Here is a 51,467-nt window from a genome sequence, read left to right on the forward strand (position 1 = left end):
AACGGCGACCTCTACGAATACCTGCTGTCGAAGATCGCCTCGGCCGGCGTCAACGGGCAATTCCGCACCCCGCGGCACATCATCCAGTTGATGGTCGACATGATGGCCCCGAAGCCCGGCATGGAGATCGTCGATCCCGCCTGCGGCACCGCCGGTTTCCTGATGGCCGCCGCGGAGTACATCCGCGCGGAGCACCCCGATGTGCTCGTCGACCAGGTGCAGTCGAAGCACTTCCACCACTCGGCGTTCCACGGCTTCGACTTCGACTCCACGATGCTGCGGATCGGCTCGATGAACATGCTGATGCACGGCGTGAACGCACCCGACATCCGCTACCGCGACTCGCTCGCGGAGGGATCGGCGGATGACGCGGAGTCGTACGACATGGTGCTCGCCAACCCCCCGTTCGCCGGTTCTCTGGACTACGAGGCGACGAGCAAGGAGCTGCAGCGCGTCGTCAAAACCAAAAAGACCGAGCTGCTGTTCCTCGCGCTCTTCCTGCGCCTGCTGAAGACGGGCGGTCGCGCAGCGGTGATCGTGCCCGACGGCGTGCTGTTCGGATCGAGCAGGGCCCACAAGGACATGCGCCGCATGCTCGTCGACGAGCACAAGCTCGACGCCGTCGTGAAGCTGCCGTCGGGCGTCTTCAGGCCGTACGCCGGGGTGTCGACGGCGATCCTGTTCTTCACGAAGACGGGGGCCGGCGGCACCGACGACGTCTGGTTCTACGACGTGCGCAGCGACGGCTTCTCGCTTGACGACAAGCGCACGAAGCTCGAGACGTCGGATCTGCCCGACGTGCTCACCCGCTGGCGGAACCGTGCGGGGGAGAAGGAGCGCGCCCGCACGGAGCAGTCGTTCCTCGTGCCCGCCGACGAGATCCGCGGGCAGGGTTACGACCTGTCCATCAACCGCTACAAGGAGGTCGAGTACGAGGAGGTCGAGCACCGCCCGGTGGCCGGCATCCTCGCCGACGTCGAGCGCCTCAATGCGGAGATCGCGGACGGCGTGAAGGAACTGCGAGGACTGCTGGCGTGACGTGGCAGCGCGTTCGGCTTCTGGAGGTCGCACCCCTCGTGAAGGACCGCGTGACCCCTTGGGTTGGGGTACGTAGATATATCGCGACTGGCGATGCCGATGATGAGGGGAATCTCGGCGGTGTCGCCATCACATACGAAGAGCGACCGTCACGCGCGGACTTGGTGGGTGCCCCCGGCGACATCGCGTTTGCGCGTATGGCTGCGACCGCAAAAGTCTTCGTGATGGATGAGCGTGCGTCGAGGGCCGTGTTCTCAACCGGATTCGCCATTCTTCGTCCGCGGCCTGAGCGCGCCAATGTGCACTTCCTGAAGCACTGGTTGCGCTCGTCGGAAACTCAATTGACGATGGACAGCTTGAGTGCGGGCGCGACACAACGGGCATTAACTAATGCAGGGCTCGGCGCGCTGGAGATGCCGCTCCCGCCCGTTTCTGAACAACAGCGGATCGCGGCGATCCTTGACGCGGCCGATGCGATCCGCGCGAAGCGCCGCGCCCAGCTCGCCCACCTCGACGCCCTCCCCCAGGCTCTCTTTCATGAGATGTTCGCCGGGCGGTCCGACGCGGTTGTCCCGTTGGGTGAGGTGGTTCCGTCCATCGACAGTGGTGTCAGCCCCGTCGCGGAACCTCGCGCAGCGGTAGGAGATGAGTGGGGCGTCCTCAAGCTAGGCGCGGTGACCTACGGGAAATTCCGACCGTGGGAGAACAAGGCTTTCCTCGGCGATGCAAGTTTCCTTCGCAGGCACGAGGTGAAGGACGGCGATGTCCTCATGACTCGCAAGAACACGCCCGAGTTGGTGGGTGCCGTTGTGTTTGTGAGGGACGTTCCGCCGCGGTTGGCGATCCCAGACCTCGTGTTCCGCCTCAACATAGATCATGAACGTCTCGACGGTGCGTACGTTCAGGCTCTCCTGATGTCCCGACGGATGCGGCGCCGAGTACGCGGGCTCGCCAGCGGATCGGCTGCATCGATGTCAAATATCTCGAAGTCCCGTTTGTCCGCGCTTTGGATCCCCGTCCCGCCCCTCGCCGCGCAGCAGGAGTTCGCCGCGAAGGTCGAGGCGATCCACGCAGAGCGCGCCCGTGTCGCTCGTGCACTCGAAGCCGACGACGAGCTCTTCGCCGCCCTCCAGCACCGAGCCTTCCGCGGGGAGCTGTGATGGCTGATGTCTATGTCTATGCCGACGAGACCGGCAACCTGGACTACGCGCCGCAGGGCAAGTCGGGCGCGACGCCGTACTTCGGCTTCGGCACCGCCACGTATCGCGACGGTCATGGCGAGGCGCTTCAGGGCGGGCTCCAACTGCGTGTCGAGCTGGAGCACCGCATAGGAGCGAATGAGCGATCGCTTGCTGACGGATTCCATGCGATCAAGGACTCGAAGACGACCAAGGCGGAGGTGTTCGCGGAGATCCAGCGTCAGGCTCCACGCATCGACGCCACGCTGTTGCTGAAGGAGAACGCCAACCCGCGCATCCGCTCTGAGGGCGAGATGCGGCTGTACAAGTTGGCCTGGTTCATGCACCTGAAGTACCTCGTGCCGCAGGTGACGAAGCCGGGGGATCGTCTGATCGTGATCGTTGCGACACTCGGCACGGCCCGGCGGCTCACCGAAGCGAGGGCAGCGCTACGCGACGTCTGCTCCCAGGTGGCCGTGAACTACACGCTGTGCGTCTGGAACGCCGAGACGGCCTGGGGCCTTCAGGTGGCTGATTACGCACTCTGGGCGGTGCAACGTCGCGCGATGGCGAAGAGCGGTACCTGGTGGGATGACTACATCAGGCCGACGACGAACTCCGTGTTCTTCCCGTGGGGTCAGTTGTCCGAGACGCCGTCCATCTGGCGGTGAGAACGAGGGCGGCCAGCTATCCCGGAGGAAGACATCCCCTGGACGTCTTGTCGCTGGCCACCACTGACGTAAGCGTCTCACGATCCTCGGACATTCCCAAGAGCACCGATTGACGGGCTCGGGCCTGACATTCCGAGTGCCCGGCCAAACCGCCATCCGGGCACTCCAACTGGGCGCCGAGGCGCGCCAGGGGTTGGTCGATGGTACCGGCGAACGTGTGATGTCGCACGGCGCCGATACGCTGATCCTGATTTCTGTGTGATCGGGGGATCGGTGAGCAACTTCGGGTTCATCCGCGACGAGTGGCCGGAGCTGTATGAGGTGTGTCAGCGCGCGGAGTCCTACGTCGTCACGGACCCGCAAGCGGCGGGCAAGTACGCGCGCAGCGCGATAGAGGCACTCGTCGAGTACCTCTTCGTCGAGGTCTTCGGTCTGCCCGAACCGTACCGCAGTGACCTCAACGCGCGGATGAACGACAACCAGTTCAAGCTGCGCACGTCCGTCGTGAACGGGAAGATGAACATCATCCGCCGGGTCGGCAACGACGCCGTCCACGAGAAGCGAAAGCTCTCCGGGCGCGAGGCGCTCGAGCTGCTGCGGCACCTCTTCGACGTCGTCGTCTGGACCGTCAAGCACTACTCGACGTTCCCCGATGCCGCGCCACTTGGGTCGCAGTTCGATGTCGAGATCGTGAAGCGACGCGCGCCTCTCACGGCCGAGCAGCAGGTCGCGCTCGCGAGGCGGATCAAGGCGGATCAGGAGGCCGCCGAGCGGGCACTCGCGGAGCGCGATGCCACTCTCGCCGAGCGCGACGCCGAGATCGCGCGGCTGCGGCAGCAGATCGCGGCGGCGCAGGCGGCGGACATGACTGCGGACACTCACGACTATCGCGAGGACGACACTCGTCGTCAGCTCATCGACCTCCTCCTCCACGAGGCGGGGTGGCCGCTCGATCAGCCCCGAGACCGCGAGTACAGGGTCGAGGGCATGCCGGTCATCCCCGGCGTCAACGAGTCGGGCATCGGGTACGTCGACTACGTGCTGTGGGGCGTCGACGGGCTCCCGCTCGCGCTCGTCGAGGCGAAGCGCACGATCAAGGATCCGGCTGCCGGTGGCCCGCAGGCGAAGCTGTACGCGGACCGGCTGGAGGCGGTCACGGGGCAGCGGCCCGTCATCTTCCTGTCCAACGGCGATCGGCACCAGATCTGGGACGACGCCGCCGGCTACCCGCCGCGCACCGTCGCCGGCTTCTACACGCGGGACGAGCTGGAGCTGATGGTTCAGCGCCGCGCGCTCCGTCAGCCACTCACGGCTGCTCCCGTCGACACGGCCATCGCTGGGCGTCCGTACCAGCTCCGCGCGATCGCGAAGGTGGGGGAGCACTTCGATGCGCTCCAGCGCAGGGCACTGCTGGTCATGGCGACCGGCACCGGGAAGACCCGCACCACGGTCGCGCTCGTCAAGCAGCTCATGACGCAGGGCTGGGTCAAGCGCGTGCTGTTCCTCGCCGACCGAACCGCGCTCGTCAGTCAGGCCGGCCGGGCGTTCTCCGAGCACCTTCCCGACGTCGCCACCGTGAATCTCACGTCTGACAAGGTCACCGAGGGTCGCGTCTACCTCTCCACCTACCCGACGATGATGAATCTCATCGACGGCGACCGCGGCCCGCGCGGCGAACGGCGATTCGGGCCCGGATTCTTCGATCTCATCGTCATCGACGAGGCGCATCGCTCGGTCTACCAGAAGTACGGCGCGCTGTTCGACTGGTTCGACGGGCTGCTGCTGGGCCTCACCGCCACGCCGGTGGACGATATCGCGCGCAGTACATACCGGCTGTTCAGCCTCGAGCCCGGTGTGCCGACAGACTCGTACCCGCTCGATGAGGCGATCGCCGACGGTTACCTCGTCCGACCGGAGGGCTACTCGTACGACCTGGGCTTCCACCGCCGTGGCGTGCGCTACGACGACCTCTCCGAGGAGGAGCGGGAGGAGTGGGACGCCCTGGATTGGGACGAGGAGGGTGAGCACGACGATCCGCCGACCGAGGTCGAGGCGGTCCGGGTCTTCCGCACACTCTTCAACGCCGACACCGTCGACAAGGCGCTTGCCGAGCTCATGACCCACGGCCACCGGGTGGCGGGAGGCGACAGGCTCGGCAAGACGATCGTCTTCGCGAAGAACCAGCGCCACGCGGACTTCATCAAGGAGCGGTTCGATGCGCAGTACCCCCACCTCGGTGGGGACTTCGCCCAGGTGATCACCCACGCCTCCGCGTACGTGCAGAGCCTCATCGACGATTTTTCGCAGCCGGCCAAGGCCCCGCACATCGCGATCAGCGTCGACATGCTCGACACGGGGATCGACGTGCCCGAGGTGCTCAACCTCGTCCTATTCAAGGAGGTGCACTCGAAGACCAAGTTCTGGCAGATGATCGGACGCGGAACGCGGCTGGCGCCGGGAGTGTTCGGCGACACGGGCGAGCCCTCGACCGACGACAAGTCGGGCTTTCGGGTCTTCGACTTCTGCGGCAACCTCGATTTCTTCCGGATGGAGCCCGCCGATCGCGCCGCTTCCGTGCCGGCATCGCTGGGCAGCCGACTCTTCGCGACCCGGGCGGCGATCGTCAGCAGGATCACCCCGGGTACGGAAGACGCGGAGGCGCGCGACGCTGCCGCCGCCTGGCTCAGCGAGTTCGTCGCCGGGATTCCCGCCGAGTCGTTCGTCGCGCGCCCGCACCGGGAGCTCATCGAGCGATACCGGGACATCGCGGCGTGGCAGGCACCGATCGGCGCGGCCGAGGCGGGAGACGTCGCCGCCGCGCTGGGCGGCATGCCGACGGCAGTGGCCGACGACGACGAGCAGGCGAAGAGGTTCGACCTGCTCGTGCTGCGGCGCGAGCTGGCGCAGCTCGAGGGAGACGACGCGACCTCGCGTCGCATGCGCGACAACGTGCAGCAGGTGGCGAGGCTGCTGCTCGAGAAGCTCGCGGTCCCTCAGGTCGCGGACCAGGCAGAGCTTCTCGAGGCGCTCACGAGCGACGAGTGGTGGGAGGGCGTCACGCTGGCGATGCTCGAGCATGCGCGACGCGCGATCCGAGGCCTCGTCCAGTTCCTCGACAGGAAGAAGCGCAAGGTCGTCGTCGTGGACTGGGCTGACGACCTGGGCGAGGGGCGCGGCGTGGACCTCCCGATCGTCGCCGTAGGGGTCGACCAGGCGCGCTTCCGCGAGAAGGTCACGGCGTACATCCGCGCGCACCGCGATCACCTCGCCATCCAGAGACTGCGTCGCAACCTGCCGCTGACCGATACGGACCTCACCGAGCTCGAGCGGATCCTGATCGAGCAGGGCGAGGGCACCCCGGAGGCGCTCGCGAGGGTGACGGGCGACCGAGGACTCGGCATCTTCGTCCGGTCGCTGGTCGGCCTCGACCGCTCGGCGGCTGAGGCCGCGTTCGCCGCTCGGCTTGCGTTCGGTGGCCTGACGTCGGGTCAGATGGAGTTCCTGCGAATGGTCGTGGACGAGCTCACCAGCCGAGGCGAGATGGACCCGAGGCGCCTCTTCGACAGCCCCTACACGGATCGCGAGTCCACGCGCATCGACGTCGTCTTCCCTGACGAGGAACACCAGCGGATTGTCGTGGACGTTCTCCGCGAGATCGAGGCGTCCGCCACGCCCGCCGCCTGACGCGCGCGAGGGCGTCGTCGGGGCGCTCGATAGGATCGACGGGTAGCGCACCCGATCAGAGGGGGGAACCCGTGCCAGGCATCGTCATCGTGGGCGTCCAGTGGGGCGACGAAGGCAAGGGCAAGGCCACCGACCTGCTCGGCGACCGCACCGACTGGGTCGTGAAGTTCAACGGCGGCAACAACGCCGGCCACACGGTGGTGGTCGGCGACGAGAAGTACGCGCTGCACCTGCTGCCCTCCGGCATCCTGTCGCCCGGCGTCAACGCCGTCATCGGCAACGGCGTCGTGATCGACCCCGAGGTGCTCTTCGCCGAGCTCGACGCGCTCTCGGCGCGCGGCGTGGACGTGTCGAAGCTGCGCGTGAGCGCGAACGCGCACCTCATCACGCACTACCACCGCACGCTCGACAAGGTGACCGAGCGCTTCCTCGGCAAGAAGCAGATCGGCACGACGGGCCGCGGCATCGGTCCCGCGTACGCCGACAAGATCAGCCGCGTGGGCATCCGCGTGCAGGACCTGTTCGACGAGTCGATCCTGCGCCAGAAGGTGGAGGGCGCGCTCGACCAGAAGAACCACCTGCTCGTGAAGGTGTTCAACCGCCGCGCCATCACGGTCGAGGAGATCGTCGACGACCTCCTCTCGTACGCCGACCGCCTCGCGCCGCTCGTGGCCGACACCGGCTACCTGCTCGACGAGGCCCTGAAGCGCGGCGAGGTCGTCGTGTTCGAGGGCGGCCAGGCCACCATGCTCGACGTCGACCACGGCACCTACCCGTACGTCACGTCGTCGTCGGCGACGGCGGGTGGCGCGTCCACGGGATCGGGCGTCGGCCCGAACCGCCTCGACCGGATCGTCGGCATCGTCAAGGCCTACACGACGCGCGTCGGCTCCGGGCCGTTCCCGACCGAGCTGTTCGACGAGCAGGGCGACTGGCTGCGGGCGAAGGGCTTCGAGTTCGGCACGACGACGGGCCGCCCGCGCCGCGTCGGCTGGTACGACGCGCCCATCACGCGCTACGCGACCCGGATCAACGGCATCACCGACCTCGTGCTCACCAAGCTCGACGTGCTCACGGGCCTCGAGCAGATCCCCGTGTGCGTGGCGTACGACGTGGAGGGGCGCCGCTTCGACGAGGTGCCGGTGAACCAGACCGACTTCCACCACGCCCAGCCGATCCTCGAGCACTTCCCGGGCTGGAGCGAGGACATCTCGGGCTGCCGCACGTTCGAGGACCTGCCGCAGACGGCGCAGGACTACGTGCTGGCGCTCGAGCGCATGAGCGGCACGCGCATCTCGGTCATCGGCGTCGGCCCCTCGCGCGACCAGGTGATCGTCCGCCACGACCTCGTCGACTGAGCCTCACTGGCCGCGGGCCTCATCGGTTGCTGAACGGAGCGGCCGCTGGCCGCGGAGAGGAAGCGACCACCGCAAGCCCGCCGGCCGGGTTGCGCTGGTCGCTTCCTCTCCGGCGCGCTGCACGCCTGCGTTCAGCAACCGAGGGTTGTCGAGGTGTCGAAGGCGCGGCTGCGGCGGGGCAGGATGGGCGCATGAGGTTCTTCATCGGCGGGCGCGGATCGGACATGGGCGGCGACGGCGCCGGGATCGGCGTCGTGACGGCGGGCGACGCCGACGCGCCGCTGGCATCCGGGCCGCTGGCGCATCGCGGCGATGCGGTCGAGACGCCGTCGCCCACGTGGCTCGCGCCGCACCCGTCGGCGCCCGTGCTGTACGCCGCGCTCGAGGGCGCGCAGCAGGTCGCCGCGTTCCGGCGCACGGGCGAGGCGACGCTGATCCCGCTGGGCGAGCCCGCCGCGGCGGGCGAGGCCGTCTGTCACGTGGCCGCCGCGCCCGACGGCTCGCGCCTGATCGCCTCGTGCTGGGGCGACGGCCGCGTCGTGCACATCCCCCTCACCGGCGACGGCCGCCTGGGCGAGCCCGCCCTCGCCCCCGAGGCCCACGACCCGTACTCCGCCGAACCCGCGCCCGATCCGCGAGCCCGCATCGGATCGGGCGCGGGCTCGGCGAACGAGGGCGGGTTCGGCGACGACACGGCCCTGCCCGACTGGGCGGGGGCCGTTGATCTCGGGGCGCTCGTGGGCGGCGGGGCAGACCCGGGGCGGATCGCGGCGATGCTGGCCGGCACGGACGACGGATCGGATCCGGCCGCCGAACTGCGGGCGCTGCTCGGCGGGAAGGCGGATCCGTTCGACGACCCCGCGGTGCGCGGACTCCTGGAGCAGGCGCGCCGGGGCGGCGACGCGGGAGTCGGCGAGCCCGGCGACGCGCTCGCCGACGCCCTGCGCGGCGGTGCGCCCGCGCCGGCCGAGCCGCGGCCGTCGCGCGCGCACGCGGCGCTGTTCCTGCCCGACGGGCGCGTCGCGACGACCGATCTGGGCTTCGATCTCGTGCGGTTCTGGCGCGTGGGCGCGACCGGCCTCGTGCCGGATCACGAGGTCGTGCTGCCGTTCGGCACGGGGCCGCGGCACATGGTGCTGCACCCCAGCGGCTTCCTCTACGTGGTGACCGAGCTCTCGTGCGAGGTGTTCGTGCTCGCGCGCGGGGCCGACGGCCGGTGGGCGCTGCGCGCCGGCGCGCAGACCGGAGCCGCCGAGGGCGACACGGCCGCCGAGCTCGCGCCCTCGCGCGACGGGGCGTTCCTGTACGCGGGCCTGCGCGGCAGCGACACGATCTCGGTGCTGCGTGTGGCGGGGGACGGCGACCGCCTCGAGCCGGTCGCCCTCGCCGAATCGGGCATCGTCACGCCCCGCCACCACGCGATCGTGCGCGACACGCTGCTCGTCGCGGGCCAGGGGTCGAGCGAGATCGTCTCGCTGCCGCTCGACGAGCGCACCGGCTTCCCCGGGCGCGTGCGCCACCGCCTGGACTACCCGACGCCCACGCGGATCCTCCCGCTCGGCCGCTGATCCGCCCGCCGGCTGATCCGCCCGGCCGCCGACCCCCCCGACTAGGACGGCCCCATGCGCAGGGCGCCGTCCATGCGGATCGTCTCGCCGTTGAGGTAGTCGTGCTCCACGATCGTCTGCACGAGCCGGGCGAACTCGTCCGGCCGCGCGAGGCGGCGGGGGAACGGGATCGCCTCGGCGAGCGAGGCGCCCACCTCGGGCCCGAGCGAGGCGAGCAGGGGCGTGTCGACGATGCCGGGCGCGATCGTGTTCACCCGGATGCCGTGCGCGGCCAGATCGCGGGCGGCCGGCAACGTGAGGCCCACGACGCCGCCCTTCGACGCGGCGTACGCGGCCTGGCCGATCTGCCCCTCGAACGCGGCGACCGAGGCCGTGTTGACGATCACGCCGCGCTGGCCGTCGCCGTCCGGCTCGGCGCGCGCGATCCGCTCGGCGCCCAGGCGCAGCACGTTGAACGTGCCCACGAGGTTGACCTCGACGACCCGGCGGAACAGCTCGAGGTCGTGCGCGCCGCGCGAGGAGAGGACCTTGCGGGCCGGCGCGATCCCCGCGCAGTTCACGACGACGCGCAGCGGCGGATCGCCCTCGCCCAGCGCGTCGAGCGCCGCCGACACCTGAGCCGGATCAGTCACGTCGCCGCCGACGTACCGGATCGCGTCGCCCCACGTGCGGCCCTCGACCGCCTCGGGCAGGTCGAGCGCGACGACGAGCGCACCCGCATCGGCGAGCCGCTCGGCGGTCGCGGCGCCGAGTCCCGAGGCGCCGCCCGTGACGAGGGCGGCGGTGTGGGTGAGCTCCATGGTTCCTCCTGCGTCGCTGCGGGGGTGGACGCGGGCACCGGCGTCCTGTGACCATTCGAAGGGATCGACGCGCCGATGTCGAGGGCGACGCGGGCGCAAGAAGGAGTGGACATGCAGAACGCGGTGATCGTGGACGCGGTACGGACCCCGTCGGCCAAGGGCAAGCCGGGCGGCGCGCTCGCCGAGGTGCATCCCGTGGACCTCGCGGCGCACGTGCTCGCCGTGCTTCTGGAACGCAGCGGCCTCGAGTCGGCGCAGGTCAACGACGTGATCATGGGCTGCGTCAGCCAGCTGCGCGACCAGGGCTCCAACATCGCGCGGCAGGCGGTGCTCGCCGCGGGGTTCGACGAGTCGGTGCCGGCGGTGACCATCGACCGGCAGTGCGGATCGAGCCAGCAGGCCGTCTCGTTCGCGGCGCAGGGCGTGATGGCCGGCGCGTACGACGTCGTCATCGCCGCCGGCGTCGAGTCGATGAGCCGGGTGCCGCTCGGCTCCTCGGCCGAGGGATCCGTGCGGGCGGAGGGGATCGCGCGGCGCTACCCGGACGGCCTGGTCGGCCAGGGGGTCTCGGCCGAGCTCGTCGCGCGCAGGTGGGACCTTTCTCGCGAGCGGCTCGATGCGTACGCCGCCGAGTCGCACCGCCGCGCGGCGGCGGCGTGGGAGGCCGGGCTCTTCGACTCGCAGGTCGTGCCCGTGCCGGTCGGGGCCGGCGCGTTCGACCGCGACGAGACCATCCGCCCCTCGACCACGGCCGAGGCCCTCGCGGCGCTGCCGCCGGCGTTCCGCACGCCCGAGCTGGAGGCGCGCTTCCCCGAGGTGACGTGGGACATCACGGCGGGCAACTCGTCGCCGCTCACCGACGCCGCCTCCGCCGTGCTCATCATGAGCGAGGAGCGGGCCGAGCGGCTGGGGCTGCGGCCGCGCGCGCGGTTCCACGCCTTCAGTGCGGTCGGCGACGATCCGCTGCTCATGCTCACTGCGCCGATCCCGGCAACGCGGCGCGTGCTCGAGCGCGCGCGGCTGGCGCTCGACGACATCGACGTGTACGAGGTGAACGAGGCCTTCGCGTCCGTGCCGCTCGCGTGGGCCGCCGAGCTCGGCGCCGACCCGGAGCGACTCAACCCGTGGGGCGGCGCGATCGCGCTCGGGCACGCTGTTGGCGCCTCGGGCACGCGCCTGCTCGGCACCATGCTCGCGCACCTCGAGCACACGGGCGGACGCTACGGGCTGCAGACGATGTGCGAGGGCGGCGGCATGGCGAACGCGACGATCATCGAGCGGCTCTGATCCGGCTCGGTAGGCTCGCGGTATGAGCACGCCCGAGGACCCGTACGCAGCGCTGCTGCGCCTGCGCGCCAGCATCGACAACATCGACGCGGCGCTGGTCTATCTGCTCGCGGAGCGCTTCCGCGCCACGCAGCAGGTGGGGCAGCTGAAGGCGCAGCACGACATGCCGGCCTCGGATCCGGATCGCGAGGCGCGGCAGGTCGCCCGCCTGCGCGAGCTGGCCGAGGCGGCGCACCTCGACCCCGAGTTCGCCGAGAAGTGGTTCAAGTTCGTCGTGGCCGAGGTGATCCGGCACCACGTGGCGGCGGGCGCCGAGGAGAACGAGCGGCCGTGACCGCGCCCGCCGATCCCGCCGCCGAGCAAGGAGCAGCATGACCGTCATCCATCCCGTCCGCACCTACCGCAGCGACGAGCCGCTGCCCCGCGAGCAGCAGCTCGCGTGGAAGATCGCCGAGGTCGCCGCCGATCCGGTCGAGGTCGACGACGACGTGGCGGAGATGATCGTCAACCGCATCATCGACAACGCCGCCGTCGCCGCGGCCTCGCTCACGCGCGGGCCCATCAACGCGGCGCGCGCGCAGGCGCTGGATCACCCCGTCTCGCGCGGCGGGGCGGGATCGACGCTGTTCGGCTGCGCGTTCGACCGGCTCACGAGCCCCGAGTGGGCGGCGTGGGCCAACGGCGTGGCGGTGCGCGAGCTCGACTACCACGACACCTTCCTCGCGGCCGAGTACTCGCACCCGGGCGACAACATCCCGCCGATCCTCGCCGTCGCCCAGCACGCCGGATCGGACGGCCGCGCGGTGCTGCGCGGCATCGCCACGGGATACGAGATCCAGATGGACCTCGTGCGCGCCATCAGCCTGCACAAGCACAAGATCGACCACGTCGCGCACCTGGGCCCGTCGGCCGCCGCGGGCATCGGGACGATGCTCGGCCTCGACCCGGCCGTCGTCTTCCAGGCCGTCGGCCAGGCGCTGCACACCACCACCGCCACACGCCAGAGCCGCAAGGGCGAGATCAGCACGTGGAAGGCGCACGCCCCCGCGTTCGCCGGCAAGATGGCGGTCGAGGCCGTCGACCGGGCGATGCGCGGCCAGACGAGCCCGTCGCCGATCTACGAGGGCGAGGACGGCGTGATCGCGTGGCTCCTCGACGGTCCGGATGCCCGCTACGAGGTGCCGCTGCCCGCCCCCGGCGAGCCGAAGCGCGCGATCCTCGACTCCTACACGAAGGAGCACTCGGCCGAGTACCAGGCGCAGGCGTGGATCGACCTGGCCCGTCGCCTCGGCGCCGAGCGCCCCGAGATCCGCGACCCGCGCAACGTCGAGAGCATCGTGCTGCACACGAGCCACCACACGCACGTCGTCATCGGATCGGGATCGGGCGACCCGCAGAAGTACGACCCGACCGCGTCGCGCGAGACGCTGGACCACTCGATCCCGTACATCTTCACGGTGGCGCTGCAGGATGGCGGCTGGCACCACGTCGACTCGTACGCGCCCGAGCGCGCGGCGCGGCCCGACACCGTCGAGCTGTGGCGCAAGGTGACCACGGCGCTCGACGACGAGTGGACGCGCCGCTACCACTCCGAGGACCCGGACGAGAAGGCCTTCGGCGGCCGCGTGGAGATCCGCCTGGCCGACGGAACGACGATCACGGACGAGATCGCCGTGGCCGACGCCCATCCGCTCGGCGCCCGGCCGTTCGCCCGTGCCGACTACATCCGCAAGTTCCGCCTGCTGGCCGAGCCCGCGCTCGAGCCGGACGAGATCGACCGGTTCCTCGACCTCGCCCAGCGCCTGCCCGAGCTCACGGCCGACGAGGTGCGGCGCCTCACGATCGTGGCGCGCCCCGGCCTGCTCGAGCAGGCGCCGAGCCCGAGGGGGCTGTTCTGATGCTGTACGCCCAGACACCGGCGCACGAGAAGCGGCGCCTGTTCCGCGAGCGGCTGGACTCGGGCGAGCTGCTGCGGTTCCCCGGCGCGTTCAACCCGCTGTCGGCCCGGCTGATCGAGCGCAAGGGCTTCGACGGCGTGTACATCTCGGGCGCGGTGCTGTCGGCCGACCTCGGGCTGCCCGACATCGGCCTCACCACGCTCACCGAGGTGGCCGGCCGCGCGCAGCAGATCGCGCGGATGACCGAGCTGCCCGCGATCGTCGATGCCGACACCGGCTTCGGCGAGCCGATGAACGTCGCCCGCACCGTGCAGACGCTCGAGGACGCGGGCCTGGCCGGCTGCCACATCGAGGACCAGGTCAACCCCAAGCGCTGCGGGCACCTCGACGGCAAGGAGGTCGTCGACGAGCACACGGCGCTGCAGCGCATCCGGGCCGCCGCAGACGCGCGGCGCGACCCGAACTTCCTGATCATGGCCCGCACCGACATCCGCGCGATCGAGGGCCTGGACGCCGCCGTGGAGCGCGCGAAGAAGCTCGTCGACGCGGGCGCGGACGCGATCTTCCCCGAGGCGATGGCCGACCTGGCCGAGTTCGAGGCCGTCGCCAAGGCTGTGGACGTGCCGATCCTGGCCAACATGACCGAGTTCGGCAAGAGCGACCTGTTCAGCGTCGACCAGCTGCGCGACGCGGGCGTGCGGATCGTGATCTGGCCCGTCTCGCTGCTGCGGATGGCGATGGGCGCGGCGGAGCGGGCGCTCGATACCCTGAACGACGAGGGCCGGCTCACGTCTCGCCTCGGCGAGATGCAGCACCGCGCCGACCTGTACGACCTGCTCGACTACGCGGGCTACAACACCTTCGATTCGGGCATCTTCGACTTCGAGATCACCAGGTGATCCGACGGATCTGCAAGGGAGCGAGATCGTGACGGACGAGATCAGGAAGGGCCTCGCCGGGGTCGTCGTCGACACCACCGCGGTGTCGAAGGTCAACCCGGAGACGAACAGCCTGCTGTACCGCGGCTATCCGGTGCAGCAGCTGGCCGCGACGCAGCCGTTCGAGGCGGTCGCGCACCTGCTGTGGCATGGCGAGCTGCCCACGGGCGACGAGCTGGCCGCGCTGCGCGCCGAGGAGCGCAGGCATCGCGCGCTCGCCCCGGAGGTGCGCGCGGCGATCGACCTGCTGCCGCTCGAGGCGCACCCGATGGACGAGGCGCGCACGGCCGTGAGCGTGATCGGGGCGGGCGACACCGCGGGATCCGCGTCGGTGATGGACGCGCTCGGCACGCCCGACGAGAACCTGGCGCGCAGCGTGAGGCTGTTCGCCGCGCTGCCGGCCATCGTCGCGTACGGCCAGCGCCGCCGCCGCGGGCAGGAGCTCATCGCGCCGCGCGACGACCTCGACTACGCCGCGAACTTCCTCTGGATGACGTTCGGCGAGGAGGCGCATCCGGTCGTCGTCGACGCCTTCAACCGCTCGATGATCCTGTACGCCGAGCACTCGTTCAACGCCTCGACCTTCACCGCTCGCGTCATCACCTCGACGCTGAGCGACCTGTACTCGGCCGTCGTGGGGGCGATCGGGGCGCTGAAGGGCCCCCTGCACGGCGGCGCGAACGAGGCGGTGCTGCACATCTTCGACGAGATCGGATCGGCCGAGAACGTCGTGCCGTGGCTCGAGAAGGCGCTCGCCGAGAAGCGCAAGATCATGGGCTTCGGGCACCGGGTGTACAAACGCGGCGACTCGCGCGTGCCCACGATGCAGGCGGCACTCGAGAGCCTGGCCGCGCACTACGACCGGCCCGACGTGCTCGAGCTCTACCGCACGCTCGAGCGCGAGTTCGTCGAGCGCAAGGGCATCTACCCCAACCTCGACTACCCGTCCGGCCCGGCCTACAGCCTCATCGGCTTCGACACCCTCACGTTCACGCCGCTGTTCATCGCGGCGCGCGTGACGGGGTGGACGGCGCACATCATGGAGCAGCAGGCCTCCAACGCCCTCATCCGCCCGCTCTCGGAGTACAACGGCCCGGACGAGCGGCACGTGCAGGGCTACGAGCCGACCGAGGCCGAGCGCGAGGCGCTGCAGCGCGAGGCCGAGTCCGGCTGAGCCGCGCGCAATCGCACAGATCTCGCACCGCCTCCCAGGGTCCGGTCGAATCCCTGGGAGGAAGCGCGAGATCTGTGCGCGACGGCGCGGCCGCCGCAGGTGCCGGCTACACCGTCGCCTTGCGGAGCGTGGCGTAGGCGCCCACCGACAGCACCGCCGTGAGCAGCAGGCCCCACAGCGTCAGCACGAGCGGACCCGTCTGGGCGAACCACGTGATGACGGGCTCCCACGACTCGGTGCGCGTGATCACGAAGATCGCGACCACGAGGGCGAGGCCGAGCACGACGAGCACGCTCGTGAGCACGAGGGTTCCGAAGCGCTTCCAGATGGTGCCGATCCAGAAGCCCACGACGTACAGCAGCAGCGTGATGGTGAAGTAGGTGAGCCAGGCGGACGCCCACCCGGGCTCGAAGAACCACTCCAGATAGGCGATGCGCCCGTTCAGGCCGTACCCGTTCGTCGCGGCCTCGATGGCCGCCAGGGCCAGGAAGATCGTGGCCATCATCGCCGCGCCGATCGCGCCGACGATGACCGTTCCGACGAAGAACTCCCGCCGGGTGATGCTCATCGCCTGGGAGAAGGGGAAGCTCAGGGTCATCGCCTGGATGCCGATGGCGAGGAAGTACCACAGAGGTGCGTTGGCGCCCCCGGCCACCTTGACCTCGCCGCCGGGCACCATGCCGAAGATGAGCAGCGAGATCGCGATGGCGGCGCCGAGGATCAGCAGCGGCACCCACACGAACGACTGGGCGTTGATCAGCTGCAGGCGCACGACGTTCAGGGTGCGGCCCGCGAGGCTGCGGCGGGCGGGGGCGGTGGCGGTGGTCATCGCAGTGCTCCTTCGGTGCTGGTGTGTTCGATGCCGGCCGTGGCGCTCGCAGCCTCATGCTGGGTGAGGCGCACGATCAGCTGCTGGAGCGGCACGGGCGCGAAGTCGAGGCCCGCCGCGGCGACCTCCCGGCGCTCGGCATCCGTGAGCTCCCCGAGGAAGGTGACCGAGGCGACGCGTCCCAGCGACTCGCGGTGCAGCACCTCGCGGCCGCGCACGAAGCGCTCCGTCTGCTCGGCGTCGCCCACGATGTTCGTGGCCTGCCTGCGGGCCTCGTCGACCGACTGGTCCATGAGGATCCGGCCGCGGTCGATCACCAGCACCCGCTCGATCAGGTTGGAGATCTCGTCGATGAGGTGGCTCGAGAGGATGATCGTGCGCGGGTGCTCCGCGTAGTCCTGCAGCAGGCGGTCGTAGAAGATCTGGCGCGCCACGGCGTCGAGGCCGAGGTACGGCTCGTCGAAGAACGTGATCTCGGCGCGCGAGGCGAGCCCGATGATCACGCCCACGGCCGAGAGCTGGCCGCGCGAGAGCTTCTTGGTGATGGTCTTCAGCGGCAGCTGGAAGTCGTCGATGAGCTCGTCGGCCAGCCCCTGATCCCAGTTCGGGAAGAACAGCCGCGCCGATGCGAAGGCCGTCTTGGCGTTCGCCTCGTCCGGGTACTTCTGGCTCTCGCGCACGAAGCACATGCGGTTGAGCACGCGCGCGTTCTCGTAGGGGTTCTCGCCGAAGACCCTGACGGACCCGCTCGTGGCGAAGTTCTGCGCGGTCAGGATCGACATCGCCGTGGTCTTGCCGGCGCCGTTGCGGCCGAGGAAGCCGTAGATCGCGTCGCGCTCGATCCGGAAGCTCACATCGTCCAGCGCGAGCTTGTCCTGGTAGCGCTTGGTGAGGTTCTGCACCTCGATGACGGGGTCCATCATGGTCCTTCCGTGTCAGGGGGTGGGCTGGTTCGCGTGCTCGCTGATGAGCGCGCGGACGTCGTCGGGGGCGAGGCCGATGCGGCGGGCCTCGTTGAGCAGCGGCAGCACGTAGGCGTCGGCGAATGCGGCGCGTCGCTCGGCGAGCAGCAGTTCGCGCGCGCCCTCGGCGACGAACATGCCGATGCCGCGGCGCTTGTACAGCACGCCCTTCTCGACGAGCATGTTCACTCCCTTCGCCGCCGTGGCCGGGTTGATGCGATGGAACGCGGCGAGCTCGTTCGTCGACGGCGCCTGCGTCTCCTCGGGCAGGGTGCCGTCCACGATCTCGTCCTCCACCCGCTCGGCGATCTGGAGGAAAAGGGGCTTGCCGTCGTCGGGCACCGCGTCTCCCGTCGGTTTGTCGGTTAGTTACTCGACTAATGAACCATGGAACCGAGGGGATGTCAACGGGTCCCGGAAGCGAGCCGCGGCGGGCGGAGTAGGGTGGCGAAGGTGGGCAGCAGAATCCCGTCGATCGCCGAGGTTGCGGGCGACGCCGGTCGATTCACGGACTACAGCGTCCCCGACGCCGGCATCCGCGCCATCTACACGCAGGAGAGCATCTGGCAGGCGTGGCTCGACGTCGAGGCGGCGCTGGCCCAGGCCGAGGCCGAGCTGGGCGTCGTCCCGGCGGACGCGGCGGCGCGGATCACCGAGGTCGCGCGGCTCGAGAACCTCGATCTCGCCCGCGTCGTCGAGGGCATGCGCATCCAGGGGCATCCGCTCGTGCCGCTCATCGAGGAGCTCGTGCGCGTGGCCGGCGAGCCGGCGGGCGGCTGGGTGCACTGGGGCGCGACGAGCCAGAACATCACGCAGTCGGGCAACGCGATCCTCATCAAGCGCGCGCATCGGATCATCGATCAGCTGCTGCTGGACTGCCTGGAGGCGATGGCGGATCTCGCGGAGCGCTCGGCGACCATGATCATGCCGGGTCGCACGCACGGCCAGCACGCCGTGCCCATCACGTTCGGCCTCAAGGTGGCCACGTGGATCGACGACTTCCTGCGCGGCCACGACCGCATCCGCCGGGGCGTGCAGCCGTGCCTGCGGGTGATGATGGCCGGCGCCGTCGGCAGCTTCGGGTCGCTCGGGTCCATCGGCCCGAAGGTGCAGCAGCGCGTGGCCGAGAAGCTGCGCCTCGAGCCCATGCCCGTGCCCTCGCGGGCGCTGCTGTCGCCGCAGTCGGCCTACATCTCCGACCTCGCGCTCGTCGCGGCCTCGGCCGGCCGCGTCGCGATCGAGATCGAGACGGGCATGCAGACGGAGTTCGGCGAGGTGTCCGAGCCCGTGCCCGAGGGGTCGGTGGGCAGCTCGACCATGCCGCACAAGCGCAACCCCAAGCTGTGCGCCGACGTGCTCGACCTGTCGGCGCAGGTGCGCGCGCTGGCCCCCGAGGCCGTGGGCGCGGTGATCCACCCGCACGAGGCCGACGGCGGCGCGACGGCCAAGCTCGAGACCACCATGGCGAACGCCCTCATCGCGATGGGCGACATGCTCATGCGCCTGAAGATCGTGCTGCGGGGCCTCGACCTGTTCCCCGACCGGATGCGCCGCAACCTGGAGCTCAGCGGCAACATGATCGGCTCTGAGGCCGTCATGCTCGCCCTCGGCGAGGAGATCGGGCGCGACGAGGCGCACCGGATCGTCTACGAGATCGCCATGCAGGCGGTCCGCACCGACGAGGACGACTTCGAGGAGCTGCTCATCGACGACGAGCGGGTGGCCGGCGCCCTCTCCGCCCCGCAGATCCGCGACCTGCTCGATCCGACGAAGCACGTCGGCCTCTCGCCGCAGATCGCCCGCGACGCCGCCCACCGCGCCCGCGAGGCCGTCGCCGGACGCTGAGCTCAGGCGCCCTCGGCCAGCCGGCGGATGACGTCGCCGGCCGGGCCCTCGGGCGCCGCGCGGAAGCCCGTGCCCGCCCACAGGTGCACGAGGTCGGGGTCGCCGGCCCGGACGGCCGCCTGCCGCAGCTCGCGCGTGAGGCGGTGCACGGCGGGGTAGGCGACGGGGGCGAGCGCGCTGTAGGCGTCGGTGAACCGGTTGCGCAGGGATCGCGCCGGCCGGCCCGTGAACGCCCTCGTGAGCACCGTCTCGGTGAACGCGGGATCCGCAAGCGCCGCGCGGTGCACGGGATTCGTGCCCGCCTCGTCGGTGCGCAGCAGCAGGGTGCCCACGGCCACCGCCTCGGCGCCCGCGGCGCGCAGCCGGCGCACGGCGTCGGGGCCGTCCACGCCGCCGGCCGCGACAAGCGGCAGCGGCACGGCGGCGCGCACGTGCTCGACGACCTCGGCCGTGGGCACGTGCCCGGGCATGCGTTCGGGCTGATGCACCGCGCTGTGGCCGCCGGCGTCGGGCCCCTGCACCACCAACCCGTCGACCCCGGCGTCGCGTGCGGTCAGCGCCTCCTGCGTCGTCGTGACGCTCGCGAGCACGCGAGACCCGGCGCGCTGCAGCGCGGCGATGTCGTCGGCGGAGGGCAGGCCGAACGTCAGCGACACGACGGGCACCGGATCCTCGGTGAGCAGGGCGAGCTTCTCGGCCCAGGAATCGTCATCGGTCCTCGGCGCGGCATCGAGGGTGAGGTCGTACCGCTCGGCCTCGGGACGCAGTGCCTCGGCGTATGCGGCCAGGGCGGCCGGGTCGGGCTCCTGTGCGGACGGCACGAACAGGTTCACGCCGAACGGACCGCCGTGGGCGCGCAGGCGCGAGAGCTGCTCGCCGAGGTCGGCCGGCGACGTGTAGCCGCCCGCGAGGAACGGGAACCCGCCGGCATCGCTGACGGCCATCGCCAGTTCGACGGTCGTCGGGCCTCCGGCCATGGGCGCGGCTGCGACGGGCAGACGGGATTCGAGCAGGGTAGAGGGCATCCATCGCTCCTTCCGGTGATCACACGCCACGCTACGTTGCGCATGGTCGCCGGTACACAGGCCTGGGGCGTGGGAGGACCGCCGAGCCGCGCTGGCCGGCCCTACGCGGGATAGACGAGGCGGAACCGTTCGCACACGACGGGCATCCGCTCGTCGAAGCCGCGGTCGTGTCGGGCGTTCTCGGTGAAGAAGCGCCGGTGGATGGCCCGCCACGAGGCCAGGCTGCGGTCGTCCTCGCCCTCGGCGCGGGCGTGCTCGGCCGTGACCTCGTCGAACGGCACCGTCTCGACGCTGACGGTCTGGATGACGGCGCGCGGCACGCCGGAACCGTCGAGGATCACGTCGAGCTCGCTGACACGCGTCACGTCCTCGCCCGCCGCGTCGTAGTCCCACAGCGAACCGGATGTGCCGGTCTTCAGGCCCGCGAGCACGAGCGCGAGCAGCCCGTCGGCGTGCTCGGGCGTGGCGCCGAACCCCCACACCCGATCGGCGTTCGGCGGCTCCGCGGGCAGTTCGGGGACCGCGCTGCGCGCCTCACGCCAGAACCGCGCGACGGACTGCGGCGAGGGCATCGGGATCACCCGTGAAGTCTAGGCCGAGTCCGATGTCGGACGCCGTCCCGGCCGGCGCGGGCGCCGAGAGGTCGCCCGACAAGCGGCCGGCGACGATGGCTCGGGTGGCCGCGGCGGCGAGGACGGTGGGCGCGAGGGCAGCGCGCGGACGATACGCTCTTCGGGTGCGCCACCGTCGAGGTCGCGCCGTTCCCCGCCGCGATTCATCCGCGGCACGTGGCACCCGATGCTGATGGAGAGCCCCATGCCGCAGCTGCACCCTCACCTCGTGCCGATCTTCGACGAGATCGTTCGGCGCAATCCAGGCGAACCCGAGTTCCGCCAGGCGGCCCAGGAGGTGCTCGAGAGTCTCGGGCCCGTGGTCGAAAGGCACCCGAAATACGCCGATGCCGAGGTGATCCGGCGACTGTGCGAGCCGGAGCGGCAGATCATCTTCCGGGTGCCGTGGGTGGACGACGCCCGTCGCACCCAGGTCAACCGCGGGTTCCGCGTCGAGTTCAACTCGGCCCTTGGCCCCTATAAGGGCGGCCTGCGGTTCCACCCGTCCGTCAACCTCGGCATCGTGAAGTTCCTCGGCTTCGAGCAGATCTTCAAGAACTCGCTCACCGGCATGCCGATCGGGGGCGGCAAGGGCGGTAGTGACTTCGACCCCAAGGGGAAGTCCGACGACGAGGTGATGCGCTTCTGTCAGTCCTTCATGACCGAGTTGTACCGCCACATCGGTGAGCACACCGATGTCCCGGCGGGCGACATCGGTGTCGGCGGTCGCGAGATCGGCTACCTCTTCGGTCAGTACAAGCGGATCACCAATCGCTACGAGTCGGGCGTGCTCACCGGAAAGGGCATCACGTGGGGCGGCTCCCTCGTGCGCACTGAGTCGACCGGCTATGGAACGGTCTTCTTCGCCGAGGAGATCCTTCGCACCTCGGGCGATTCGTTCGAGGGCAAGCGCGTGGTCGTCTCCGGCGCGGGCAATGTCGCCACGTACGCGATCGAGAAGGTGCACCAGCTCGGCGGCACCGTCGTGGCGTGCTCCGACTCGAGCGGCTACGTCGTCGACGAGGCCGGGATCGACCTGGACGTGCTCAGGGAGGTCAAGGACATCCGCCGCGCTCGCATCGGCGAGTACGCGGACGCGCGCACGGGTGCGGTCTTCGTGGCGGACGGCTCCATCTGGGACGTCGCCGCCGATGTGGCGATCCCGTCGGCCACACAGAACGAGCTGGATGAGCGCGGCGCCGAAGCGCTCATCCGCGGCGGCGTCAAAGTGGTGGCCGAGGGTGCCAACATGCCCACGACGCCGCAGGCGATCCGCGTGCTGCGCGAGGCCGGGGTGACCTTCGCCCCGGGCAAGGCCGCCAACGCCGGCGGTGTGGCGACGAGCGCCCTGGAGATGCAGCAGAACGCCTCGCGCGACGCGTGGACGTTCGAGCACACCGAAGAGCGCCTGCAGGACACCATGCGGTTGATCCACGACCGCTGCCTCGAGACCGCCGACGAGTACGGCGCGCCCGGTGACTACGTGGTGGGAGCCAACATCGCGGGATTCACGAAGGTCGCCGACGCGATGCTCGCCCTCGGCGTGATCTGATCCCGCCGCGGTCGCGTCGGACGGGCGTGCGACCGGCCGCGTGCGGTCGGAGCGGCACCGCGCTGGGCGGGAACCGCCCCTCCGGCGCCGCGCTCAGTAGTCGCGACCGGCGCCCGCCGATGCGGTGACGGGGAAGATGCGCGGGGCGGGGAACCCGGCCGCCGCGAACGCGTCGGTCACGGCGCGCGCGACGCGCTCCTCCGAGCCCGTCTCGACGAGCGCGATCGCCGCGCCGCCGAAGCCGCCGCCCGTCATCCGCGCGCCGATCGCGCCGGCGGAGACGGCCGTGTCGACGGCGGTGTCGAGCTCGGCGACCGAGATCTCGAAGTCGTCGCGCATCGAGGCGTGCGAGGCCAGCAGCAGCTCGCCGATCGCGCGGGGACCGCGCTCGCGCAGCGTGCGGACCGTGTCGATCACGCGCTGGTTCTCGGTGACGATGTGGCGCACGCGGCGGTAGGTGACCTCGTCGAGCACCTCGCGCGCGCGGGGCAGGTCGTCCACCGTCACGTCGCGCAGCGCCGGCACCCCGAGCAGTCGCGCGCCGCGCTCGCAGGCCTCGCGCCGGTCGCGGTAGCCGCCCGTGGAGTGGGCGTGCGCCACCTGCGTGTCGATGACGAGCAGCTTCAGCCCCTCGCCGGCGAAGCCCAGCTCGACCGTCTCGAACTCGAGCGAGCGGCAGTCCAGGAAGGTGGCGGCGTCGGGGCGGCCGAGCATCGACGAGACCTGATCCATGATCCCTGTCGGCGCTCCGACGGCCTCGTTCTCGGCCGTGCGCCCGATCTGCGCGAGCTGGATGCCCTCGAGGCCCAGCTGCCACAGCTCGTCCAGCGCGAACGCCGTCGCGCCCTCGATCGCGGCGGACGACGACAGCCCGGCGCCGACGGGCACGTCGCTGGCGAACGCGATGTCGAGGCCGACCGCCGTGTGCGGGGCGCGCGCCGCCGCGTCGAGCGCGGCCCACGCCACGCCGAGCGGGTACGCGGCCCATTCCGGCACGGCACCGCGATGGACGGCGGCGCCCGCCTCTCCCGCGAACACCGCGGCCAGCTCCGCGATCGGCACCTCGACGGGGTGGTCGGGATCGAACGTGGACGCGACGCGGATGATGCCGTCGGTGCGCGGCGCGACCGCCGCGTAGGTGCGGCGGTCGATCGCGAACGGCAGCACGAAGCCCTCGTTGTAGTCGGTGTGCTCGCCGATCAGGTTCACGCGTCCCGCGGACGACCAGACGCCGGCCGCGGGCGCGTCGCTCAGCGCGGCGAGGAGGGCGCGGGCCTCGTCGAGCGCGCTCACGCGATCTCCCCCACCTCGGCCACGGCCGCGCGCAGGCGCTCGGCGGACTGCTCGGGCGGGATGTCGCCGATCCACGCGCCCATCGCGGCCTCCGATCCGGCGAGGAACTTCAGCTTGTCGGCCGCGCGGCGCGGCGAGGTGAGCTGCAGGTGCAGGCGGGCGCTGTCGCGCGCGACCCGCACGGGCGCCTGGTGCCAGGCGGCGATGTACGGGGTTCCACCCGCGAAGGCGGCCGTCGGCGCCGTGTCGTACAGGCGGTCGACGCCGCGCAGCAGGCGCAGGTACACGCGGGCGAGCTCGTCGCGCTCGGCGCCCGTGAGCTCGGCGAAGTCGGCGGCGTGGCGACGCGGAGCGAGGTGCACCTCGACGGGCCAGCGCGCCGCGAAGGGCACGTACGCGAGCCAGTGCTCGGCCTCGAGCACGACGCGCGGGCCCGCCTGCTCGAAGTCCAGGATGCGCGCGAACAGGTCGCGGCCCTCCCGCTCGATCGACTGCAGCAGCAGCTGCGTGCGCGGCGTGATGTACGGGTAGGCGTAGATCTGGCCGTGCGGGTGATGCAGGGTGACGCCGATCGCCTCGCCGCGGTTCTCGAAGGGGAACACCTGCTGCACGCCCGGCAGCGCCGAGAGCGCCTCGGTGCGATCGGCCCACGCCTCGATCACGGTGCGGGCGCGCGTGACGGGCTGGGTGCCGAACGATCCCTCGCGCTCGGGGCTGAAGCACACGACCTCGCAGCGGCCGACCGAGGTGAACGTGCGGCCGAGACCGGGGGCGTCCAGATCGCCCGGCGGGTTCTCGCCGGCCGGGGCCTCGGCCACGGCCTCCGCGAGGGCGGGACCGAACGAGGGCGAGCGGTTCTCGAACACGACGACGTCGTACACGTCGGGCACCTCCGACGGGTTCGTCGGGGTCTGCGGGGCGAGCGGATCGAGGTCGGCGGGCGGCAGGTGCGCGCGGTTCTGGCGCGCCGCGGCCACCGAGATCCAGTCGCCCGTGAGCACGTCGCGCCGCATCGTCGCCGTGGCGGGGCGCGGATCGAGCGTGCGCTCGTCGACGCGACGCTCGGCGGGCAGCGTCGTGCCGGCGTCGTCGAAGTAGATGAGCTCGCGACCGTCGGGCATGCGCGTGGCGCGCTTGACGACGCCCGCACCGAGCGGGATGGGGGTGGGTGTCACGACGGTGGGAGTCACGACGCGATCCTATCGAGGCGCGGTGGCCCGCCCGCGCGGTCAGCCCTCGATCTCGGGCGCGACCTTCCGCTCCAGCACCTCGATCGCGTCGTCGGAGACGGCGATGAGCCCGTCGAGCTCCTCGCGCACGCGCTTGTATGCCACCTGGCGCTCGGCGGCGGTGGCGGATCGGTCGACCGCCGTCTGCAGCAACTGACGGGCGCGATCGAGGCGCCGCCGCTCGGCATCGGTGAAGCCCGTGTCGCGCACGCGGCGGGCGTGCTGCTCGGCGATGTCGAAGGCCACTTCGAAGTCGTGCACGGCGTCGCGGTACGCCGCGAACGTCTCGGCGTCGACACGCGCGTCGGCGGTGGTCGGCCGGAGCCCGTCGGCGACCTTCTTGGCGCGCAGGAAGGCGGCGGTCAGCTCCTCGCGGCCGTCGCTCATGGTGGGGAAGGCGATGAGCTTGGCCACGTCGAGCTCGTAGTCCAGCCAGCGCTTCGTCACCTCGTCGTGGGTGCTCATGAGGCGCTCGAGGCGCGCGGCGCGGCCCTCGGCGTCCGCGCGCTCGACGGCCTCGACGTCGTGCTCCTGGCCCGCCGGGATCGCCGGCAGCGCCGTGCCCTTCTCGATCGCCTTCGCGCGCGCCTTCGCCTCGATCAGCTCGAGCTTGCGGCGGTGATCCCGCTCCGCCTGCTTGTCGAACCAGCCGGTCGCCGATCCGAGCACGCCGACGGCCGCTCCCCCGACGGGGAAGACCAGCCACCAGTACCCCGCGACGAACTCCCAGAATCCCACGCCGCCACTCTAGGGCCACCGGGCCGGGGGACCTCGTTCCGCGAACCCGTGCTCGTCAGCCGAGCCCGCGCCGGATCGGGCGCGGGCTCGCGGATCGGGCGCGGGCTCGCGGTCTCCGCCGTCGACCGAGCTCAGCCGAACAGCAGGGCGAAGGCCGAGGCGCCGCCGCCGGTCACGAGCAGGGCGACGATCACGACCCAGGCGACCGTGCGCACGCGCCGGTTGCGGCGGTCGAGCGAGACCGACGGCTCGTCGTCGTCCGGCTCGAGCTCGGAGTGGTTGATGAGGGTCACACGGGCTCCGCGACCGTCTCGCCGAAGTAGCGGGGCAGCGTCGAGGTCGACAGCGCGCGCAGCTCGGCGACCGAGAGGGTGAAGTGGTCCTGGATCTCGAGATCCGGCACGGTGTCGGTCACGCCGATGCGCAGCACGGGATAGTCGCGGCCGGCGCACAGCCCGCGGAACTTCACGTCGTCCTCGCGCGGCACCGAGACGAGCACGCGGCCCGTGGACTCGGAGAACAGCGCGGCGGCGGCGTCGACGCCGTCGCGCTCCATGAGCTCCGTCAGCCAGACGCGGGCGCCCACGCCGAAGCGCATCACGCACTCGGCGAGGGCCTGCGCGAGGCCGCCCTCCGAGAGGTCGTGCGCGCTCGAGATGAGCCACTCGTCGTTCGCCGCGCTCAGCAGCCCGGCCAGGCGCTTCTCGGCGGCCAGGTCGACCGCCGGCGGGCGGCCGCCGAGGTGGCCGTGCACGACGTCGGCCCACGCCGATCCGCTCAGCTCGGTGGCGGTCACGCCCAGCAGGTAGATGTTCTGACCCGGGTCCTGCCAGCCGCTCGGCACGCGGCGCGAGACGTCGTCGATCACGCCGAGCACGCCGACCACGGGAGTGGGGTGGATCGGGGTGTCCCCGGTCTGGTTGTAGAACGACACGTTGCCGCCCGTCACGGGCACGCCCAGCTCGAGGCAGGCGTCGGAGAGCCCCTCGACGGCCTGCGAGAACTGCCACATGACCTCGGGGTTCTCGGGGGAGCCGAAGTTGAGGCAGTCCGTCACGGCGGCGGGCTTCGCGCCGGTGACGGCGACGTTGCGGTACGCCTCGGCCAGGGCCAGCTGCGCGCCCTGGTACGGGTCGAGCTGGCAGTAGCGGCCGTTCGCATCGGTCGCGATCGCGAAGCCCAGGCCCGACTCCTCGTCCACGCGGATCATGCCGGCGTCGTCGGGGAACGACAGGGCCGTGTTGCCGAGCACGTAGTAGTCGTACTGGTTGGTGATCCAGCTCGTGTCGGCCAGGTTCGGCGACGAGACGAGCTTCGCGAACTGCTCCCTGAGCGCGGCGGGATCGGTCGGGCGGGGCAGCGCGGAGGCGCTGTCGTCGCGCAGGGCGTCGATCCACGTCGGGTACGCGACGGGGCGGTCGTACACCGGCCCGTCGACGGCCACGGTGGAGGGGTCGACGTCGACGATCGTCTCGCCGTTCCACGTGATGACGAGGCGGCCGTCGCCCGTGACCTCGCCGAGCACGCTCGTCTCGACGTCCCACTTGTCCACGACCGCGAGGAAGGCGTCGAGCTTCTCGGGAGCGACGATCGCCATCATGCGCTCCTGCGACTCGCTCATGAGGATCTCCTCGGCGGTGAGCGAGGGATCGCGCAGCAGCACGTTGGTGAGCTCGACGTTCATGCCCGATCCGCCGTTGGCGGCCAGCTCGCTCGTGGCGCACGAGATGCCCGCGGCGCCGAGGTCCTGGATCGCCTCGACGAGGTCGTTCCGGTACAGCTCCAGGCAGCACTCGATGAGCACCTTCTCGGCGAACGGGTCGCCCACCTGCACCGCGGGGCGCTTGGTGGGGCCGCCGTCGCTGAACGAGTCGGAGGCGAGGATCGACGCGCCGCCGATCCCGTCGCCGCCCGTGCGGGCGCCGAACAGCACCACCTTGTTGCCGGCGCCGGTGGCGTTGGCGAGGCGGATGTCCTCGTGGCGCATCACGCCGACCGCGAGGGCGTTGACGAGCGGGTTGGCCTGGTAGACCGCGTCGAACACGGTCTCGCCGCCGATGTTCGGCAGGCCCAGGCAGTTGCCGTAGCTCGAGATGCCCGAGACCACGCCGTGCACCACGCGCGCGGTGTCGGGGTGGTCGATCGCGCCGAAGCGCAGCTGGTCCATGACGGCCACGGGGCGCGCGCCCATCGAGATGATGTCGCGCACGATGCCGCCCACGCCGGTCGCGGCGCCCTGGAACGGCTCGATGTAGCTGGGGTGGTTGTGGCTCTCGACCTTGAAGGTCACGGCCCAGCCCTCGCCCACGTCGACGACGCCGGCGTTCTGGCCCATGCCGACCATGAGCTTCTCGTTCATCTCGTCCGAGACCTTCTGCCCGAACTGGCGCAGGTACTTCTTGCTCGACTTGTACGAGCAGTGCTCCGACCACATCACGGAGTACATCGCCAGCTCACCGCTCGTGGGGCGCCGGCCCAGGATCTCGCGGATCCGCGCGTACTCGTCGGCCTTCAGGCCGAGCGCCTCGTACGGCTGCTCCTTCTCGGGCGTCGCCGCGGCATTCGCGACGGTGTCGACGACGTGTTCGGTGCTCACGCGCAGGGGCTCCAGACTCGCGAAACGGCGGGATCACTCGATTCTAGTTGGGCGGGCGGCGCGCCCGGCGCGAGGCTCGGGTTGGAATGTTCCAACCCGGCGGCGGGTCAGTTGAGAAGTTCCAACCCTTGGCGGGGCGGTGCGCAATCGTGGAGGCGTCACGCCTATCGGCAGGTCGACGGTCTCGCAGTTCCCCGCGACCCGCTCGCCCGCGGAGAGATGATCCGGCACCGTGCGGGCCGTGTGTCGCGCTGTGGCGACCGGTGCCGTCACGGACCTCCTCCGCCATCGCCTGCGGTGTCTCGTCCTGAACTCGCGCCGGCGCTAATCCTCGCTGCCGGCTGACCAGAGCAGCTGCCACATGGCGTGCTGTGTGGCGGCGTACTCGGCGCTGTCGATGATCATCGCGAAGTTCTCGTTGCGGGACGAGATGACGCAGACGGTGGCGGCTCCGATGATCGTCGTCATCGTGAACACCTGGCCGGGCGGCGCGAAGCGCGTACGGCGCAGGTCGTGCGGATCGGACGGCCATACATGCTCGAAGTCGCGCTCGCGCGAGCGCACGACGTTGAGCCAGCGGCCGTGATCGCGCCGCCCCTGCACATAGTCCTCCATTTCGCGCGCGCCGGGCACGTCGAAGAGGTCCTTCATAGAGAAGATGCCGTGCAGCTCGCCCTCCCAGCCGAGCGTCTCAAACATCGCTGTGCGGATGCCGGCTCGGCCTTCGAACAGCCGCACGCGCGGCGTGAGGGTCTGCTTGTGCGCGATGGCGTGCAGCTGCGGTACAAGGTCGTCAATCAGCTTGCCCTCGAGTTCCCATCGCGCACGAAGCACATCCGGACTGTTCGCGCGGACGGCGCTGCCCGGCCGACCGCGGCCACTGGCGTGGCTCTGCGACGCCGGAACCGCGCTGAGGAGCCCTTTCGCCGTCAGTCGCTCGGCGATCTCGTAGCCGTTCGTTCGGGTGATGCCGGCTTCGCGGCTGGCTTGTGCGATCGAGGGTGACCCGAGCTGGATCACCGCGACGTAGAACGCGGCCTCCGCACGGGTGAGCCCGAGTGTTATGAGCCGCGCGCACTCGCTCGGCCAGCTGTTCAACTCGAATCTCGTCTTCGACGCGAGCGGCGAGCTTGTCAACCACCGCCGCAAGCTCGTGGCGACGTATCACGAGCGCCTCACGTGGCCCCACGGAGATGCCCACGATCTCAAGCCCGTCGACCTGGGCGGATGGAACCTCGGCGCGCTCATCTGCGGTGAGAACACCAACACGCTCGCGCGCTATGCGCTGCTGGCGCAGGGCGAGCGCCTGCATATCGCGACTTATCCGTCGACATGGCCGTTCGACGGGAGCCCGGACCGCGCCGACTACGATCTGGCCGAGAGCATCCGCATCCGCTCGGCGGCGCACTGCTTCGAGGGCAAGGTGTTCAATATCGTCGCCGCGACGGCGCTGGACGACGCGGCGGTCGACGCGACGGCGCGCGGCGATGCGGAGATCGAGGCGCGTATCCGCTCCTCCCGCACTATCTCGCTCATCCTCGGGCCGTCAGGCGAGGTGCTCGCGGGTCCGCCATCCGAGAACGAGGAGATCCTCTACGCGACGATCGACTTGGGCGACGAGATCATCCCCCAAGAAGGCGCAGGACATCGTCGGCACCTACAACCGTTTCGACGTGTTCCAGGTGACGATGGGCCAGGCGCGCCAGGTGCCGTTGCGCATCACCTCGCGCGACGAGGCCGACCGCGAGGCGGTGCAGCTGTGAGCGTCGTGACCGAGACGCCCACGGCCGAGCAGGGGTCGGCGAAGCACGGCAAGAACGCCCTGTTCGGGGCGATGTTCGGCTTCTTCGCCGACATGTACGACATCTATCTGCCGGTCGTCGCCCTAGCTCCCGCGATGGTGTACTTCCAGCCGGAAGACTCGTCGACGATCGACACAGCGGTCTTCGCCGCGCTTATCTTTACCGCGTCGATCCTGGGCCGACCGCTGGGGTCGCTGATCTTCGGGCCGCTGGGCGACCGCATCGGGCGCCGCACCACGACCCTCATCGCCGCCGGCGGATCGGCCGTCTGCACGGGAATAATGTGCGTCATGCCGGGCTACGCGGCCATCGGCATCTGGGCGCTGGTGATGCTCGTCGTCCTGCGCCTGCTCGACGGGGTCTTCCTCGGCGGCGAGTACACGGCGGCCAACCCGCTCGCGATGGAGCACGCGCCGAAGCACCGCCGCGGCGTGTACGGCTCGCTCATCAACATGGGGTTCCCGCTGTCGCTTGCGTTCATCACGGTCGTGACGATGATTACGCTGCACTTCCTTCCTGCGGGTGACGCCTTCTCAGCGTATGCGGTGTGGGGCTGGCGGATTCCCTTTGTCATCGGCTTCATTCTGTGTCTGGCGCTGTTCATCGCGTACCTGCGTGCAGTGCCGGAATCGGAGCTGTGGGCCACGGAGGACAAGCCGAAGGGGCCGATCATCGGTCAGCTGTTCGCTCCCGGGTTGCGGCGGGTGTTCCTGCTCGCGTGCGTCACCGTCACGGGCCTGTGGTTCTCGATGAACGGAACGGTCGGCGTCTTCGCCGGGCACTTCCAGGGTCTCGGGGTTGACACGGGAACCACGAATGCAATCATTCTCGTCGCCTCGACGATCAGTGCTGCGCTCTTCCCGGTGGTCGGACATCTGAGCCAGCGCCTCGGGCGTCGCAGGGTGATCCTCGCGATCGGCACAGTGATCCTGATCCTGGGCACCGGCGGGATGGTGCTCGCGGTCGCGACCGTCGGCACGGCGCTGATGGCGGTCAGTGCGGTGCTGATGCTCATCTCTGGGTTCCTGATCTGGGCCACAATCACGGCGTTCCTCATCGAGCTGTTCCCTACGCACATCCGTGCCACCGGGTATGGGATCGCTTACGCCATCCCGAGCATCGTTCCCGCGTTCTACGCGTACTACATGGTCTGGATGGACGGAGTCCTGCCGTACGAGTACACGCCGGCCGTGATCATCGCGCTGGGCGGTCTGCTGATAGTGGGCGGCTCCGCCTCAATCCGCGACGCGCGCGATAAGGACCTCGCCGACATCTGAATCGCTGTGACGGGCGCGGGTACCGGCCGTACCCGCGCCCGTGACGCGGCGTCATCTTCGACGGCGGCCCAGGCGGAGATTGGAGAGGATGGCGGCATGTCGATCCGTCCCGATGCCGATTCCATCGCGCCTGCCGTGTAAGTGCTGCACGACAGCGCTGGGTGGATCCCACCGCTGCGCGAGGCGTTCGACGAGCGCGATCGCCCTCGTCGCGATCGCCCAGGTTGGCGTGCTCACAGGAGGTGGGCGGCTGCGTTCCGCCTCATCGACCCTGTGGGCGCTGTCGGGTGGATCCGCGTCGCCGGGGCCGCTCGGGGTCGCCCTCACCGGCGACCTGATGCGCTTCACCGGTCCCGAGCGCAGCATCGGCTTCCGCTGGTTCAGCGATCCCGCCTCCCGCGCCCTGTACGCGCCCGAGGACCATGCCTTCCTGTCGCGGCTGTGGGCCTCGGGGCTGCGCGAGGTCGTCTCGCGCCGCGGCCCCGCCTCGCGCGCCGCGCGCCTGGCCGAGCTGCTGCTCGCGCGCAGCGCGGAGTTCCGCGAGGTCTGGGAACGGCACGAGGTCGGCCTGCGCCCGGGCGAGACCAAGCGGTTCGTGCACCCCGCGCTCGGCGCCATGGAGCTGACCTGCCAGAACCTCGTCGATCCGTTCTCGTCGCAGTCGCTCCTCGTCTACACGGCCGCGCCCGGCAGCGAGAGCCACGACAAGCTCGCCCTGCTCTCGACCCTCGCGCCCCGCGCGGTGCACTGATCCCGGCGCGGGCGCTCAGGCCGGGGCACGCTGCGCGCGGCGGATCACCACGCGGCCGCGCCCCGGAGGATGGTCGGACACGCGAGCGCGCGAAGGAGGGGCGGCACCCGGGGGATGCCGCCCCTCCTCGCGTGGGGGTTTCCGGCGTGCGATCAGGCCGCGATCGCCGGGGCGTCGCTGCCGTGCTGGATCTCGATCTTGCGGGGCTTGGCCTTCTCGCTGATCGGGATGAGCACGCTGAGCACGCCGTTCTCGTACCGGGCCGAGATCGCCTCGGTGTCGATGCCCTGGCCGAGATTCAGCTGACGCAGGAAGGTGCCCGAGGCACGCTCGCGGGTGATCCACGAGACGCCCTCGTCGCTGCGCACGGTCCGCTCGGCGCGGATCGTGAGCACCTGACCGTCGACGTCGATGTCCACGCTGCCGGGATCGATCCCCGGCAGGTCGGCGCTGAGAACGTAGTGATCGCCGTCGCGGTACAGGTCCATCGGCATCAGCCGCGGCCCCTGACGGTCGAGCATCTGCTGGGCGACGCGGTCCAGCTCGCGGAACGGATCGAAGAACATCGCCATGGTGATCGTCCTCCTTCTGTCTGGCGCTGTTCACCTCACAGAATCGAGTCGGATCGACTCACTTCGATTATTAGCACTCTCGGGGTGAGAGTGCCAACTTCACAGCGATCTCGAAGCTGCGCGGCTCAGCGGCCGAAGATGCCGATCACGTTGAGGGCGAACCACGCGATCGCGAGGAGCGCGACCACGACACCCGCCGACGACCATCCCTTCTTCAGACGCCGCCCGGGCTCGGCGACGCCGGGTGCCGGCGCCGGCGGCGCGACGACGGCCTCGTCGCCGAAGGGCAGGGTCTCTCCGGGGGCGACGGCGGCGCGGGCGACGGCGGCGGACGGGTCGGCCCCCGCCGCGAGCCGCTCGTCCCGCCACCGACCCCACTGAGCGAGCTTGTCCATGAGGGCCGCGACCACCGAGAACAGCCATGCCCAGGTGCGCGGATCGAGCGTCGAGACGTTCCGTCGGGTGTAGAGGAAGAGCCAGTCGTCGACGATCTCGACGTCGAGCTGCCCGGCGTGGTCGATGAACCGCGCCATGATGTCGGGCGTGAACAGGTACAGCGCGTCGCGCTCGTAGCCCTGCGGGCAGTACAGCGCGAAGTGGCGGTCGAAGTCGCCCTCCAGGCTCAGGCGCTGATCGCGGTCGAAGGTCGTGGGCAGGTTGGAGCCGAACACGCTGTTGTTGCCGAGCGCGTCGAGCACGATGTGCGGCAGCGGGGCGTCGAGGTGGATCGCCACGTAGCCCCAGCGGTGCGTGGTGCGGTTCTTGCCCGATCCGGTCGTGTAGCGGTAGTTGCCGAACTCGACGAAGCGCGGGTGCTCGCCGCGCACCCGGCCGGTGGCCTGGCGCGAGTTGCCGCGGTTGAAGATCATGCCGGGAAGGCGCGGATCCTCGGCTCGGGGCAGGTAGCGCATTCCGTTGGCGCGGGCGAAGTGGTCGAGCCGGTATGCGGCCTCGGGGGAGCCGATCGCGCCGCGCACGACGGCGACGATCATGATGATCGGCACGGCGAGGAACAGCAGCGGCACGAGCACGAACGCCGGCGACGGCCGGTCCCCGGAGAAGGCGCCCCCGATCAGCGGCAGCATCGCCAGCCCGACGACGAGGAAGACCGACGCGAACGCGATCATGCCGGCGACGAGGCAGCCCTGGCCCGTGCCGACGCCGTTCGCGCGCTGCTGCGCCCGCCACGCCTTCACGGCGGCGCGGTCCACGGGATCGACGAGCGGCCGCGCGTCGAAGCGATAGGCGGAGGGCGACGGCTGGCTCACCCTGCCACCGTACGACAGCCGGCCCGCGCGCCGCGGGCGGATCCGCGCCTTCTGCGTCGGCGCCCGGGGTGGCACGATCGGGGCATGCTGACGCTGAGCGGGCAGGAGGCGCGGCGCATCGCGGTGCGCGCGCAGTTCCTCGACGCGTACCGGCCGCAGTCGCTGCTCGAGGTCATGGATCAGCTCGCGGGCGTGCAGATCGATCCGACCACCGCGGTCGCGCGCAGCCAGGAGCTCGTGCTGTGGTCGCGCCTCGGCGACGCCTTCGCGCCGGCCGACCTCACCCACGCCCTCGAGGTGGAGCGCACGGTGGCTGAGCACGTCACGCTGCTGCGCCCGATGGCCGACATGGGCGTCGTGCTCGCGGTCGCGGACGAGTGGGTGAATCCCGCGACGAGCGCCTGGGTCGAGGCGAACGCGGCGTTCCGCGACCGGATCCTGGCGCGGCTGCGTGCGGACGGCCCCCAGACGACGGCCACGCTGCCGAACGACCCCGAGGTGCCGTACGCCTCCACCGGCTGGGACGACGAGCGCAACACCGGGCGGATGCTCGAGGTGCTGTGCCTGCGCGGCGAGGTCGCGGTCGCCGGGCGGGAGGGCCGCCGGCGCCTGTGGGATCTCGCCGAGCGCGTGTACCCGGCCGACCTGCACGTGCAGTCGCCGGACGAGGCCCGCGCGATCCGCGACGAGCGCCGCCTGCTGTCGCTCGGCATCGCCCGCGAGAAGCCGCTGCGTTCCCCGGCGGAGCCCTCGCCGCTCGGCCCGATCGGGCTCGAGGCCGTGGTCGAGGGCGTCGAGGGCACGTGGCGCGTGCATCCGGACGTGCTCGGCGCCGAGTGGGCGGGGGATCGGGCGGCGCTGCTGTCGCCGTTCGACCGGATGGTCTACGCCCGCGACCGGGCGCGCGACCTGTTCGGCTTCGAGTACGTGCTCGAGATGTACAAGCCCGCCGCCCAGCGGCGCTGGGGCTACTTCGCGCTGCCGATCCTCTTGGGCGACCGCCTCATCGGCAAGCTCGACGCGAAGGCCGACCGCAAGAAGGGCGTGCTCACGGTGAACGCGATCCACGAGGACGTGCCGTTGTCGCCGGCCGACGCCGACGCCGTCGACGCCGAGCTCGAGGCGCTCGCCGACTGGCTGGGTCTCGAGCTGCGGCGCTGACTCAGGCGCGATCGATCAGGGTGTCGGCGAGGCGGTCGATCTCGGCCGCGGTCATCCCGTGCGCGATCAGGTAGTCGGTGATCGAACCGTGGCGGGCGTCGATCCGCGCGAGCGTCGCCTCGAGCACGGCGGCGGGGCTCGCGGTGACGAGCCCCACGATCTCGGGGGTCGGATCGATGCCCCTGGCGCGGATGGCGGCGAGCATCTGGTCGGCCCACTCGCCGCGCAGGTTGGCCTCGGTCAGCGCGTAGTCGGCGACCACGTCCTCGCGGGCCACGCCCACCGCCGACAGCGCGAGCGCGATGACGAGCCCCGTGCGATCCTTCCCCGCCGTGCAGTGCACGAGCACCGCCTCGTGCGGTGCCGTGCCCGCGATCACGCGCACCGCGGCCGCCAGCGCCTCGCCCCGCTCGTCGACGATGTGCTCGTAGACCCGCGCGATGCCGGAGGCCGCGGCCGAGACGGGCGCCGCCCCCGCGAAGACGGGCAGATGATGCACGGTGATCGGCAGCTCGGCGAGGGCGCTGGGTGCGGCCTCCAGCTCCATCGCGCTGCGGAGGTCGACGACGTGGGCGATGCCGAGCCCCACCAGGTGCTGCCGCGTCACCTCGTCGATGCGGTGCAGGGCGTCCGAGCGGAACAGCTTGCCCCAGCGCACCGTGCCCGCGGCGGTGTCGTACCCGCCGGCATCTCGGAAGTTGTACAGCCCGGGCAGGCGGTGGTGGCGCTGCGGGGAGGGGGCGATCTCGTCCATGCTCTGCTGTCTATCACGCCGGAGCCCGCCGGGTCAGGCCGCGTCGGCCGCCCACGTGTCGGGGGTGCCGATGCGGGTGAGCGGGCGGAAGAGCGACAGGGCGATCGCGACGGCGACGAGCGTGAGCGCCAGCACGAGGAGCGCGGTGGCCAGGCCGGCGCCCGCGAGCAGGCCGGAGCCGACCAGCGGTGCGAGGGGGAACGAGGCGGCGCCCGAGAGCGCGGCGACCGACGAGAAGCGGCCCTGCATCTGCTCGGGGGTGATGACGGCGGCGTACGAGAAGATCGACGCGTTCAGCGCCGGCGCGAGAAGGTAGGCGACGGTGTAGCAGGCGAGGATCGCGCCGTAGGTGGGGAAGATCGCCATGGCGAGGAACGACAGCGACATCACGGCCATGCACGCGGGCACGATCGTGCCCGTGCGCACCCGCTTCACGAGCACCGGCGCGAGGAACGATCCCGCCAGCAGCGAGGCGCCGATCATCGTGCTGAGCAGGCCGATGAGGAACGGATCGGTGCCGCGCTCGGCCAGGTCGAGCGTCACGGCGATCGTCGAGCCGTTGCTCGCGGTGTTCAGCACGATCGCGAGCGCGATCATGACCACGAACAGGGGCTGCGAGCCGACGTAGCGCAGGCCCTCGGCGAGCGCCTTGAGCGGGTGCGTGCTGCGCGCCTCGGCGAGGTCGCCGTTCAGCGGCCGGCGGATGAGGATGGCGCCGACCGCGGCGACGAGGTGAGCTCGCGCGCGACCGGCGCGACCGCGTGTGGAAGCCGCTCTCGACCGACGGGTACCGGCTGAGCAAGGACTCCCCGGAGGCGCGGCTCGTGACCGAACCCGTGCTGCGCTGGCTGCGCGCCGTGCTGGGAGGTGAGCCGGAGGCCTTCATCGGCGAGCCGGACGAGACGGTTCGCATCGGCAGCATCAGTCAGGCGCCGCTGACCAAGGCGGAGGCGGAGGAGCTGTCCGCCGAGCTGCAGGAGCTCGGCGCCCGCTGGGGGGAACGGCTCCGCAACGCCCGCGACGCCGATCCCGACACCCCGCGCCCGCTCTACCAGATGGTCTTCGCGCTCGGTCCGCTGCTGCGCTCGCGCCGCGAGGCGGACGGTTCGCGGGAAAAGCCCTGATCGGATAGACTACGAAGGTTGTGCGGCCTCACGCCGCGCGATGTGCAACACACCCTCCTGCCGTCGAGAGATGCTCGGCGGCCGATCTAGTCCGAAGGAGGTGGGTCAATGACGCACCAGTACGAACTCATGGTGATCCTTCAGCCGGAGATCGACGAGCGCCAGGTCCCCACGATTCTCGACAAGTTCCTGAAGGTCATCACGGATGCTGATGGCACGATCGACAAGGTCGATGTCTGGGGCAAGCGCCGCTTCGCCTACGAGATCCAGAAGAAGAACGAGGGCATCTACGCCGTCGTCAACTTCACCGCCACGAGCGAGGCCACCGTCGAGCTCGACCGCCAGCTCAAGCTGAACGAGCAGATCATGCGCACCAAGGTGCTGCGTGCCGAAGAGGCGATCGCCATGATCGCGTCCGAGGCCAAGCGCGCCGAGGCCAAGGCTGCTCGCAAGACGGCGGCGAAGGCCTAAGCACCATGGCCGGCGAAACCGTCATCACCGTGGTGGGGAACCTCACGGCGGACCCGGAGCTTCGTTACACGAACAACGGCGTCCCCGTGGCGAACTTCACGATCGCCTCGACGCCGCGCACGTTCGATCGCGCTTCGGGCGAGTGGAAGGACGGCGAAGCCCTCTTCCTCCGTGCGAGCGTGTGGCGTGACTTCGCCGAGCACGTGGCCGGATCGCTGACCAAGGGCATGCGCGTCATCGCGCAGGGCCGCCTGAGCCAGCGCTCCTACCAGGACCGCGAGGGCAACCAGCGCACCGCGATCGAGCTGGAGGTCGACGAGATCGGCCCCTCGCTCCGCTTCGCGACCGCGCAGGTCACCCGCGTGGCACGTGGATCCGGCGGCGGTCAGCAGTTCGGCGGCGGGCAGCAGCAGCCCCGCCAGCAGGTGTCGGAGGAGCCGTGGGCGACTCCGGGATCGGCCGGAGCCGACGCATGGAGCACCCCGGGATCCTTCGGCGACGACACCCCGTTCTGAGCCGGAACCCCATCCAGATCTCTCTTTCTCACTAAGGACCCAACATGGCTGGAAAGTCGAGCGGCGACCGCCGCAAGCCGCGGAAGGGCGCGAAGAACGCCGCTCCCGCGAAGTCGATCCGGGTCGGCGTCATCGATTACAAGGATGTCGCCACCCTTCGCAAGTTCATCTCGGAGCGCGGCAAGATCCGCGCCCGTCGCATCACCGGCGTCTCGGTGCAGGAGCAGCGTCTGATCGCCAAGGCGATCAAGAACGCTCGCGAGATGGCTCTCCTGCCCTACGCGGGCGCGGGCCGGTAAGGAGCACCCATGTCGAAGCTGATTCTCACGAACGAGGTCGACGGCCTGGGCAGCGCCGGAGACGTGGTCGAGGTCAAGGACGGGTACGCCCGCAACTACCTCATCCCGCAGGGATTCGCCGTGGCGTGGACGCGCGGTGGCGAGAAGCAGGTGGCGTCGATCCGCGCCGCCCGCGAGGCCCGCGCGATCGCGACCCACGAGGAGGCCGTCGCCCTCAAGGGCAAGCTGGCCGAGGGCAAGGTCAAGCTCGCCGTCAAGGCGGGCGCCGAGGGGCGCCTGTTCGGCTCGGTCAAGCCGGCGGACATCGCCGCCGCCGTGTCCGAGGCCGGCCTGGGCGACCTCGACAAGCGCAAGATCACCATCCCGTCGCCGATCAAGTCGGTCGGCGAGCACGAGGCTCTCGTCCGTCTGCACGACGACGTGACCGCCGTGATCAACATCCAGGTGGTCGCGCTCAAGAAGTGACGCCCTGAGCGCACGCCGAGACGGCGCGGGTCCTTCGGGATCCGCGCCGTCTCGCGCTGTATGTGGATGAAGATGCGACGAGCGACGACCTTCATGTGCAGGTTGAAGTGCAGTTCTCTCCACAGACTGTGGAATCGGAAAAGCTCTGATTACGCGCAGTTTCTGCGCACGATGATGCGGGCGTGTCCAAATCTGTCCACAGGCGGCGTCCACACCGTGCACGGCGTTTTGCCCAGGATCGTCCACAGAGTTATCCACAGGGTGAATTGCGGGCGGGGTGAACGACTCCTAGCGTGAACCGGCAGGCCCGACTCGACGTCCATCGCGATGTCGGAGGTCCGTGGTTCCATCCCGATGAACGATCAAGCCAGCAGAGGAAGTGGTGCGCGCGTGTCGATCGCTGACATCTCGGAGGAGCGACTCGGTAGCTCCCGGGATCAGGAGCGCACGCCGCCGAACGACCTGCTGGCGGAGCAGAGCACCCTGGGCGGGATGCTGCTGTCGAAGGACGCCGTCGCCGACGTCATCGAGACGCTGCGAGGGCCGGACTTCTACATCCCGAAGCACGAGCTGATCTTCGAGGCGATCCTCTCGCTGTACTCGCACGGCGAGCCCACCGACGTGGTCGCCGTCACCGACGAGCTGCTCAAGACGGGTGACCTGCAGCGAGCCGGCGGTGCCGACTACCTGCACACCCTCACCTCGATCGTGCCGACGGCGGCCAACGCCGGCTACTACGCCGAGATCGTCGCCGACAAGGCGCTGCTGCGCCGCCTCGTCGAGGCCGGCACTCGTATCGTGCAGATGGGGTACCAGGGCCAGGGTGACGCGACCGACCTCGTCAACGCGTCGCAGGCGGAGATCTACAGCGTCACGGGCACCGAGACCACCGAGGACTACGTGCCGCTCAACGTCGCGGTCGACGCGGCGATCGAGGAGATCGAGGCCGCCCGCGGGCGCGACGGCCAGATGACCGGCATCCCGACCGGGTTCACCGAGCTCGACACGCTCACCAACGGCCTGCACGGCGGACAGATGATCGTCGTCGCCGCCCGTCCCGCCATGGGCAAGGCGCTCGCACTGGACACCCCACTGCCGACGCCGAGTGGATGGACGACCATGGGCGAGGTGCAGGTCGGCGACGAGCTCTACGACGCGGCCGGGCGCCCCACTCGCGTCGTGGCGGCGACCGAGGTGATGTACGGTCGTCCGACCTACGAGGTCGTCTTCTCGGACGGCTCGACGATCATCGCCGATGCCGAGCACCAGTGGGTGACCGAGACGCGCGCGAGTCGTCGGGGCACCGGCGGTACCGGGATCGTGACGACCGAGCAGATGCTCGCGACGCTGACGGTCGGCGCCGAGGCTCGCGCCAATCACTCGATCCGCAACGCGCAGCCGCTCCAGGCTCCCGAGGCCGACCTGCCGATCGCACCCTACGCGCTCGGCGCGTGGCTGGGTGACGGCCACAGCGACGGCGCCCGGCTGACGAGCGAGACGGCCGAGATCCCGGCGCTGATCGCGCGCCAGGGCGTGCGCGTCGAGGCGCGCGGGCAGATGCTCTACGCGCTGAAGCTCCTTGAGCGTGAGCCGCTGGTGCGCGACTGCGAGGTGTGCGGCGCGGAGTTCATCGCCCGGCACCCGCACGTGCGCACGTGCGGTCGGACGTGCGGCCCGAAGAACAAGGGCGCGCACCCTGAGCGCATGTCGTGCCCGGATTGCGGGAAGCCGTTCTCGGGGGAGTCGTGGCAGTGCGCCGCGTGCTACCGCGATCACGGCTCGTTCACCGCACTGCTGCGGGGACTCGGCGTGCTCGGCGACAAGCACATTCCCTCCGCGTACCTTCGCGCATCGGAGGCGCAGCGCCGCGAGCTGCTCGCGGGACTGATGGACACCGACGGCTCGGTCGTCCGCGGCGTCGGGTCCTGCCAGTTCGCGGTGACGAGCAAGAAGCTGGCCGACTCGGTCTACGAGCTGATCGTGGGGCTCGGGTATCGCTGCGGCCGCACCACCAAGCGGGTGCGCGGTCGCAGCGAGGCATCATCGACGGCGTACATCCTGAACTTCTCGACGACCGACGACGTCTTCTGGCTCGAGCGCAAGCGCGCGCTCCACGCCCAGGAGCGCCCGTCGAACGCCACGCGCATCGGCCGCCGGTACGTGACGGCTGTGCGACCGATCGAGAGCGTGCCCGTGCGGTGCGTGCAGGTTGACAACGACGAGCACCTGTACCTCGCCGGCGAGTCGATGATCCCCACCCACAACTCGACGCTGGCGCTCGATTTCGCCCGTGCAGCGGCAATCAAGCACCAGAAGCCGGCCGTGTTCTTCTCGCTCGAGATGGGCAAGGCCGAGATCGCCATGCGCCTGCTCAGCGCGGAGGGCGCGATCCCGCTGCAGAACCTGCGCAAGGGCATGCTCGACTCGCGCGACTGGACCACGGTCGCGCAGACGCAGGGGCGCATCCACGACGCCCCGCTGTACATCGACGACAGCCCGAACATGACGCTCGTCGAGATCCGCGCCAAGTGCCGGCGGCTGAAGCAGCGCGTGGGCCTGAGCATGGTGATCATCGACTACCTGCAGCTGATGACGAGCGGCAAGCGCGTCGAGTCACGACAGCAGGAGGTCTCGGAGTTCTCGCGCGCGCTCAAGCTCCTCGCCAAGGAGCTCCAGGTACCCGTCATCGCGCTGTCGCAGCTGAACCGTGGCCCCGAGCAGCGCACCGACAAGCGCCCGCAGGTCAGCGACCTCCGCGAGTCGGGATCGATCGAGCAGGACGCCGACATGGTCATCCTGCTGCACCGAGACTCGGTCTACGACAAGGACACCCGCCCCGGCGAGGCGGATCTCATCGTGGCCAAGCACCGAAACGGACCGACGGCGACGATTGAGGTCGCCTTCCAGGGACACTTCTCCCGCTTCACCGACATGGCCCCCTCGGGCTTCGGCGGAGTGTAGGTTCTCGGCGAAGATGGCGGATTCTCAGATGAAGTGGCGGACAAATGGCGGATCCGCCATGTTCCTGAGAACGCTGCATGTAGTCGGACGTGAGGGCGCCGAGTATGCGGGACGAGAGACGGCGACTCTTCCGCAAGATGTCCGAGGTCGGCCGTACGCTGAATCAGCGCCCGCACCCGGGCCGCTGGGGAGAGGTGCTCCATGACGGTTCTCGAGTCTTTCGCTACCCTGCAGTCGGTTGTCGACGCGGATGTGAAGGTCGTGCAGATTGCCCGTGACCGTCGCGACACCTTCACGTCCGCGTTGCTGACCGCGCCGGATGTGAAGGTGGTGTGGGGGTCGGGTTCGCTCGCCCGCAGCACCCAGCTGCAGCCGGTGCATGATGTGGATCTCGTGGTCGAGTTCGATCAGGACGAGCACCCGGACTGGGGCGAGGACGGGGGCTCTGCCGAAGAGGCGATCGAGCGTTGCCATGATCTGGTGAACGATCTCCTCTCCGTGTCCCACGGATCGCGCGCGCAGCTGGTGCGCCTGATCCGCACCGCCGACCGCAATCGCGCCGCGAAGTGTTTCGTCGATCCGCCGGAGCAGGACAACGCGTTCACTGTCGATGTGATGCCAGCGTTGCGACGTCCGGACGGGATCCTGATCCCGTTCAAGAAGGAGGAGCGCTGGTCGCTCGCAGACCCTGAGTACCTCATCAACGAGGTCGCACGGCGGCAGCAGGACTGGTCGTTGTTTCGCCCGCTGGTCCGGGTCCTCAAGTACTGGTCGCGTCAGCATGAAGATGTGACCGGCACGGTCAAGTCGCTCGTGATGGAGGTTCTCGCGTTGGACTGCCTGTCGGTGAGCAACAACCGACCCGAGGCGTTGAAGAACTTCTTCGTCAACGCCTCGACGCACTCCTTGCGCGTTGAAGATCCCGCGGAGCTCTCCGGGTTGATCCAGCCGAGTCTGGACGTGGCCGGTCTGCGCAGGTCCCTAGAGGATGCAGCAGCTGACGCCGTCGCGGCGCTTCGGGCCGTCGCCTCCAATGATCAGCCGGCCGCGACACGTCACTGGCAGTCCGTCTTCGGGACTGCGTTCCCGCTCGTACTGCCTCCCGGTGGAGCGGGAGAGACTGGGCCGCGTCCGGTTCGCGATTCCCCGCAGGGCTGACCTTGATCCTCCGCAGCTGGTGGGAGGATGACCCGGGTCGTCTCGCGCAGGAGATCGACGACATCGGTTCGGTGGCCCCCGCCCTCGAGTGGACGCCCGAAGGTGCCGGTCACTTCAGCGGCGCACTCCCGGTATGGCCATTCACACGACCCGAACCAGCCGGGCTGTCAAACCTCGTCGACCAGCCGCTGCGCGCGCGGGTCGCGTACGGGCACGGCTTCCCCGCGGTCCCACCAATCCTCTACCCTTTGGAACCGCAGCCCGACGTCACCCTGCGAAGCTTCACCCAGTACCACGTGCTCCCCAATGGCGGCCTCTGCCTGCTCCGTGATGCCGACCAGTGGGACCTCTTCTCGCGGACCAGCGATCTGATCCTGAAAGCGTCGGGATGGATGATCGAGTTCGCCCTGTTTCAGCGCGGCAAGATCCCGAACATGACAGTCAACGGCATCGTCACCGACGAGCAACTCGATCACTTGATCACCGCGACCGCGGAAGAGACAGCGTGACCGAGCACAGCGCATGAGTGGCGAGAACTGGCTGGTGCTGTTGCCCACCGAAGCGATGGAGGTCATCGACAAGTCGTACGCGTGGGGCAATCTCACCTGCCGTCTGTCCGCACCGGACAAGGCCGCCATAGTCGTCGCCCTCTCGAACGAAGACTCGGACCTCGTCCATCTCACGGAGGATCCCGACCACTTCCTCACGGTCGCCGACTTCAATCGCGTCGGCCACTGGTACCGAGTGCCGGCGGACGCCGCGTTTTGCGCGTACCTTCTCACCCACCAACACGCGACAATGCCCTTCGACGCCTTCCAGACCCTCGTCCCGCAGGCGATCGCACCGCTTCCCGGCCAATGGCACATCGCCGTGACCTTCTGTCCCGACCCTCCGGAGATCCGCGATGGGGAACGGCTTCCGGCCTGGTCGGCGTGGACGATCTCGAACGACACCGTCCGCCCCATTTCTTTGGACATCCAGGACGGAACCCAGCATGTGACCGCCCTTGGAAGCCTCTGGCCAACCAGCCTCCTCTCGACCTCGCGGGCGCTCCTGCTAGGCGCCGGCAGCATCGGAGGAGCCGCAGCCGAAGCACTCGCAAGCTACGGAGTTGGCCACATCGACCTGGTCGATCCTGACAAGATCCTCTTCCACAACGTTCCCCGGCACGTCCTCGCTGCCGCGAGCGTTGGAATGTCCAAAGTGGATGGATTAAAGGCATCCCTGAACAGGCAGTGGCCGGAAAGCAACATCAGCCCATGGCCCATCGACCTCACCGCCAACGCCAACATCACCCGACCCCTGATTGACGCCGCCGACATCATCATCTGCACCGTCGACGGAGTCGAACCCCGACGCGTCGCAAACTACCTTGCACGCCGTGCGGGCAAACCGATTGTGTTCGCCTGCGTCCTCGCCGACGGCAGATACGGAGAGATTCTGCGCATCCGTGCACTGCCCGAGGTCGGATGCCTCGACTGTCAGCGTCGATACATGCGCGACAACGGAATGATCGATCCCGAACCGAGCCTGGACCGAGGCTACGGGGACGGCACCCGACACAACCCGATGACCGCAATAGGTGGAGACCTTCACCTCGTTGGGAGCATCGCAGCGAAAGTCGCCGTCGCGACTCTCTTGCAAAACGCCGGTGAAGTCGATCAGACCCTCACCGATGACAACCTCGTCATCGCCCTCCGCCCATCACCCGGCTACGCCGCCCCCTTCGATGCGCGACGAGCACTCCACCCGCACTGGTCCTCCGCGACGCCCCCTTACCCGGACTGCCCCGCATGCCATCGCCACCCGTGAGCTGGACCGTCGGTATCACCCAGGGTGCGCTCACATCGATCAGAACGATCATCGCGAGAAGCGACCCCACGCTCGAAACCGGCGGTGCACTCTTCGGACACGAAAACGCCCTCGTCATTACATCCGCCTCCGCACCCGGTCCGAACGCCGTCCACCAACCCGGCTACTTCCTCCGTGACCTCGAATACACCCAACTCGCCGCGGACCGCGCCCACAAGGTCGACCGCTCACAATGGATCGGAGAATGGCACACCCATCCCAACGGTCCGCCAGAACCCAGCCCGCTGGATCTCAACACCTACATCTCCCACCTCGTCGACTTGGAACTTCGCTTCCATCGATTCATCGCGCTTATTGGGTCACCGAATCCCCGCCCGCACCTGAGCGTATGGGTGCTCGCGCAATCGCCAGACGGCATCGAACTCCACCGTGCCGCGCTCGCACTCACAGCAACCGATCAGGGCTCGCGGAACCAGATGCCACCCGGCGAAGCCACTGAAGTCCAACATCGAAGTTGAGGTTTCACCAGTACCGGCCGCTGCCCACATCATTGCTGACCGCTATGCGCGACGGGTAGAACTACGTCGTGGACCTACACAAAGCGCGTGGCGTCCGAACACGAACATTCGACACCATCCCCGCGGGCGATCTCCCAGCCGCGTCCATTGAAAGCGAGACCACCCATGTCCGAACCGTTCGACCTTGCCAAGGCATATACGGCGAAGCAGGACCACATGCTCACAGGGCTGGGGCTCATGCCGCAGTTCACAGATCATCCCGGCACCAAGGGTGACGCCACCGAGGAGCAATGGGTCAGCGTGCTCCGGGAGTTTCTTCCCCAGCGATACGGGGTCGGGCCAATCTTCGCAATCGACTCCCTCGGGCAACAGAGCGGACAGATCGACATTGCGATCTTCGATCGACAGTACTCGCCCCTTTTTTTCGAGCAGGGCGACGTCCGCTTCGTGCCGGTCGAGAGCTTGTACGCCGTTTGTGAGGTGAAGCCCAGAATGAACAAGGAGAACCTCGACTACGCCCGGGACAAGGTCGCCAGCGTTCGCCGACTTCACCGCACCTCAGCGGAGATCCGGCATGCAGGCGGTACGTATCCAGCTCAGGATCCGGAAGCCAAGCCGATCCTGGGTGTCTTTCTCAGCACGGATCTTGATTGGGGAGATATCCGCGGTGCTGCAGCTGTGGGCTCGATCACCGAGCCTCAGCCCACGGGGCTCGATCTCGGCATTGCTGTCCGAGGAGGCGCCTTCGATCAGACTGACGGGGTCGCGTACTCCCCAGGAGGACAGGAACTGATCTGGTTCGCGACGCGTCTGTATCGCGCACTTTCCCGGCTGGGAACAGCTCTAGCAATCGATCTGGATGCCTATTACGTTCCGCTGCAGTCCCCAGGCAGTTAGGAAGCCGTGCGCTCGGCCGATGCGGCTTCCCGGTCGGCGGCGTAGCGTCGCGCGGCTTCCCACCAGTAGTTGTCACGGATCCGGTAGAGCAGGGTCCGCTCTCCGGGCACGCGTCCGACGAACTCAAGGAAGTGTGCGTCGCGGAGCTTGTGGATCAGTGGGTGGACGATGCTCCCCAACAGTCCAGTCGCTTCGACGATCTGCTTGGGAGAGAAGGTGTCGCCTTCGAGGGCGGCGATCTCTATGACGACAGCGTTCATGTAGCTGTTGCCGAAGAACAGCCGCGACTCCGCTGGTGCGATCGGCTCCACTATCGTCATGCCCCGAGTTTCGCATACGTCACCGACGTCCGGCACGTGCGCGAGGTGATTCCGAGGCGACTTCCTTCCCGGTGTTGTCTATCTGACGTACACAACTTGATTCTGGTCGTTTCGAGAGTACAGTGAATGTGACATTCACTAGAACGTACGTCACGTAGTACGTAATTGACCGATTCGCAAGAGCAACTCGGTATGACGTGTGTTACGTATTCGTGGTGGTTTCGTGCATGGATGCACGCGTGTGTGGGCGCCCATGATGGCGACATGTTCACAAACCGCCGGACCGCAGGGGCTGGTTCGTTTCCGTTGTCGTACCAGGGAGCGTCGGGGCTGTGACCGGGCTGGCGTCGACGGTTCAGATTCGCAGGTCAGACGATCACGTCGATGTCATCGCCTTGAATGATGTTCGTCTTCGTCAGTTCGATACCGCGGTGCCGTGGCGGGAGTTTCGTTGGTACCGCAAGCAGCGACACTTCTCCGGCTCGTACTGGTCGGCGACGATGGAGGCCCCGGTGGGGTACGAGTCGCGGTTGGAGTATGTGAACCTGCTGCTGGCCGACTTCGACCCGCGGGTGGTGTGGATCCTCTCGCAGCCGTTTCTGCTCGACGGCGATGATCGCGGCACGCGCCGCAAGCACGTCCCGGATTACCTGTTCGTCCACGCCGATGAGTCGGGGTGCGTGGTTGATGTGAAGCCGGCTGAGAAGTTGTCACGCCCGAAAGTGCGCGATTCTCTGGGATGGTCGCGGCGCGTGATCGAGGGGCACGGCTGGGAGTACCGGGTGCAATCCGAGCCCGATCCTGTCGTGCTGGCGAACGTGCGGTTCCTCGCCGGGTATAGGCGGCGCTTCCAGTTCCTCGAGTCCGAAGTCGATGGCGCAGCAGAGTTGCTATCCACTCCGGTCACATTCGGCGAAGCGGTGCGAGCTGTCACGGCGATCACTGCCGATCCGCGATTGGCTCGGTCCGTTGTGTTGCACCTGATGTGGACGCGGCGCCTGCACACGGACCTCACCCGCGTGCTCGACATCACCAGCCTCCTGGAGACATGAGTGTCGAGCGCGACGATCCACACACCCGCAGATCAACGAGAAGGGAAACGCGTCCGATGAAGAACACCTGGAAGGTCAGCCCGGGGGCCCAGATTGCCTACGACGGAAAGATGTGCACGGTCGCGGAGATCGGTGATGGCGCCGTCATCGTCCGCACCGCGGATGGGCGCACTCGCCGTCTCCGCATGATCGATGTGCTGCAACCGGAGTCGGAAGGCGGCAGAGTGCACGTGCCAGGCAGGGTGGGCGACGACGAGCAGACGCAACCTTTGATGCTTGTCTGGTCGGACGCAACCCAGTCCGCTCAGGCGGGTGCTCACCATCGGGCGGATCACGTCCGTGAGGTGCTCACGGGATACCGGTCGGGCAGTCGTGAGGTCGCCCGAGAGGGCGAGCCACGACTGGAGTACCACCCGCAACGGCCGCTCCGAGAGCGACAGAAGGCCAAGGCCAAAGAGCTCGACATAGGCCTACGGACCCTGGAGCGATGGGTCTCCCGGTATCGAGACACCGGGGAAGCGGGTCTCATCGATACCCGGATGTCACGGACGGGTGCGGCACTGACAAACTTCGACCCGCGGTGGGTTGACGCCGCGCGAACGATACTCGATGAGCAGGACGATCAGTCCAAGGTGCAGAAGAAGATCATCCTCGCCCGGATCCGCGCACGCATCGAGAGACTTCACGGCCCCGACGTCGTCACATTCCCGTCCACCGCCAGCGCATACCGGGGCTTGGACGAGCTCACCCGCGGACGAGGCACTTTCGCGGGTTCCACGAAGGCAAAGAGATCGATCGCGAACCGGCCCGCCGCTCCCTACGGACGGTTGACCGCGTCACGTCCCGGTGAGTTCGTACTTCTTGACACCACCCCACTGAATGTGTTCGCCGTCGCTCCGGTGACGGGCAAGTGGGTCTGCGCGGACCTCACGGTCGCGATCGATCTCTACTCACGGTGCATTCTCGGGCTGCGCTTGACGCCAGGATCGACCAAGTCCATCGACGTGTCCGGTGTTCTCGTCGAAGCGATGCTGCCGTTCGACCTACCGGGCAGTTGGGATACCGCCGCTCGTGTCCCGTATCACGGCGTGCCTGACACGGTGCTCGTCGACCCCACCCGAACCGATGTCGCCCGTTTCACACGCGCCGGCATCTTGCCCGAGACGATCGTCGTGGACCACGGTCGCCCTTTCCTCTCCGAGCATGTCACCACCGCGTGCGCCCGACTGGGCATATCAATCCAGCCAGCCCGTATCTACCAGCCCACCGACAAGAGCCCGGTGGAGCGCTTCTTTCGCACTCTCGACTCTCTCCTGCAGGAGCTCCCCGGCTACAAGGGTGCGGACGTGTCGGGTCGTGGGGACGATGTTGAGGGTGAGGCGGTGTATACGGTTCCGCAGTTGGAGCAGATCATCCGCGAGTGGATCGCGACGGTCTATCACCTCCGCCCGCATGAGTCGCTCGCCGATCCCAGCCTCCCGGGTGTGAAGTTGAGTCCGGCGCAGAAGTATGACCAGGGGCTCGCTGTCGCGGGTTCGCTGCGGATGCCGACGGACCGGAATGTGCTGTTGGAGCTGCTGCCGGTGGTGAAGCGTCAGTTCAACCACTATGGGGTGGAGATTCACAATCTTCGCTACACGGGGGATTCGGTGGCGAAGTACCGCAACCGGGCCCGGTCGATCCACCGGGACACGGGCACGGAGTGGCCGTTCGTGGTGAACCCGGACGACCTGACGAAGATCTACTTCCACGACCCGGAGGATCACACCTGGCACACCCTGGAGTGGGAGCACAAGGACGCGTTCGACACCCCGTTCAGTTTGGACGCGTTGGAGTATGCGAAGAAGATTGCGATCCGGCAGGGCCGCCCCTCGCAGGTCGATGATGTTGCCGCGCAGTTGCTCGAGGACTGGGGCGCGGGCCGAGGGTTGACACCGTCGGAGCGGCGGATGAGCGCCCGGATGGCGGCCCGCCTGGATGAGAAGAACCCCGATCCGGAAGGGGTGTGGTCGTTGCGGACGGTGCAACGGATGCTGGACGCAGAACTCACGGCCGGGTCGGACCTGGCGACGGAGCTGACCGGCGGGGTGAGGGATCCGAGGACACGGGTCGATGTGCCGGAGACCGGAGATGATGACGACGAGGACGACATCGACGAGCCCACCATCCGTGGCGACTACCGCTTCGAGCCGATGGAGATGCTCCGATGACAACCACCCAGCCCCAGCCGCAGGCGGGAGCACGGCAGCGGAGCCTGTCCACCTACGAGGGGTGGAACGACTTCGCAGAACGCCCAGCCCGGACCCGTCCGGACACCCTCACGCTGAAGCGGCTGGCGGCGCTATCCACGCAGGAGCGTGTCGGGTATGACTTGGCGCGGCGTCAGTGGCACGCGAACATCCTGCTGCGCACCCGACAGGTGCAGGAGATCGAGTTGCAACTCGGCGACATCCTGGACTCGAACCTGCAAGACGCCGACCGGGTGAAGTCAGCGGCGGCGATCGACGCGCCGCCGGCGCTCGGGAAGTCCACGGTGGTGAACAACTTCGGTCGAGTGTTCCACCAGCAGCGGATCGCGGAGGCCGGGGAGTGGCTGGATCAGGACCGGGACGTGCGGCACCTGCCGGTGTGTCATGTGACGTTGACGGGCCGGCCGACGATCAAGGGTCTGCACATGATGATCCTCGGGTTCTACGCCCACCCCGCCACCGCCGGGATCCTGCACCGCTCGATGGCGGGTAGAGATCTTGCCCGGGCAGCCGCGGAGTGCATCGAACGCCACGACACGCGCCTGGTGATCGTTGATGATCTCCACTTCCTGCGGATGAATACCCGTGACGGGGTAGAGGTCGCGAACCAGTTGAAGTGGCTCTCGAATGAATACAACGCCACGTTCCTGTTCGCCGGTGTCGCCCTCCGCAAGCGGGGACTCGTCGGGGAGGGCCAGACCGGCGAAGGCGCAGCAATGGCGCAGACCTTCCGACGGTGGACAGTCCTCAGCCTGGAACCTTTCACCCTCGCCCACAAACGCGGCCGCGATGAATGGGACCGGCTGCTGTTCGGCATCGACCAGGCCCTCGTGCTGACCGACGGGAGAGACGGGATGCTCGTCGACCTCTCGCGGTACCTGTTCGCCCGCACGACCGGGAACATCGGGTCGCTGATGGACCTGATCCGCCGCGGCGCATCGCGCGCAATCCGCACCGGCAGGGAACGCATCGATCGGGAGCTGCTCGATGATATTCGCATCGACGAGGGCGCCGAGACGGAACGTCGTGAGCTGGAGGCGAAGCTGGAACGGCAGCTTCGAAGCCAGAGAGCGGGCCGCCGCCGAAAGACCCAGGGTGGCGAGGTGGCAGCCGCATGACCGGCAAGGCCGCGACGCGTTCCGACGAGGTGCGGGTGCTGCCGTTTCGGGTGCGGCCACTGCCGGATGAGCCGTTCGATTCCTGGCTGGAGAAGATGGCGGCCACCTATGGGGCGACGATGAACGAGATGGCATGCGCGCTCGGTCTCATCGAGCAGGAGAAGGGTTTGGCTGTATCGGCGACCGCGTGGATGGCGGACAAGTGGGCCACAACCCTCACCGAGGAGCAGGCTGCCCGGCTTGAGGCTTCCACGGGCATCCCTGCCGATCAGTTTCACGAGATGACGAGGATGCGCTTCGCCCGTCACGCGATCCGCTATACCCGGCAGGGTCGGATCAGCGCGCAATGCCCGGCTGCAGGGACCGCGGGACGATACTGCCCGGAATGCCTGGTCGATTCGGGTGGACGGTGGCGGATGTCGTGGCAGTTCCCGTTCGGGTTCGCCTGTGCCCGCCACCGCCGCCTTCTCGTGGATCGGTGCCAGACCTGTGATCTTCCTGCCCGACACCGCGCTCACCCGCTCGCACTTGTTCCCGTTCCCGGGCGTTGCCACAATCCCGTGCGGGGTCCGGGGAGGGGTCCGCAGGCCAACCTGGGGTGTGACACTTCTTGTAGACGGTCGTTACCAGGAAGGAACGACAGGCAGAG

General features: G+C 69.3%; 48 protein-coding genes (1 of these 48 running past the window's edge). 31 read left to right on the plus strand and 17 right to left on the minus strand.

Annotated features, from left to right (window positions below):
- The 6 genes from ACODR5_RS03075 to ACODR5_RS03100 form a co-directional block, all read left to right on the plus strand.
- Nucleotides 1-1,038: the 3' portion of a type I restriction-modification system subunit M gene (locus ACODR5_RS03075; RefSeq protein ID WP_488982695.1), read on the plus strand. Its footprint begins 435 nt before the window's first position; only the last 1,038 of its 1,473 coding nucleotides appear in the window; the start codon falls outside the window, past its left edge; the stop codon is at nucleotides 1,036-1,038.
- The gene (locus ACODR5_RS03080; RefSeq protein WP_488982696.1) at nucleotides 1,035-2,198 is read left to right on the plus strand and encodes a restriction endonuclease subunit S; all 1,164 of its coding nucleotides are present in this window, start codon (nucleotides 1,035-1,037) and stop codon (nucleotides 2,196-2,198) included. The genes ACODR5_RS03075 and ACODR5_RS03080 overlap by 4 nt, the downstream gene beginning before the upstream one ends.
- Nucleotides 2,198-2,887: a DUF3800 domain-containing protein gene (locus ACODR5_RS03085; protein ID WP_488982697.1), complete on the plus strand. Its 690-nt coding sequence runs from the start codon at nucleotides 2,198-2,200 to the stop codon at nucleotides 2,885-2,887. The genes ACODR5_RS03080 and ACODR5_RS03085 overlap by 1 nt, the downstream gene beginning before the upstream one ends.
- 273 nt (nucleotides 2,888-3,160) lie before the next feature.
- Entirely contained in the window at nucleotides 3,161-6,571 is a 3,411-nt protein-coding gene (locus ACODR5_RS03090) for a DEAD/DEAH box helicase family protein (RefSeq protein ID WP_488982698.1), read from the plus strand.
- A 71-nt stretch (nucleotides 6,572-6,642) separates the two neighbouring features.
- Complete coding sequence (locus ACODR5_RS03095; RefSeq protein WP_449853040.1) at nucleotides 6,643-7,929, plus strand: adenylosuccinate synthase; 1,287 nt, start codon at nucleotides 6,643-6,645, stop codon at nucleotides 7,927-7,929.
- A gap of 191 nt (nucleotides 7,930-8,120) precedes the next feature.
- Nucleotides 8,121-9,497 carry a lactonase family protein gene (locus ACODR5_RS03100; RefSeq protein WP_488982699.1) on the plus strand — a complete coding sequence of 459 codons (1,377 nt, stop codon included), beginning with the start codon at nucleotides 8,121-8,123 and terminating at the stop codon, nucleotides 9,495-9,497.
- A gap of 41 nt (nucleotides 9,498-9,538) precedes the next feature.
- Here the strand turns inward: ACODR5_RS03100 and ACODR5_RS03105 are convergent, their stop codons facing one another.
- Complete coding sequence (locus ACODR5_RS03105) at nucleotides 9,539-10,297, minus strand: SDR family NAD(P)-dependent oxidoreductase (protein ID WP_488982700.1); 759 nt, start codon at nucleotides 10,295-10,297, stop codon at nucleotides 9,539-9,541.
- A gap of 111 nt (nucleotides 10,298-10,408) precedes the next feature.
- Here ACODR5_RS03105 and ACODR5_RS03110 point away from each other — a divergent pair, with 111 nt between their 5' ends.
- Genes ACODR5_RS03110 through ACODR5_RS03130 form a run of 5 tightly spaced genes read left to right on the plus strand, consistent with a single transcriptional unit; the run spans nucleotide 10,409 to nucleotide 15,594 of the window.
- Complete coding sequence (locus ACODR5_RS03110; RefSeq protein ID WP_488982701.1) at nucleotides 10,409-11,584, plus strand: thiolase family protein; 1,176 nt, start codon at nucleotides 10,409-10,411, stop codon at nucleotides 11,582-11,584.
- A gap of 22 nt (nucleotides 11,585-11,606) precedes the next feature.
- Complete coding sequence (locus ACODR5_RS03115) at nucleotides 11,607-11,918, plus strand: chorismate mutase (protein ID WP_488982702.1); 312 nt, start codon at nucleotides 11,607-11,609, stop codon at nucleotides 11,916-11,918.
- Between the two features lie 37 nt (nucleotides 11,919-11,955).
- The gene (locus ACODR5_RS03120; RefSeq protein WP_488982703.1) at nucleotides 11,956-13,482 is read left to right on the plus strand and encodes an MmgE/PrpD family protein; all 1,527 of its coding nucleotides are present in this window, start codon (nucleotides 11,956-11,958) and stop codon (nucleotides 13,480-13,482) included.
- Nucleotides 13,482-14,381 (plus strand): methylisocitrate lyase, encoded by a 900-nt coding sequence (gene prpB / locus ACODR5_RS03125; protein ID WP_449853046.1) that lies wholly within the window; start codon nucleotides 13,482-13,484, stop codon nucleotides 14,379-14,381. The genes ACODR5_RS03120 and prpB overlap by 1 nt, the downstream gene beginning before the upstream one ends.
- A 28-nt stretch (nucleotides 14,382-14,409) precedes the next feature.
- Nucleotides 14,410-15,594: a bifunctional 2-methylcitrate synthase/citrate synthase gene (locus tag ACODR5_RS03130; RefSeq protein ID WP_488982704.1), complete on the plus strand. Its 1,185-nt coding sequence runs from the start codon at nucleotides 14,410-14,412 to the stop codon at nucleotides 15,592-15,594.
- 106 nt (nucleotides 15,595-15,700) lie between these two features.
- Here ACODR5_RS03130 and ACODR5_RS03135 read toward each other — a convergent pair whose 3' ends face one another.
- From ACODR5_RS03135 to ACODR5_RS03145, 3 genes are read right to left on the minus strand one after another with little or no spacing between them, the layout of a single operon-like run.
- Complete coding sequence (locus ACODR5_RS03135; protein ID WP_449853048.1) at nucleotides 15,701-16,423, minus strand: hypothetical protein; 723 nt, start codon at nucleotides 16,421-16,423, stop codon at nucleotides 15,701-15,703.
- Nucleotides 16,420-17,343 (minus strand): ABC transporter ATP-binding protein, encoded by a 924-nt coding sequence (locus tag ACODR5_RS03140; RefSeq protein ID WP_488982719.1) that lies wholly within the window; start codon nucleotides 17,341-17,343, stop codon nucleotides 16,420-16,422. The genes ACODR5_RS03135 and ACODR5_RS03140 overlap by 4 nt, the downstream gene beginning before the upstream one ends.
- A 15-nt stretch (nucleotides 17,344-17,358) precedes the next feature.
- The gene (locus tag ACODR5_RS03145; RefSeq protein ID WP_449853049.1) at nucleotides 17,359-17,727 is read right to left on the minus strand and encodes a GntR family transcriptional regulator; all 369 of its coding nucleotides are present in this window, start codon (nucleotides 17,725-17,727) and stop codon (nucleotides 17,359-17,361) included.
- Between the two features lie 111 nt (nucleotides 17,728-17,838).
- Here ACODR5_RS03145 and ACODR5_RS03150 point away from each other — a divergent pair, with 111 nt between their 5' ends.
- Nucleotides 17,839-19,230 (plus strand): class-II fumarase/aspartase family protein, encoded by a 1,392-nt coding sequence (locus ACODR5_RS03150; RefSeq protein WP_488982705.1) that lies wholly within the window; start codon nucleotides 17,839-17,841, stop codon nucleotides 19,228-19,230.
- A 2-nt stretch (nucleotides 19,231-19,232) separates the two neighbouring features.
- Here ACODR5_RS03150 and ACODR5_RS03155 read toward each other — a convergent pair whose 3' ends face one another.
- The gene (locus tag ACODR5_RS03155; RefSeq protein ID WP_488982706.1) at nucleotides 19,233-20,255 is read right to left on the minus strand and encodes an NAD(P)H-dependent flavin oxidoreductase; all 1,023 of its coding nucleotides are present in this window, start codon (nucleotides 20,253-20,255) and stop codon (nucleotides 19,233-19,235) included.
- A gap of 101 nt (nucleotides 20,256-20,356) precedes the next feature.
- Complete coding sequence (locus tag ACODR5_RS03160; protein WP_449853126.1) at nucleotides 20,357-20,827, minus strand: ASCH domain-containing protein; 471 nt, start codon at nucleotides 20,825-20,827, stop codon at nucleotides 20,357-20,359.
- Between the two features lie 244 nt (nucleotides 20,828-21,071).
- On the opposite strand from ACODR5_RS03160, the gene gdhA reads away from it, so the two are divergent.
- Nucleotides 21,072-22,418 carry an NADP-specific glutamate dehydrogenase gene (gdhA, locus tag ACODR5_RS03165; protein ID WP_488982707.1) on the plus strand — a complete coding sequence of 449 codons (1,347 nt, stop codon included), beginning with the start codon at nucleotides 21,072-21,074 and terminating at the stop codon, nucleotides 22,416-22,418.
- Nucleotides 22,419-22,511: 93 nt separating this feature from the next.
- Here the strand turns inward: gdhA and galK are convergent, their stop codons facing one another.
- From galK to ACODR5_RS03195, 6 genes are all read right to left on the minus strand, one after another.
- Nucleotides 22,512-23,711, minus strand: coding sequence for a galactokinase (gene galK / locus ACODR5_RS03170; RefSeq protein ID WP_460817553.1), 1,200 nt, complete (start codon nucleotides 23,709-23,711; stop codon nucleotides 22,512-22,514).
- Nucleotides 23,708-24,832, minus strand: coding sequence for a galactose-1-phosphate uridylyltransferase (galT, locus tag ACODR5_RS03175; RefSeq protein ID WP_488982720.1), 1,125 nt, complete (start codon nucleotides 24,830-24,832; stop codon nucleotides 23,708-23,710). The genes galK and galT overlap by 4 nt, the downstream gene beginning before the upstream one ends.
- A gap of 108 nt (nucleotides 24,833-24,940) precedes the next feature.
- A complete protein-coding gene (locus ACODR5_RS03180; protein WP_460817555.1) occupies nucleotides 24,941-25,678 on the minus strand; it encodes a hypothetical protein in 738 nt (245 codons plus the stop codon).
- Nucleotides 25,679-25,809: 131 nt separating this feature from the next.
- Complete coding sequence (locus tag ACODR5_RS03185; RefSeq protein WP_158231537.1) at nucleotides 25,810-25,971, minus strand: hypothetical protein; 162 nt, start codon at nucleotides 25,969-25,971, stop codon at nucleotides 25,810-25,812.
- Nucleotides 25,968-28,274, minus strand: coding sequence for a phosphoribosylformylglycinamidine synthase subunit PurL (purL, locus tag ACODR5_RS03190; RefSeq protein WP_488982708.1), 2,307 nt, complete (start codon nucleotides 28,272-28,274; stop codon nucleotides 25,968-25,970). Before purL ends, ACODR5_RS03185 begins: the two co-directional genes overlap by 4 nt.
- A 324-nt stretch (nucleotides 28,275-28,598) precedes the next feature.
- Nucleotides 28,599-29,372, minus strand: a complete 774-nt coding sequence (locus tag ACODR5_RS03195) for a TrmB family transcriptional regulator (protein ID WP_488982709.1) — start codon at nucleotides 29,370-29,372, stop codon at nucleotides 28,599-28,601.
- Between ACODR5_RS03195 and ACODR5_RS03200 the strand changes: the two genes are divergently transcribed.
- Nucleotides 29,338-31,353 carry an MFS transporter gene (locus ACODR5_RS03200; protein ID WP_488982710.1) on the plus strand — a complete coding sequence of 672 codons (2,016 nt, stop codon included), beginning with the start codon at nucleotides 29,338-29,340 and terminating at the stop codon, nucleotides 31,351-31,353. The two genes, ACODR5_RS03195 and ACODR5_RS03200, sit on opposite strands and share 35 nt — an antisense overlap.
- A 229-nt stretch (nucleotides 31,354-31,582) precedes the next feature.
- Nucleotides 31,583-32,104: an MmyB family transcriptional regulator gene (locus ACODR5_RS03205; protein ID WP_488982711.1), complete on the plus strand. Its 522-nt coding sequence runs from the start codon at nucleotides 31,583-31,585 to the stop codon at nucleotides 32,102-32,104.
- A 152-nt stretch (nucleotides 32,105-32,256) separates the two neighbouring features.
- On the opposite strand, the gene ACODR5_RS03210 is transcribed toward ACODR5_RS03205, so the two are convergent.
- Together ACODR5_RS03210 and ACODR5_RS03215 are read right to left on the minus strand one after the other, a co-directional pair.
- Complete coding sequence (locus ACODR5_RS03210) at nucleotides 32,257-32,676, minus strand: Hsp20/alpha crystallin family protein (RefSeq protein ID WP_488982712.1); 420 nt, start codon at nucleotides 32,674-32,676, stop codon at nucleotides 32,257-32,259.
- A 125-nt stretch (nucleotides 32,677-32,801) separates the two neighbouring features.
- Nucleotides 32,802-33,944: a hypothetical protein gene (locus ACODR5_RS03215; RefSeq protein WP_488982713.1), complete on the minus strand. Its 1,143-nt coding sequence runs from the start codon at nucleotides 33,942-33,944 to the stop codon at nucleotides 32,802-32,804.
- An 84-nt stretch (nucleotides 33,945-34,028) separates the two neighbouring features.
- On the opposite strand from ACODR5_RS03215, the gene ACODR5_RS03220 reads away from it, so the two are divergent.
- Complete coding sequence (locus tag ACODR5_RS03220) at nucleotides 34,029-35,105, plus strand: DNA glycosylase AlkZ-like family protein (protein ID WP_488982714.1); 1,077 nt, start codon at nucleotides 34,029-34,031, stop codon at nucleotides 35,103-35,105.
- 1 nt (nucleotide 35,106) lies between these two features.
- Here ACODR5_RS03220 and ACODR5_RS03225 read toward each other — a convergent pair whose 3' ends face one another.
- On the minus strand, nucleotides 35,107-35,859 hold the full coding sequence (locus tag ACODR5_RS03225; protein ID WP_449853065.1) for a tyrosine-protein phosphatase: 753 nt from the start codon (nucleotides 35,857-35,859) through the stop codon (nucleotides 35,107-35,109).
- A 33-nt stretch (nucleotides 35,860-35,892) separates the two neighbouring features.
- Nucleotides 35,893-36,462, minus strand: a complete 570-nt coding sequence (locus tag ACODR5_RS03230) for an MFS transporter (RefSeq protein ID WP_488982715.1) — start codon at nucleotides 36,460-36,462, stop codon at nucleotides 35,893-35,895.
- A gap of 221 nt (nucleotides 36,463-36,683) precedes the next feature.
- Here ACODR5_RS03230 and ACODR5_RS03235 point away from each other — a divergent pair, with 221 nt between their 5' ends.
- The 11 genes from ACODR5_RS03235 (at nucleotide 36,684) to ACODR5_RS03285 (ending at nucleotide 46,079) form a co-directional block, all read left to right on the plus strand.
- Nucleotides 36,684-36,983 carry a hypothetical protein gene (locus ACODR5_RS03235; RefSeq protein ID WP_449853066.1) on the plus strand — a complete coding sequence of 100 codons (300 nt, stop codon included), beginning with the start codon at nucleotides 36,684-36,686 and terminating at the stop codon, nucleotides 36,981-36,983.
- Nucleotides 36,984-37,091: 108 nt separating this feature from the next.
- Complete coding sequence (rpsF, locus tag ACODR5_RS03240; RefSeq protein WP_449853067.1) at nucleotides 37,092-37,454, plus strand: 30S ribosomal protein S6; 363 nt, start codon at nucleotides 37,092-37,094, stop codon at nucleotides 37,452-37,454.
- Between the two features lie 5 nt (nucleotides 37,455-37,459).
- Nucleotides 37,460-37,969, plus strand: a complete 510-nt coding sequence (locus tag ACODR5_RS03245) for a single-stranded DNA-binding protein (RefSeq protein ID WP_449853068.1) — start codon at nucleotides 37,460-37,462, stop codon at nucleotides 37,967-37,969.
- A gap of 44 nt (nucleotides 37,970-38,013) precedes the next feature.
- Nucleotides 38,014-38,268: a 30S ribosomal protein S18 gene (gene rpsR, locus ACODR5_RS03250; protein ID WP_040168021.1), complete on the plus strand. Its 255-nt coding sequence runs from the start codon at nucleotides 38,014-38,016 to the stop codon at nucleotides 38,266-38,268.
- Between the two features lie 9 nt (nucleotides 38,269-38,277).
- Nucleotides 38,278-38,733 carry a 50S ribosomal protein L9 gene (rplI, locus tag ACODR5_RS03255; RefSeq protein WP_449853069.1) on the plus strand — a complete coding sequence of 152 codons (456 nt, stop codon included), beginning with the start codon at nucleotides 38,278-38,280 and terminating at the stop codon, nucleotides 38,731-38,733.
- A gap of 354 nt (nucleotides 38,734-39,087) precedes the next feature.
- Entirely contained in the window at nucleotides 39,088-41,694 is a 2,607-nt protein-coding gene (dnaB, locus tag ACODR5_RS03260) for a replicative DNA helicase (RefSeq protein ID WP_488982716.1), read from the plus strand.
- 201 nt (nucleotides 41,695-41,895) lie between these two features.
- Nucleotides 41,896-42,852 carry an SMODS domain-containing nucleotidyltransferase gene (locus ACODR5_RS03265; protein ID WP_005054599.1) on the plus strand — a complete coding sequence of 319 codons (957 nt, stop codon included), beginning with the start codon at nucleotides 41,896-41,898 and terminating at the stop codon, nucleotides 42,850-42,852.
- A 2-nt stretch (nucleotides 42,853-42,854) separates the two neighbouring features.
- Entirely contained in the window at nucleotides 42,855-43,361 is a 507-nt protein-coding gene (locus ACODR5_RS03270; protein WP_005054597.1) for a hypothetical protein, read from the plus strand.
- Between the two features lie 13 nt (nucleotides 43,362-43,374).
- Nucleotides 43,375-44,664 carry a ThiF family adenylyltransferase gene (locus ACODR5_RS03275; protein ID WP_005054595.1) on the plus strand — a complete coding sequence of 430 codons (1,290 nt, stop codon included), beginning with the start codon at nucleotides 43,375-43,377 and terminating at the stop codon, nucleotides 44,662-44,664.
- Nucleotides 44,661-45,182, plus strand: a complete 522-nt coding sequence (locus tag ACODR5_RS03280; RefSeq protein WP_052323164.1) for a Mov34/MPN/PAD-1 family protein — start codon at nucleotides 44,661-44,663, stop codon at nucleotides 45,180-45,182. The genes ACODR5_RS03275 and ACODR5_RS03280 overlap by 4 nt, the downstream gene beginning before the upstream one ends.
- Nucleotides 45,183-45,347: 165 nt before the next feature.
- Nucleotides 45,348-46,079 (plus strand): DUF6602 domain-containing protein, encoded by a 732-nt coding sequence (locus ACODR5_RS03285; RefSeq protein WP_005054591.1) that lies wholly within the window; start codon nucleotides 45,348-45,350, stop codon nucleotides 46,077-46,079.
- Here ACODR5_RS03285 and ACODR5_RS03290 read toward each other — a convergent pair.
- Nucleotides 46,076-46,399, minus strand: coding sequence for a hypothetical protein (locus ACODR5_RS03290; RefSeq protein ID WP_005054589.1), 324 nt, complete (start codon nucleotides 46,397-46,399; stop codon nucleotides 46,076-46,078). The two genes, ACODR5_RS03285 and ACODR5_RS03290, sit on opposite strands and share 4 nt — an antisense overlap.
- 332 nt (nucleotides 46,400-46,731) lie before the next feature.
- On the opposite strand from ACODR5_RS03290, the gene ACODR5_RS03295 reads away from it, so the two are divergent.
- The 4 genes from ACODR5_RS03295 to ACODR5_RS03310 all read left to right on the plus strand — a co-directional run.
- On the plus strand, nucleotides 46,732-47,451 hold the full coding sequence (locus ACODR5_RS03295) for a TnsA-like heteromeric transposase endonuclease subunit (protein ID WP_005055286.1): 720 nt from the start codon (nucleotides 46,732-46,734) through the stop codon (nucleotides 47,449-47,451).
- 56 nt (nucleotides 47,452-47,507) lie between these two features.
- Complete coding sequence (locus ACODR5_RS03300) at nucleotides 47,508-49,661, plus strand: DDE-type integrase/transposase/recombinase (RefSeq protein ID WP_005055284.1); 2,154 nt, start codon at nucleotides 47,508-47,510, stop codon at nucleotides 49,659-49,661.
- A complete protein-coding gene (locus ACODR5_RS03305) occupies nucleotides 49,658-50,818 on the plus strand; it encodes an AAA family ATPase (RefSeq protein WP_005055282.1) in 1,161 nt (386 codons plus the stop codon). Before ACODR5_RS03300 ends, ACODR5_RS03305 begins: the two co-directional genes overlap by 4 nt.
- A partial coding sequence (locus tag ACODR5_RS03310) for a TniQ family protein (protein ID WP_488982717.1) occupies nucleotides 50,815-51,467 on the plus strand: 653 nt, incomplete at its 3' end. The genes ACODR5_RS03305 and ACODR5_RS03310, both read left to right, overlap by 4 nt.

This window comes from Microbacterium sp. FG3 (assembly GCF_057809335.1).

Coding starts and splice junctions, on each gene's coding strand:
- ACODR5_RS03275 (WP_005054595.1), top strand. CDS start 43,375: ATGAGTGGCGAGAACTGGCTGGTGCTGTTGCCCACCGAAGCGATGGAG.
- ACODR5_RS03225 (WP_449853065.1), bottom strand. CDS start 35,859: ATGGACGAGATCGCCCCCTCCCCGCAGCGCCACCACCGCCTGCCCGGG.
- ACODR5_RS03085 (WP_488982697.1), top strand. CDS start 2,198: ATGGCTGATGTCTATGTCTATGCCGACGAGACCGGCAACCTGGACTAC.
- dnaB (WP_488982716.1), top strand. CDS start 39,088: ATGAACGATCAAGCCAGCAGAGGAAGTGGTGCGCGCGTGTCGATCGCT.
- ACODR5_RS03290 (WP_005054589.1), bottom strand. CDS start 46,399: ATGACGATAGTGGAGCCGATCGCACCAGCGGAGTCGCGGCTGTTCTTC.
- ACODR5_RS03120 (WP_488982703.1), top strand. CDS start 11,956: ATGACCGTCATCCATCCCGTCCGCACCTACCGCAGCGACGAGCCGCTG.
- ACODR5_RS03210 (WP_488982712.1), bottom strand. CDS start 32,676: ATGGCGATGTTCTTCGATCCGTTCCGCGAGCTGGACCGCGTCGCCCAG.
- ACODR5_RS03305 (WP_005055282.1), top strand. CDS start 49,658: ATGACAACCACCCAGCCCCAGCCGCAGGCGGGAGCACGGCAGCGGAGC.
- ACODR5_RS03110 (WP_488982701.1), top strand. CDS start 10,409: ATGCAGAACGCGGTGATCGTGGACGCGGTACGGACCCCGTCGGCCAAG.
- ACODR5_RS03135 (WP_449853048.1), bottom strand. CDS start 16,423: ATGACCACCGCCACCGCCCCCGCCCGCCGCAGCCTCGCGGGCCGCACC.
- rpsF (WP_449853067.1), top strand. CDS start 37,092: ATGACGCACCAGTACGAACTCATGGTGATCCTTCAGCCGGAGATCGAC.
- prpB (WP_449853046.1), top strand. CDS start 13,482: ATGCTGTACGCCCAGACACCGGCGCACGAGAAGCGGCGCCTGTTCCGC.
- ACODR5_RS03140 (WP_488982719.1), bottom strand. CDS start 17,343: ATGGACCCCGTCATCGAGGTGCAGAACCTCACCAAGCGCTACCAGGAC.
- ACODR5_RS03115 (WP_488982702.1), top strand. CDS start 11,607: ATGAGCACGCCCGAGGACCCGTACGCAGCGCTGCTGCGCCTGCGCGCC.
- ACODR5_RS03160 (WP_449853126.1), bottom strand. CDS start 20,827: ATGCCCTCGCCGCAGTCCGTCGCGCGGTTCTGGCGTGAGGCGCGCAGC.
- ACODR5_RS03155 (WP_488982706.1), bottom strand. CDS start 20,255: ATGCCCTCTACCCTGCTCGAATCCCGTCTGCCCGTCGCAGCCGCGCCC.
- ACODR5_RS03105 (WP_488982700.1), bottom strand. CDS start 10,297: ATGGAGCTCACCCACACCGCCGCCCTCGTCACGGGCGGCGCCTCGGGA.
- gdhA (WP_488982707.1), top strand. CDS start 21,072: ATGCCGCAGCTGCACCCTCACCTCGTGCCGATCTTCGACGAGATCGTT.
- rpsR (WP_040168021.1), top strand. CDS start 38,014: ATGGCTGGAAAGTCGAGCGGCGACCGCCGCAAGCCGCGGAAGGGCGCG.
- ACODR5_RS03285 (WP_005054591.1), top strand. CDS start 45,348: ATGTCCGAACCGTTCGACCTTGCCAAGGCATATACGGCGAAGCAGGAC.
- ACODR5_RS03200 (WP_488982710.1), top strand. CDS start 29,338: ATGAGCCGCGCGCACTCGCTCGGCCAGCTGTTCAACTCGAATCTCGTC.
- ACODR5_RS03265 (WP_005054599.1), top strand. CDS start 41,896: ATGACGGTTCTCGAGTCTTTCGCTACCCTGCAGTCGGTTGTCGACGCG.
- ACODR5_RS03100 (WP_488982699.1), top strand. CDS start 8,121: ATGAGGTTCTTCATCGGCGGGCGCGGATCGGACATGGGCGGCGACGGC.
- ACODR5_RS03300 (WP_005055284.1), top strand. CDS start 47,508: ATGAAGAACACCTGGAAGGTCAGCCCGGGGGCCCAGATTGCCTACGAC.
- ACODR5_RS03245 (WP_449853068.1), top strand. CDS start 37,460: ATGGCCGGCGAAACCGTCATCACCGTGGTGGGGAACCTCACGGCGGAC.
- rplI (WP_449853069.1), top strand. CDS start 38,278: ATGTCGAAGCTGATTCTCACGAACGAGGTCGACGGCCTGGGCAGCGCC.
- ACODR5_RS03220 (WP_488982714.1), top strand. CDS start 34,029: ATGCTGACGCTGAGCGGGCAGGAGGCGCGGCGCATCGCGGTGCGCGCG.
- galT (WP_488982720.1), bottom strand. CDS start 24,832: ATGCCCGACGGTCGCGAGCTCATCTACTTCGACGACGCCGGCACGACG.